The organism is Parabacteroides sp. ZJ-118 (assembly GCF_011038785.1).
In the GTDB taxonomy this organism is placed as follows: Bacteria; Bacteroidota; Bacteroidia; order Bacteroidales; family Tannerellaceae; genus Parabacteroides.
Genome location: NZ_JAAKDT010000026.1, coordinates 1 through 45958, shown reverse-complemented (window position 1 = coordinate 45958; position 45958 = coordinate 1). Strand labels below are relative to the sequence as shown.

Here is a 45958-nt window from a genome sequence, read left to right as displayed (position 1 = left end):
AATGTGGCATCTACAAAAGGCAAGGACAGCACGAAACCGCCGTATGCCGAACGGCACGTACGGTGGTGTGAGAGGGAAGGAAACAAAATAGGCAGGAAAACTTATTTTGTTTCCCTACCTACTCGATTGACGGGCATGATGTCATACATCTGTGGTGAAGGTCCATAAGGGGGCTGCCTTGATTACTACACGATTAGACACTCTTTGAAAACAAATTAAACCGCCGTATGCCGGACGGCACGTACGGTGGTGTGAGAGGAAAGGAAACAAAATAGGCAGGAAAACTTATTTTGTTTCCCCACCTACTCGATTTATTGTCTATTATTGTCGTATATTTACGCACCAAGAATAATGTAACTAAAAAATAATAGTATTATGACGTTGCCAGAACGGTTTTGCATGAAAGTAACCGGACTTGTTCTTGCTTGTTCCTCGTTACTTTTTTCCTGTGCTCCCAAGGAGGTTCCGCAGGTAAATTTAATCCCTAAGCCGGCTCATATGGAGGTGACCGGCGGTTATTTCAAGGTAGATAGTAATCTCGTATTCGGGACTGATCAATCGGGTACGATCCGTTACGTGGTCGATGAATCTTTCAACGGCGGAAGTCCGGAAGGATATGCGTTGAGCGTGACCAAGAAGGGGATCGAGTTGAGAGCCGCCTCTAAATCCGGATGGTTTTATGGGGAACAAACCTTGCGTCAGCTGTATACGCCGAAAGGGATTCCTTGTGTATTGATCCAGGACAATCCTCGTTTCCCGTATCGCGGCTTGCATTTGGATGTCTCCCGTCATTTCTTTCCGAAAGAGGAGGTGATGAAGTTATTGAACGTCATGTCTTATTATAAGTTGAATACGCTTCATCTGCATTTGACGGATGCCGGTGGTTGGCGTATCCAGATAGATAAATATCCGAAACTGACTACGGATGTGGCTTTTCGTACGGAATCCGATTGGCTGAAATGGTGGGATGGAAAGGATCGGAAGTATCTGCCGGAAGGAACTCCGGGGGCGTATGGCGGTTATTTTACAAAGGAGGATATCCGTGAGATCGTGGATTACGCTATGGCTCGGCATATTCATATAATACCTGAGATCGAATTCCCGGGGCATTCGGACGAGGTGTTCGTGGCGTATCCGGAGTTGAGTTGTGCCGGCAAACCTTATACGACGGGCGATTTCTGCATCGGCAACGAAAAAACGTTTACGTTCATGGAGGATGTATTGTCCGAGGTGATCGAGTTATTTCCTTCCGAATATATCCATATCGGGGGAGACGAGGCCGGAAAGGAAGCTTGGAAGACCTGCCCGAAGTGTCAAGACTTGATGCGCCGGAATGGGATGAAGGACGTGGATGAGTTGCAGAGCTATATGATTCACCGTGCGGAGGAATTCCTGATCTCTAAAGGCCGGAAATTGATCGGTTGGGATGAGATTCTGGAAGGAGGCTTGGCTCCGGAGGCTACGGTGATGTCTTGGCGGGGCGAGGAAGGGGGAATCAAGTCCGCCCGCATGGGACACGACGTGGTCATGACACCGAGTGGTTATATGTATTTCGATTTCTATCAAGCTGATCCAAAGACACAGCCGTATGCCATCGGTGGTTATACGCCGATCAAACGGGTGTACAGTTATAATCCGGTTCCTATGAATTCGTTGACTGCCGAGGAAAGTAAACATATCCTAGGGGTACAGGCAAATACATGGACGGAGTATATCCAGGATGAGAAGCATCTGGAGTATATGATGTTCCCGCGTGCCTTGGCGGTCGCCGAGATCGGATGGACTCCGCAAGAGGAGCGTAGTTGGGAGGACTTTAAGCCTCGTATGAACGCAAATATACCGGTCCTGCAACGGATGGGTATCCATACGTTCACGCTCTCAGATGAGATCGAGACCACGATGGAAGTAGATACCTCGCGGCGAGAGATCAAGGTTATGCTGGATGCGGAGAAATGTCCGGCGGAGATACGTTATACCCTGGACGGCTCCGTTCCCACCGTCTCTTCCCGGGTCTATAACGGCCCGATCGTAGTGAAGGACTCCGTTGATATCAAAGCCGCTATCTTCCGCGACGGGCAGCTTCAAGGAACGCCTACCGGGAAGAAGGTGGATTATCATCGGGGTATCAACAAGCCTATACATTATAACAGCAAGCTGTATAGTGGTTATATGGCCGGTGGCATGAACGCCTTGCTGGACGGCTACAGGGGAGGCTTGACCTACCTGGACGGTCGTTGGCAGGGGTATTTGAATGACTTGGACTGTGCGGTGGATATGGGAGAGATAACGGATATCCATAAGGTATCGGCCCGCTTTATGCAGTTGATCGGCCCGGGCGTGTTCCAACCGGGAGCGGTGGAGCTGCTGACATCGGAAGACGGAGTGAGCTATATTTCGCAAGATGTTATCCCTACCACGGTAGCTAATACGGATAAAGACCTCTCTTTTCAGGAATATACGTTTAACGGCGATTGGAAAGCACGCTATATCCGTATCAAGGCAAAAGAAACGAATAAGGGTTTCATCTTCACGGATGAAATCGTGATCTGGTAAGTATGAATCATTAATTATCAACTAAAATAGATTTATCAAATGAAGAAACAGCTAATGACCTTCCTGTTGTGTGGCAGCCTGTTTGCTACGGCACAGCAACCGGTAGATTATGTGAACCCCTTCATCGGTACGAGTAATTACGGCACGACGAATCCCGGCGCGATCTGTCCGCAAGGTATGATGAGCGTGGTTCCTTTCAACGTCATGGGGTCGGAGAAGAACCGTTTTGACAAGGATAGCCAATGGTGGTCTACTCCTTACTCGGCAGACAATAAATTCTTTACGGGATTCGCCCACGGCAGCCTGAGCGGCGTGGGATGCCCTGAGTTGGGAGGTTTGCTATTGATGCCGACAACGGGTGCGTTGAATGTGGACTGTAAGGCTTACGGCAGTGAGTACAAGGACGAGGTGGCTCACCCCGGTTACTATAGCAATACCCTAACCAAGTATAATATCAAGGCGGAGGCTACAGCCAGCATGCGCACGGGCTTGAGCCGTTTCACTTTCCCGAAAGGGGAGAGCCACATCCTCTTGAACCTGGGCGAGGGCTTGACGAACGAGACTGGTGCTACGGTTCGTATCGTGAATGATACGGAGATCGAGGGCAGCAAGTTGATGGGTACCTTCTGCTATAATCCGCAGGCCGTATTCCCGGTTTACTTCGTGATGCGGGTAAGTAAGACCCCGAAGAAGATGGGTTACTGGAAGAAACAACGCGAGATGAAGGGAGTGGAGGCCGAATGGGATATTTACTCCGGCAAGTATAAATTATATACCGGCTATACCCGCGAGATGAGTGGAGACGATATCGGCGTATGGTTCGACTATGATACAGACGAGGGCGAGCAGATCTCCGTGAAGATGGGTATCTCTTACGTAAGCGTCGAGAATGCCCGGGAGAACATGGAGCAGGAGATGAGTGGTTTCCCGTTTGATCAGGCACAAGCGTCGGCTCGTGCGATGTGGAACAATGACTTGTCGCTCGTACAAGTGGAGGGGGGGACAAACGATGAGAAGAAGATCTTCTATACCGGTCTTTATCACCTGTTGATCCATCCGAATATCTTGCAAGACTGGAACGGGGAGTATCCGAAGATGGAGAACTTGGAGGTGGGGAAAATCGATCCCGCGTACAACCGTTATACGGTCTTCTCCTTGTGGGATACCTACCGTAATGTAAGTACCCTGATGACCTTGCTTTATCCGGAGCGTCAGCTGGATATTATCCGCACGATGTTGGATATGTATCGGGAAAACGGTTGGTTGCCGAAATGGGAGCTTTACGGACGCGAGACCTTTACGATGGAGGGCGATCCATCGATCCCATATATCGTAGACGCATGGATGCGCGGCTTGCGCGGCTTTGACGAGCAAACCGCATATGAGGCGATGCGTAAAGGCGCTACTACTCCGGGAGAGTTCAATCTGCTTCGTCCGGACGCGAACGATTATTTCAGTAAGGGCTATGTCCCTTTGCGCGAGCAATACGATAACTCCGTATCTCACGCACTGGAATATTATATCGCCGACTGGAACTTGGCCAATTTCGCCCAGGCCTTGGGTAAGAAAGAGGATGCCCAGCTGTTCCGCGACCGTTCTTTAGGCTATAAAAAGTACTATAGCAAGGAGTTCGGGACGCTGCGTCCGATCTTGCCGGACGGCTCCTTCTACGCTCCGTTCGATCCGAAACAGGGCGAGAACTTCGAGCCTAGTCCCGGTTTCCATGAAGGAAACGCATGGAATTATACGTTTTATGTTCCTCACGATATCAAGGGACTGGCCCGATTGATGGGAGGTGATAAAAAGTTCGTCGATAATCTGCAGAAGGTATTCGACGACGGCAATTATGATCCCGCCAACGAACCGGATATCGCTTATCCATACCTGTTTAGTTATTTCAAGGGAGAGGATTGGCGTACTCAGAAACTGGTCCGCCAGTTGTTGAATGATTGCTATCATAACGCACCGAACGGCGTACCGGGTAACGAGGATACAGGCACGATGTCCGCTTGGGCTATTTTCTCCATGATGGGCTTCTATCCGGTTTGTCCGGGCGATGCGAGCTATGTGTTGACCTCTCCGACTTTCGATAAAGTTACGATCCGGCTCGACAAGAAATTCTACCCTAAAGGCGAATTGGTAATCGAGTCTGAGCATAGCAATCCGGGAGCGATCTACATCAAGGACGTTTTCGCCGGCGATAAGAAGCTGAAGGGCCGCACCCTTTCGCACGCGGAATTGGTGAATGCCGGAACCTTACGCTATATCCTCGAGGATACGCATAAGTAAGTTTGACTCCTCAAATGGAAAGAATGATGGCAGAAGGAACAAGAAATACAGGAAGAGGAAGGCGAAAGCCCGCGGAGATGCTCCCTGACATGGGGCGTCTTCAACCGCAGGCCCGTGAGCTGGAGGAGGCCGTGTTGGGTGCGTTGATGCTGGAGAAAGATGCGTACTCGATCGTCAGCGAGATCTTGAAGCCGGAATGTTTCTATGAGAAAGCGCACGAGAAGATCTATGCCGCTATCGTAGACTTGGCGTTGAGCCAGCGCCCCGTGGATATGCTTACCGTAACGGAACAGTTGAGGAAGCGAGGAGAGCTGGATGAGGTAGGAGGACCGTTCTACATCTCTCAACTTACCGGAAAGGTGGCCAGCAGCGCCCATATCGAGTATCATGCCCGCATCATCGCCCAGAAATATCTAGCGAGGGAGTTGATCTCTTTCACGGCGATGATCCAGGGAAAAGCGTTCGATGAGACGCTCGATGTGGAAGACTTGATGCAAGAGGCGGAGGGTAAGTTGTTTGAGATCTCGCAGCGTAACATGAAGAAGGATGTCACCCAGATCGATCCGGTCATCAGGGAGGCCGTGGATATGTTGCAAAAGGCGGCCCTCCGGAAGGAGGGATTGAGTGGATTGCGCACGGGCTTCGAGGGGTTGGATAAGTTGACTTCCGGTTGGCAGAATTCCGACCTTATCATTATCGCCGCCCGTCCGGCCATGGGAAAGACGGCCTTCGTCCTCTCCATGGCGAAGAATATGGCGGTGAATTTCAATACGCCTGTCGCTCTGTTCTCTCTGGAGATGAGTAACGTGCAGTTGGTAAACCGTCTGATCGTGAATGTCTGCGAGATACCGGGCGAGAAGATCAAGAGCGGACGCTTGGAGAGCTACGAGTGGGAGCAGCTGGACTTTAAGCTCAAGGATCTTTACCACGCCCCGATCTTCGTGGACGATACTCCGAGCCTGTCCGTCTTCGAGCTGCGGACAAAAGCCCGTCGTCTGGTGCGCGAGCATGGCATTAAATGTATCATTATCGACTACCTCCAGTTGATGAATGCCAGCGGTATGAGCTTTGGAAGCAGGGAGCAGGAGGTGAGTACGATCTCCCGTTCGTTGAAGGGACTAGCGAAGGAATTGAATATCCCGATCATCGCCTTGTCGCAGCTGAACCGCGGTGTGGAAGCCCGTCAAGGCGTGGAAGGTAAGCGTCCGCAGCTGGCCGACTTGCGCGAGTCCGGGGCTATCGAGCAGGATGCCGATATGGTATGCTTCATTCACCGTCCCGAATATTACAAGATTACGGAAGACGAGCGGGGTAATTCCCTGATCGGCCTGGCCGAGATCATTATCGCCAAGCATCGTAACGGTGCCGTGGGGGATGTCCGGCTGCGATTTAAGAGCGAGTTTGCTAAGTTTATGAACGTAGAGGAAGACATAGCGGTGAAGGAATTCTCCTCGACCATGAACGGTGGAGACCCGATGCCCCCCCCGATCCCGCCGGCAGGAGCCGACTTCCTGAGTCAAGGTAGCGGTAACGAGGTTCCCTTCTGATAGCCGTGTCGCCTGGGAAAGAATCATCCCTGCGCCCGTGGGGCGCGGGGATTCCGAACGGATGTAAAACGGCTTCATACGTTTAGCGGGCAATATATTGTGGAAGATATCCCTTCAACTTCACGATAAATAATACTACTCCTTCCCCTTGGGCCTCCGAGGGGAAGGCCTTTCGCAGTTCCTCTCCGGATTTGCTGAAGCAATAGGCGTGGCAATAAGGGTCGATTGGCTCCATTCGCCGGATGTTGCCGGTTTGGTAGAAGTTATCTTTTAATCCTTCCTTTACCTGCCAGCACCGTTCTTTCTCCGTATCATAACAGAAGGTGTAATTTTTGGACTCATCCTCTGCGTTATAGTATGTAGATACCCAGAAACGGCTACCCATGCGGATTGGAAGCAAGGGGAGCGTATTATTCCCGGCAAAGTTCTTCAAGGCTAGGCTTTGTCGCTTTTGCTTAATATATAAAGTGTCCCGTAATAAGTTCTCGGGTTGGTAGGAGGGGGCATAGGCATAAACCGTTCCACTTCCGGGCTCCACCGCTACTTCCGGGGCGAGATAACTGATCGGGCATGCGGAACGTTCCAGATCGACCGGACGGATCGTGTGAGATTGCAATTTATGGAAAGAGGAATCGTATTCAACGATTTGCCTCTCAATCGTGGCAGTCTGCCTTGCCGTATCTCCATGAACATATTCCTCGGTGGTAAGTATCCGGTTATTATGCATGGATATGGATAACATATGTCTGTTTTCAGGAAGGTCGAATTTTAGTTTTTTGCGGATAAGAAGATCGCCATTGAACGAGTAATAGAAAATATCGTCCGTGTTTCCAAGTACGATCAGCTGCTGGTTGGTCGGGTTCACTACATATCCCGCTACCCGTATGTCATCCGGATGGGTAATGCGACAGATAAATTCCCCCTTGCGATTGAAACGGTAAAGCGTCTCATTGCTGATAAGGAATAGGTTGTCTCCCTCTTGACGGATATACTTGGCTTCCTTGATCGAATGCGTCCCTGAGTCCTGTAATGGAATGGCGACTACCTCATCCGCGATGTCAGACAAGGCTCCGGTAAGGTTGCTCCGGATCGGTTCATTCGTGATTAACAGGTTATAGGCTTGCTTTCCGCAAACCAATAGAACAAGTAGTAATAAATAGGTAAAGGCTCTTTTCATATCACCGGTAAATTAAAGAAGGATAACCCTTTGTATGATTTTTACGAATTACTCTTATAAAACGTAGGTCATCTGATTTTATTGGATAAGCCACCTGGGAACATTTGCAAAAGTCCGTGGCATGGACTAACCCCCAATAGCACCTTGATTCTAATCTTCCGCATACGCCCGGTTGTCGTACCTGCTGCTCCCGGGGTCAAGGTCTCGGAACACTGCACCCGGGCAGAGCCAAATGTAAGGGCGCAGATGTGCCGGAGAAACCGATTCCAATGCCACACTTGGAGAGGTGAAATGCCATACTTCGCAGGGTGAAACACCATACTTCGCGGGGTAAAATGCCACACTTGGAGAGGGCTAAGGTGTGGCATTCCCGGAGGCCAAACTGCATGGGTGAAACTACCGCCCTTTCATGCTTTACCGTTCATACCTTCATATGAAAATCATGCTATGGATGTGCTTGCCGGATTTTACATTCATCCTTTCATGAATGCCTGAAAGTGCTGGTATATAAGTGTTTACAAATGAACGTACACGGGCATTCCCTCCTTTCAGACCTCGGAAAAGGACATCCATACGGTGAAAGGGAATGTTGAATACGACATGGGTATAGGCGAGTATCGCTTGCAGGGACATATGCCCTAATGACATTCAAAATGGACGGTTTGACGGGGAGTTCTCTAGTCTATTTTTATTATTAAGACAAAATGTCATAATTTTATTTTGGTATTTCTTTTGTGGGGATACAGGTATAGAACAAATTGGAAAAGAATATAAGAAAGGAGTTTAAATATATGAATATAAACAATTTTACAATCAAAGCGCAGGAAGCTGTTCAACAAGCTATACAGTTGGTTTCCAAAAACAACCAACAGGTTATTGAACCTGTTCACTTGTTGATGGCTGTCATTATGACGGGTGAAAGTGTTACTAATTTTATCTTTCAGAAATTAGGGGTAAACGCTCAAAACCTGAATATGGTACTGGATCGCCAAATCGAATCTTATCCCAAGGTTTCGGGAGGCGAACCGTATCTCTCTAGCGAGTCGAACGCAGTCTTACAGAAGGCGATCGATTATTCCTCTAAAATGGGGGATCAATATGTATCGTTGGAGCCGATCCTCTTGGCGTTGTTCACGGAAAAGAGCACCGCTTCACAGATATTGAAAGATGCCGGCGTGACAGAAAAAGAGTTACGTCAAGCGATCGAGGAATTGCGTAAAGGGAATAGGGTAACAAGCCAATCTGCTGAGGAGACCTACGATGCCTTAGGAAAATATGCCATCAATTTGAACGAGCGTGCCCGTAGTGGTAAACTGGATCCCGTGATCGGACGTGACGAAGAGATCCGCCGTGTCTTGCAAATCTTGAGTCGCCGTACGAAGAACAATCCGATCTTGATCGGTGAGCCGGGTGTAGGTAAGACCGCTATCGCTGAGGGGTTGGCTCATCGCATCGTTCGGGGTGATGTTCCAGAGAACCTGAAGTCTAAACAGATCTTCTCCTTGGATATGGGTGCGTTGATCGCTGGGGCTAAATACAAGGGTGAGTTTGAGGAACGTTTGAAAGCGGTGGTGAACGAGGTTACGAAATCTGAAGGCGAGATCATCCTTTTTATCGATGAAATCCACACCTTGGTAGGAGCCGGTAAAGGCGAGGGGGCTATGGATGCCGCTAACATCTTGAAACCGGCCTTGGCTCGCGGTGAGTTACGTTCGATCGGAGCCACGACGTTGGATGAGTACCAGAAGTATTTTGAGAAAGACAAGGCTCTTGAGCGACGGTTCCAGACCGTTATCGTAGATGAGCCGAGCGAGTTGGATACGATCTCCATCCTTCGTGGTTTGAAGGAGAAATATGAGAATCACCATAAGGTGCGTATCAAGGATGACGCCATTATCTCCGCCGTACAGTTGTCTACCCGTTATATCACGGATCGTTTCTTGCCGGACAAGGCGATCGATTTGATGGATGAGGCCGCCGCCCGTCTGCGTTTGCAGATTGATTCCGTACCGGAGTCGTTGGATGAGGTTTCTCGTCGTATCAAACAGTTGGAGATCGAGCGTGAGGCGATCAAGCGTGAGAACGATACATCGAAGTTGGAGCAGCTCAACAAGGAGATCGCCGACTTGAAGGAGGAGGAGACTAAGCAAAAGGCTCAGTGGCAAAGCGAGAAGGAGCAGATCAATAAGATCCAGCAAAATAAGATCGATATTGAGAACCTGAAGTTTGAGGCTGATAAGGCGGAACGTGAGGGTGATTACGGCAAGGTCGCCGAGATCCGTTACGGTAAGATCAAGCAAAAGGAAGAGGAGATCAGGGAGGTACAGGCTAAGCTGAAGACGATGCAAGGTGCTGCGGCTATGATCAAGGAGGAAGTGGATAGCGACGATATCGCCGACGTGGTATCCCGTTGGACTGGGATCCCGGTCAGCAAGATGATGCAGAGTGAGAAAGATAAGTTATTACGTCTGGAGTCCGAGCTTCATACCCGTGTGATCGGTCAGGAAGAGGCGATCAACGCTATCGCCGATGCGGTACGCCGTAGTCGTTCCGGCCTGCAAGACCCAAAACGACCGATTGGCTCTTTTATCTTCCTCGGTACTACCGGTGTGGGTAAGACAGAGTTGGCTAAAGCGTTGGCTGAGTATCTGTTCGACGACGAGAATATGATGACTCGTATCGATATGAGTGAGTACCAAGAGAAATTCAGTGCGACTCGTTTGATCGGTGCGCCTCCGGGATATGTGGGTTACGATGAGGGTGGACAGTTGACTGAGGCGATTCGCCGGAAACCTTACTCGGTTGTTTTGTTTGATGAGATCGAAAAGGCGCATCCGGATGTATTCAACATCTTGTTGCAAGTCTTGGATGATGGACGGTTGACGGATAACAAAGGTCGTGTCGTCAATTTCAAGAACACGATCATTATCATGACAAGTAACTTAGGCTCTTCCTTGATCCGTGAGAATTTCGAGAATATGACTCCCGCCACGCATGACAAGGTAGTAGACGGGACGAGGATCCAAGTGCTGGAATTGTTGAAGAAGACGATCCGTCCGGAATTCTTGAACCGTATCGACGATATCATCATGTTTACTCCGCTAAACGAGGAGGAGATCCGTGAGATCGTATCCTTGCAGTTGAACGGCGTGAAGAAGATGTTGGTTACGAACGGTGTCGCCTTGGACTTTACGAACGAGGCCGTGGACTTTATCGCCGACAAGGGGTTCGATCCTCAATTCGGTGCCCGTCCGGTAAAACGTGTCATTCAAAAATGCGTTTTGAACGAGCTGTCCAAGGCTTTGCTGGGTGGAACGGTAGACCGTAACCGTCCGATCGTGATCGATAGGAAAGACGATGGTTTGGAATTTAAGAATTGAGAGAGTGCTATCAGATTGATTTGTTTTTGGGATATAAAAATATTTCCGTACATTTGCCGTTATTCAAATCAATTAAACGAGATTAATCATGAGCACGAACAATGACGAGTTACTTTACGATGAGGATGATTCCGTAAAATTTATCCAGAATTATCTTCCCCAAGAATTGAAAGGTAAGTTCAGTAATGACGATATCAACTATATCGTAGACTTGATTTACGACTTCTATGAATCTAACGGTATGCTGGATGATGATGGCGACGATGAGATCGAGATCGATGAAGAAGAGGTTGTAAATTACGTGATTAAGAACGCCCAAAAAGATGGAGTAGGTAAATTTGAACAGGAGGAAATCACTTTTATAGTACAAGGAGAACTTGAATATTGCGATTCGATTAACATGTTTGATTGATATTTGTCATACGTATATAAAACAAATCAGCTACTTGATCAATTTTATTATGCTAAACTTTGTTGATTAACTTGTTTGTTTTCAACGGATTGAATGAAATCTTAACGAAGTATTATAAATTGTTTTAAGTGAAATTGTAGAAGAGGAATGAGGAGCATTAAATTATTGTCTGTTTTACTGCTATGTGTGGCAGTAGTGTTTACGAGTTGCGGAACGTGGAATAACACGGCGAAGGGTACAGCGATCGGTGTAGGCGGGGGTGCCGCTGTTGGAGCTGGCGTTGGAGCCTTGGCTGGAAATACTGCATTGGGTGCCGTGGTTGGTGCGGCCGTGGGTGGTACGGCCGGTGCGTTAATCGGTAAGAAAATGGATAAGCAGAAGAAGGAGTTAGAAGCTACTCTGCCTGAGGACACGAAGATCGAGAGCGTGAACAATGGTGAGGCTTTGAAGGTTACTTTTGACTCCGGAATCTTGTTCGCCACGAACTCGAGTACGTTGAGCGACGCTTCTAAGAGTGCCTTGCGCAACTTCGCTACCAGTTTGAAGGCCAATCCGGATACGGATATCCGAATCATCGGTTTTACGGATAACACCGGTAAGGTGGATTATAACCAGACCTTGTCCGAGAAACGTGCGAAGAGCGTTTACGATTATCTGATGATGCAGGGTGTAAGCACGGATCGTATGGTTTATGAGGGCAAGGGTATACACGATCCCGTGGCTAGCAATGACACTCCCGAGGGTCGATCGTTGAACCGTCGTGTTGAGATCGTGATCTTGGCCAATCAGAAGATGATCCAAGAGGCTCAACAAGGAACGCTTCGATAAGTATTTTTTAAGCTATTCCTGCCAGAATCGAGCAGGTTATAGTATATGAATTTGGGGACTGTCTCTTTACCGGATAGTCCCCTCTTGTTTATTTTATAAAGCGAACACTTGCTTTATCTCCGTGAAGTCGGATAATACGATATCGGCTGTCTCATCCCCTCTGTAGGCGCTCCAACCGATACTTTTTAGCCAGATTGTCTGGCATCCGATCCGGGTGGCGGGGACGATATCCTTATCATAGGAATCACCTACGACAACAATCTCGTCAGGGGGAAATCCCAGTCTATCCACCCCTAATTGGAAGATTGCCGGGTCCGGCTTACGGATACCTACGACTGCCGATTCCACGATGGCGCCGAATAAATGATCCAAACCGAAATCTTTCAACACAGATTCTATGTTCCCATAGAAGTTCGACACCAATATTAATGGGTATCGTTCCTTCAATCGCTCCAGTATGGGCCGGGCGTTATCAATTGCCTTCCGGGCGTATTCGTAACACCAATCCGCTAATTGTTCCGATAGTTCCGGGGTAATCACCTCGGCAGACAAATGCCCGCTGTCTTTCATCCATTGGATTTGTAAATCGCTTTTCAAGCGCAACATATCCAGAAACGTATGATGAGGCTCTACGATCGGATTCCTTCCAAGCGTTCTTTCTCCATGTACATAGGCATCCCGGAAAACCGCTTTGGATACGGGAACCTTCGAGGCCTCATATGCCATCCAGATCACCTCTGCCCAGTGCATGCCGTTACTATCTATCGTTCCGCCGTAATCAAAGAGGATTCCTTTTACTTTGTCTAAATTGAACATAATCGAATGGGATAAAAAACGTTATAATTGCTTGCTGAAACCTTCACAAATATACTCATGCTTTTTGGTCATATAGAGCAACATCGAGTTTAATACGGTCAGCTCGAATACGAAATACAGCCAAGGCATGTCGATGAAAATGCTGACAAACAGAGCGATCACCCGGGTATTGAATGATAGCATGTTCGTATATTTCATCAATGGCAAGCTCTTCGTACGGAAAGCCTTACGGAACCATTCCGGCGCTTGTCCATCGTATTTCTCACGGATGATGTTCATCATGTGTTGGAATTTAGGAGTCCACGCCTCTTGACCTACCGTATAATTGATGTAGAAGGCCTCAAACAATTTATAGATAAAGTCATGCTTCCAACTCATCTTCTTATAATTCTCCTTCAATTGGGGAGAGTGGGAGAGCTCGCTACCCGATTTACCTTTCAAGAACAACAAGTGAATATTACGATAATAATCTGCCATGGCTGCTTGCTTGCTATGGAAGAATCCCGTCGTAGCCGCCAATAGCCAAATCCATATTCCCCATTCTGGCGTGAGGCGCAAACAAATCGCTGCATAGATAGCGATAAACCAGAAATCGCCGGCGGTACCGTCCAAGATACGTCCCAAGGCACTTTTCTGTCCGGTCATACGGGCCAATTGCCCATCCGCGCTATCATACGAATTTGCCCAGATTAACAGCAGCATGCCGATCACGTTGATGGCGAGGCTCTGGTAATAGAAACAGATACCTGCCGTTATACCGATAAAGATGCTGGCGATCGTGATGCTATTGGGCGATACCCCTAATCTATTGAAGAACAAAGCCCATTGGTAGCCAATGGGACGATAGAAATGAATATCGATAAACTCCTCGGTGTCCAAAGATTTTAAGGTTGACTCTAGACTGGGAGTAGACTTAGTCTTACTCATGATTGATTTTGTTAAAATGATTTTAGACGTGTTCTCGCATAAGATCCCAGATGCGACGTGCGATGTTTGCCGCCGCTTCTTCTCGGCAAGGGGCAAAACTAGGCCAATCGTTGAAATCGATAATGCGCATGACACCATCCTCGGAGACGATACAATCTCCCCCGTATATATGCACGTTCAATACCTCCGCGGCCTTGTGGCAGAGCAGACGAAGCTGCGCTTCGTCGAAGGGGATCCCCTTCGCTGTTCCATTGATAGCCTCTAAACCAAATTTACTATGATGCATGTTCGACGGATAGAACCAATAAAAGAAATCGGTTCCAGCTACCCCATAAAATTTCACTAAGTCGCCTACCAGATGCTCATTGATTACCGCCGACGGGATGCCGCGGATGGCGTATTCCTTCAATATGCTTCTCGCCTCTTCCGGGTTTCTCACGTAGGTGACGTCTTCCCGGTGGATGGCGTGGAAATCTCCCCGTTTGATCCAGCAATTAAAGAAACCGGCTTTCTCAAGGGCTTCTGTCGGATCCTCATCTGTCCGTAGGATTAAGCTTTCCGGATGGGAGATGTGGTTGGTTAATAAGAGGCGAGTCATTTTCTCACGGGTACAATTCTCGATCCCATAACCCGAGTTCACCACGAAATAATTTTTAGCCTCTAGTTCTTGCAGCCTATGGATGGACTTCCAGTCTCTCACCATATTAAAGATACCCTTTTCTTTCGGGTCTTGTAGCAGCAGATCCGATTCGATATATTCGTTTACATCGCATCCCAATTTTCGTAAATGCTCGGCTGTCAAGGCGAAGATCGCTGCGTCGTTTCCGATATGATTGGGGGAGAATTGATTTCCTCTGCGGATACCTGCTAAAATTAATTTACTCATTGTTAGACAGTATTCTTTATGACGTTAAAAATGATTCGGCTTTCAAAATGTCTTCGGCGTGATCCACGTCGATGATCTTGCTGAAAGGATAGGCCTTTAGCCTCAACCCCTCGGCGATGAGCTGCCGTTGATAATTGCGCATTCTCGACATTCCCTGCGAGATGGCGTTGTTCAATACCCCCAAAGCCGGACGCCTCAAACAATAGATACCTCCCGATATGTAACGGCAATCACCGTCTGCCTGGTCTAGGAAATTCCGGATGTAAAGTCCGTTCTCTGTTTCTACATATAAGGGCTTCTCGTCATCAATAAAATCGGTGACGGCCATCAGTCCGTCCAGTTCATCCTCTTGAATGAACTGTTGGATGTAGCCGCTGAACTCTTCTTCCTTGAAGATTGTATCTACGGTAGTTAAACAAATCTTATCGCCGTCCAGATAATGACTCAGCTCGTAGAAGCTGTGCATAGAGCTCGGGGTGGATTTTACCAATAGGTAAAAGGGTACAGGCAGTCGCCGGTTCTTCAGGTAATCCTGCACCTCGGTCATCTCCTCGTTTATGATGATACGGATAGAGGTAGCGTTATTTTTCAAAAAAACATTTATCAACCGATCTATCAGAGTGACACCGTTGAGCCTAACCAGAGGCTTTGGCCATTTAACACCTTCTTGCGCCAAGCGGGATCCTTCGCCGGCGGCAATGATCGCATAATCCATAACCTTTATTTATCTCTTGATAATAATTTTGCAAAGTTACGAGATTTCTGAGATAGTTTTAGGCTATATAGTTGATATAATTGGTCAAAATTTCTATAAATCGGGACTGTCTGGTTAGAAAAACAAAGAGGTCATAAAGAGCCTGAATGTTTTTTTGAAAATAAATATCGTTTTATAGTTGCTAATTCAAATAGAATGCTTTCCTTTGTGTCATGAACAAAAGATAGTTTGTATAGCTCTTTTATCTTTTAGCATTTATTCATCAGCGATGATGATACTTTCTTTTAGAGATTGACTTCACCAACCATCCTTGTTTTATTATTAATCTTTATTTTTTATATCATTTTCGTATGAATATTTACATTGGAAACCTGAATTATCGGGTAAGAGAATCGGACTTGCAACAGATTCTGGAAGAGTATGGTGTCGTAGACTCAGTTAAAATCATTGTTGATCGTGACACAAAACGTTCTAAGGGCTTCGCTTTCGCTGAGATGCCTAACGCTGTCGAGGCTCAAAAAGCTATCGAGGAGTTGAATCAAGCTGAGTACGAAGGTCGTCAGATGGTTGTTAAAGAAGCGATTCCCAGACGTTGAATTTTAGAAGGAAGAAATTTTTAAAATAAGACGAAAAAGCGAGGAAACGAGGTGAAAACTTCCGTTTCCTCGCTTTCTTTTTTGTGCGTATTTTGCTTATGTTCGCGAGAAATTTTAAGAGAGATGAAAAATATAGGAGTCAGGAGCCTCATTGTGGGTCTTTGCTTGATGGGGTTGGGGGACGTGCCTCCTTCGCTAAAAGCGCAGATCGTGGATCATGTCTATAAGACAGATTATCATATCGACCCGGAGAAGGCCCGGGAGTTGTCCGTGGAGTTGGATAATATCAGCTTCTTCAAGGATAACGAATATACAGGTCAATTTACCAAAGGGTATTCGTTGCCAGGGCTCTGGGTACAGGGTAAAGCGGTTTATTATCCCTTGCGGAATATCAAATTGGAGGCGGGTGTCCATCTGTTGATCTACCATGGGGCGAATAAATATCCGAGCATGGCTTATCAGGATATTGCCTATTGGAAGGGAAACCAATACCAAAAAGGGGTACATGTGTTGCCCTATTTCCGGGCGCAGATGACTCTCTCGGATCATGTGAACATCGTGCTGGGAAATATTTACGGCGCTTCTAACCATAATTTGATAGATCCCCTTTATAATCCGGAATTAAATTTGACTTGCGATCCTGAGGCTGGCTTGCAGTTGTTATATGACTCGAAGGCTTTCGACTTGGATGTGTGGGTGAATTGGCAGAGCTTTATTTTCCGGGAGGATGTGCATCAAGAGGTGTTTACCGTCGGGATCTCTTCACGGGCAAAGTACAACGAACCGACTTCCCGTTTCCATTTCTATACGCCGGTGCAAGGATTGGTGCAGCACAGAGGAGGCGAGATTGACACGATCTTCAACAATTCCGTGCAAACCTTGATGAATGGGGCGATCGGTATCGGAGGTGTATGGAATACAGGTCATCGTATTTTCAGGAGCGTGAACGTGGAACTGGATGCTACCGGTTATTATCAGCAGGCGGGAGAGATCTGGCCTTTTGATAGCGGATATGGCTTGTATGCCCGTGCTTCTGCGGATATATATGATTTTCGGGTGAAGACATCGTATTGGACTTGCAAGGATTTCATCTCTATGTTTGGTAGCCCGTTTTTCGGGGCAGCTTCGATGATAGACAAGAGGGCTACGTTCGACCATCCGCGGATGATCTACCTGGGGATGGAATATTCCCGGCAACTGGCGAAAGGCTTCTCGATAGGAGTGGATGTGGATGTTTTTCACCATCTCTCCGGAGATATGAATGATGCGGATGGAGTAAAACAACCGATGGGAAGTGCCACGAGTTTTACGGCAGGGGTTTACATGCGTGTCAATCCGTCTTTCCTGATTAAAGAATTTTGATCATTATCTTCATGGCTGAACACAGTAGTGTTCAGCCATGAAGATAACAGTGTTTTTTATTCAATCTCTAAATGGACCTTTTTCAGTGTTTTATCGTCTGATGAACCTCCATATAGGATTTGGTATTTACCCGGGCGAACTTCCATGGTTTGTGTATTGTCATTGAAAGATTGGAAAGCTTTCGGTTCCAACTGGATACTAACCGATTGTTCGCTGTTAGCCTTCACGTTGACACGTTTGAATGCTTTCATCGCTTTTAACGGTCCGGCGGGATCGTTCGGATTCTTGATGTAGATCTGAGCGACCTCGTCACCATCCATCTTGCCTGTATTGGCGATATCGAAGGAGAGGGTAACCGATTCGTTGGAAGCAATCTTATCCTTTGATAACTTGGCGTTCTTATAATCAAATGTCGTATAGCTCAAGCCGTAACCGAACGGATAAAGCGGAGTTTGCGTCATGTAACGATAGGTACGGCCCTTCATGCTGTAATCTTGGAAGTCCGGAAGCTGATCTATGGATTTATAGAACGTGATCGGCAAGCGTCCTGCCGGATTATAGTCTCCGAATAAGACGTCGGCCACGGCTGTTCCACCTTCTTGTCCGCCGTACCAAGCGTTCAGGATAGCGTTTACATGATCGTTCTCCCAATTCAACGCCAACGCACTACCCGTACATACCACGTATACCACAGGCTTTCCGGTGGCTACCAAGGCTTTGGCCATCTCCCTTTGTACGGCTGGGATCTCGATATTCGTGCGGTCGCCCTTTCGGAAACCTTCAGCGTCTACCGGCATTTCCTCACCTTCCAGACGTGGAGAGATACCACCTACAAATACGATGACTTCAGCGTCTTTAACCTTGTCGGCCGTAGCTTGGAAATCTACGGGTGTGCGTACGCCTACTGTAAAGTTCAGGTCCGCACTACCCGTGCGTTGCATATATTCGATCTTCACGGGATATTTCTCTCCTTTCTTAGCGTTTAGCGTATAGAGTCTTTCCGCTCCATATTCGTTTTCCCATACCTCGGCAACCTTCTCCGTACCGATATACAGCCGGAAAGCGTCATTTCCGGATAGTTTGAACTCGACAGGACCATCCATCGGAGACTCGAACTCGCCCGTGAAGCGAGCCGTGAAGTTCGTCAAGTTTACGTTTGGAGCGAATTGGGTGTTGCCTCCGGTGGTATAATGAAGTTCTTTCGCTAATCCTTTGTAGACGGGAGCACCCTCGAACTCGGTATTGTTGAAGAATTCGGAGGCGAAACCCTGTCCCGCCGTGGAAGACATGTGGCTACCTAGGTCTGTCACGACAAAATCGGCGGTATGGTTACAACCCAGCTCGTAGATAACCTCTGCGTTCGGGACTTTATTACGGATACCTTCCACGATCGTGACGGTCTTGGTCGGGAAGCCATTGTAGTTGGCCCATAACATGGTAGAGTCTGCTGCGTTCGGTCCGACTACGGCGATCTTCTTGATATTCTTGTCCAAGGGAAGTGTATTATTCTTGTTTTTCAACAAAACGATACTTTTACGTGCCATATCCAGTGCCTTGGCGATATGCTCCGGGCTCTCGACTACGCTGTAAGGTATCTTAGAATAAGGAACCCGCTCGTCCGGATCGAACATACCTAGCTCGAAACGGCCTTTCAGTAGGCGGCGTAAGGATACGTCCAAGTCTTTCTCCGAGATCTTGCCATCGGTCAAGGCTTTGTTTAACGCACGGTAGCTACCACCACATTCCAGATCGGTGCCGTTCAATACGGCGTCGGCGGATGCGCTCTCGGCGTCTGGGTGTGTCTCATGGCGAGGTGTATTTTTGTCTTTCCTCCAGAAATCATCGATAGCGCCGCAGTCAGACAGGATGATATTGTCGTACCCCCAACTGTTACGCAGGATATCGATCAGTAATTTGTCGCTGCTACAGCAAGGTTTACCCTCGAAACGGTTATAGGCACACATGACCTCTTGTACATCGCCCTCCTTAACCAATGCCTCGAAAGCCGGAAGATAGGTCTCGTACAAGTCACGAGGGGTAGCTTCTGCGTTGAATTCGTGGCGGTTCCATTCTGGACCACTGTGTACGGCGTAATGCTTGGCGCAAGCGTGTGTCTTGTAATAATTAGGATCATCACCTTGCAAGCCACGGGTTACGGCTACACCCATCTTCTCGGTCAAGTAAGGGTCCTCTCCATAGGTCTCCATACCCCGTCCCCAACGAGGGTCACGGAAGATGTTGATATTCGGGGTCCAGAAAGTAAGACCTTTGTAACGGTCGTACTCCTTGTCTTTTTGGTATTGATGGTATTTGGCACGGGCCTCATCGCTGACCATCGTGAAGGTCTCGTGAACGGCGTTATCATCGAAGGTAGCCGCCATAGCGATCGCTTGTGGAAATACGGTCGCACGTCCGGCACGAGCCACACCGTGAAGAGCCTCATTCCACCAGTCGTAGGCCGGGATTCCCAGACGCTCGATAGCGGGGGTTACGTTCATCATTTGGCCGATTTTCTCTTCCGGTGTCAGCCGGGATAATAGGTCGTCAATACGTTCCTCCAAGGGAAGATCTGGATTACGGAAAGGGTAATCTTGTTGTTTTTCACTACAAGAGGCGGTGAGTAGGAGGGTGATCACCGCTACTGTCAGTTGTTTCATTTTCATGTTATTAAATTTTAGATATTGTTTGTCTTACATTATTACTTATTGTAAACTATTTTGAGATAGATTGTTATCTTTGATATTGCTGGTGCAAAACTACGATTTTAGAAGCTTTTTTTCAAACAGGAATACTTAAAATAGGTTACTTTCGTGGTTATTCATTTAAAAGCTCTATTTTTGCCGTAACAGATTAAAACATGAGAGAATGATGAAGAGGTATCTATTTTTGTTACTAATAGGGGCTGCTGGTCTGACGGCCTGCGGAGATGATGACGATCCCGTTGTTCCAGAATTGAATAAGCTAACGAAAGTTTCTTGTTATAAAGACGGATCTTCAAGCCCGCTTTTTACCGCTGATATCAATTATATGAGCGATGGTAAGATCTCAAATATAAATTTGGGAGTGGATAAGTTATTGTTTATTTATTCGGAGGGTAAATTATCTGTCACAGGCATTCATTCGGGTGAGATCATAGAGGAGTATACCTTAAGCGGAAATGTAATCACAAGTAAGAGAATCACTCAAGAGAATTCATACGCCAGTAATGAGATCTATGTAAGCGATGAGTATTTCTATCGTTATTCGGGCTCGAATTGGGTGTTGACTTCTTGGAATGCACGTTGGCCGAAAGAGTTTGGGACGGGATATGAGGAGAGAAGTTATCCGGAGTACGAGAAATATACATGGGAGGATGGCAATGTGATTCTATATGCCCAATCATTGGATAGCCGGGAGATGAGGTACGAGTATAGTGTGGTGGAGGCTCCTAAGAACTTTCCTCTGCGAGTGATCGGTTCTTTCTCGCCAGTTGGCTTTGAGTCCGTAACCCCTCTGAACTTGTTATACGGTGTCCAGAACCGGAATCTTCCGATCCGTGCCTACACGTATACGATTCCTAACCAGAGCGAGGTGAAAGCTGAGTACAAATACACCTATACTACCGTGGGGGATTACATAACGGGTATGACTATCGATGAGAATGACGGAGGAACCGAAAGCTCTTATAAATATACTTTCGAGTATAATTTCGCTGTGAAGTAAGGAGATCGTTTGCGGATGTGAGGGTAGTAATAATGTTTTACAAAGCAATAGCTGGAGGCGTTTTTTCAAAAGGGGACGAAAAAGCCGTCCGGGAAAGTTTCCGGGCGGCTCTTCTCTACACGTAACTTACATCAAATTAAATCAATATCTCTTACCAACGGTTTCCCAGTCGATAATCCCCCACAATGCGTTCAGATGATCTGCACGGCGGTTCTGGTAATCCAAATAGTAAGAATGCTCCCATACATCGAATCCCAGGATCGGAGTCAATCCCTTAACGATCGGGTTACTACCGTTGGGCTCTTTGGTAATTGAAAGTTTGCCGTCTTTGTCTTTAGCCAACCATACCCATCCTGATCCGAACAAGCCTGTACCGGCAGCCACGAACTCTTTCTGGAAGTTCTCGAACGATCCCCACGTAGATTTGATAGCCTCGGCTAGCTTATCCGTAGGCTCGCCACCTCCGTTCGGGGAGAATTGGGTGAAATATAGATTGTGATTCAACACTTGGCCGGCATTATTGAAAATGGCTCCGTCAGACTCACGGACGATCTGCTCCAACGGAGCGTTCTCGAATTTCGTACCCTCAATCAGCTTATTAAGGGTATTTACATAGTTTGATAAATGTTTTCCGTAATGGAAATCAATTGTTTGTTTGCTGATAACTGGTTCTAAACCGTCGTTTGCGTACGGTAACCGGATTAACTCAAATTTCATAACTTCTTCTTTTTTAACTGTTGTTTGACTGTTTGTGATCATTAATAATAAACTTAAACAGAGTGTAAGCATTGTCTTTTGGTTTTTGATGTTGATTTGCTATATAAACAGAGCCGGGGAAATGAAAGTTTTAGGTCTGGCGATGATTTTTAGTGAAAATATGTTTGCGGCTAGAGTTTTATAGGGAAAACTATACGCTATATATCGCGAAAGTTTCTACTTTTGTGCGCTCTTAAGCTTTTATTAATTAGTAAAACATATTTGTAGATGGTAAAGAAAGTTGGGAATTTAATTCCAAACACCTTTTTTATTACAAAAGGAAGTGGTGAATCAGACTTGGAGAAACACGCCGGTTCTTACCACATGGCTCTTTATGACGCCGGTATCTCTGATTTCAATATCATGACGTATTCGTCAGTGATACCCGCTACGGCACATTTGGCAACCATGGATGAGTTAGACCTTCCTCCATTTGGTTCAGAAATGAAAACGATCATGGCTGTATCCCATGGGTATCAGGATGAGTTCGTGTCTGCTGGTGTGGTTTACGCGTGGATGTATAAGGATGAGAATTTCGATGAGAAGGTCGGTGGTCTTGTGTGTGAGGTCAGCGGACGTTACCGCATCGAGGAGCTTGAGTCTCGTCTGATCCGTGTTATCAACGATCTTCATCAGAAGACGTATGGTAAGTACTATCTTGGAGAGCTTAACTTTATCACCGAGGGAATCACGATCGAGAAACGCTATGGAACGGCGTTGGCCGCCCTTTGCTTCGTGGATTTTCTTCAGCCGGAGATCGAGGAATAAGTCGTGTTGAGTATTTTTTTGTGATATTTATAGAGTCGGTTCCTTTCAAGAGCCGGCTTTTTTGTTAACTTTGAACAATAAAAAGCATATAAATGTTGTTTTTGAGATATGAAGAGTATCTTTACGGACGAGCCCCGGCCGACTCATCACCCTGCAAGAGCGTGTGATGGAGGAGTTTGGTTGCTGTGGGTGTAAGACAGAGGATGAACATTATATAAATAAAAAAGTCAGGTTATTATGAAGTATGTTGGGGCTCACGTGAGTGCGGTCGGTGGGGTTGAGAATGCCCCCGTTAATGCCCATGAGATCGGTGCGAAGGCTTTTGCCCTTTTCACCCGGAATCAGAGGCAATGGAAGTCGCAGCCGTTGAAGGCGGACAGTATCCGTTTATTTAAGGAACGGTGTGAGGAGTACGGCTACGATCCGGGATGTATCTTGCCGCACGATAGCTATTTGATCAATCTGGGGAACCCGGACGCTGAGGGATTGCAGAAATCCCGTGACGCTTTTCTGGATGAGATGACACGTTGCGAGCAACTGGGATTGAACATGCTGAATTTCCATCCCGGAAGCCATTTGGGGAAGATGGATGTGGATGCCTGCCTATCCCGCATCGCCGAGTCGATCAATATCGCGTTGGCTCAGACGAATGACGTATGTGCCGTGATAGAAAATACGGCGGGGCAAGGTTCGAACTTGGGATATACCTTCGAGCAGATCGCCTATATTATAAATGAGGTAGAGGATAAGAGCCGGGTGGGAGTGTGTCTCGATACGGCGCACATGCTTGCCGCCGGTTATGATATAAAGACACCGGAGGGATTTACCGAGGCATTCCGTCATTTCGACGAGGTGGTCGGATTTTCTTATTTAAGGGGTATGCACTTGAACGATTCCAAGAAGGATCTGGGATCGCGTGTGGACCGACACGAGAGTATTGGTAAAGGCTTGATGGGTCTTGATACTTTCCGCATGATCATGGTGGATCCCCGTTTTGACAATATGCCCTTAATCCTAGAGACCCCGGACGAGGCGCTTTGGGAGGAGGAGATACAACTTCTGTATAAACAATTAAAATCCTGATCATATGTTCATTTTAATGCCTGTCGTTTTTGTCTTAGGAATCCTTGCTATTGCCTTGGAGGATAAGATCAAGATTAATAAGTCGGCCATTGCGTTGTTCATGGCTGTCTCTATGTGGATGATATTGATGTTCGACGCTTACGATATCTTCGTCGAACGCTCCAGTACGATTTTTCAGGAGTTCTTGACCCGGAACCCGGAGATGGCCAGCCTGCCCCCGCATGAACAATTTATTAATTTTATATCTAATCGTGCGATTGTTTATCATTTAGGAAACGTCTCCGAGACGCTTTTCTTCGTGATGTGTTCCATGTTGATCGTGGATATCGTGGATAAGCATGGTGGTTTCAGGGCTGTTACCGGATATATCTGTACGTCGAATAAACGTAAACTATTGTGGTCTATAAGTTTCGCTACTTTTTTCTTCTCTGCCTTATTGGATAATTTGGCGGCCGCTATCGTGATCATGGCGGTGTTGCGTAAGCTAGTTCCGGATCGTACGGATCGTTTGAAATATGCCTGTATGGTGATTGTAGCGGCGAATGCCGGTGGCTCATGGTCGCCGATCGGTGACGTGACGACCATCTTGCTTTGGGTCGGAAAGAATATTTCGGCGATGCACCAGATCTCCCACGTATTTATCCCCGCTTTGGTCAATATGTTGGTGCCGTTGACGATCGCCCATTTCTGGTTGTTCAAGAAAGGATCTACCTTGCGTGTGTTGGGCGAGGAGGAGCAAGGCGACGAGTACATGCCGGAAATACCGAATCGCTCACGCCGGATGATCTTCGTGATCGGCGTGCTTTCCTTGGCGTTGGTGCCTGTTTTCCAGGTGGCGACGAACTTGCCTCCGTTTGTGGGTGTCTTGTTGGGATTGGTGATTCTCTGGTTCTATACGGATTTGATGTATAGCAAGCTGCACATGCATGAGTCTCAGAAACTCCGTATCTCCCAGCTATTACCGAATATCGATTTGGCTACGGTCTTCTTTTTCTTGGGGATCTTGATGGCCGTGGGAGCATTGGAGACTTCCGGACAGTTAGGGATCATGTCCGCTTTCTTGGATGAGCATGTGCATGAGCCGTATCTGATCAGCTTCGTGATCGGAGCGTTGTCCTCCTGCGTGGATAATGTAGCCTTGGTAGCCGCTACGATGGGTATGTACCCGATCGTGGAGCAGGTGGCCGATTTATCGACTTACGCCCAGTTCTTCGTATCGGACGGTGGTTTCTGGACCTTCTTGGCTTATTGTGCCGTGACGGGTGGTAGCATCTTGATCATTGGTTCGGCTACGGGTGTTACGGTAATGGGATTGGAGAAGATCGATTTCATGTATTATACGAAACGGTTCTCTATCTTGGCGCTGATCGGCTATTGCAGTGGTGCCGGTGTATATATGCTTTTATTTGCTTAAAACTTTATTTATATGAAGAAGAGTTGGACTTTATTAACCGCTTGTGCCGCCCTGTTATCCGGGGTGGAGGCTATCGCCTGTACCGGTTTGCTGGTGGGCAAGAAGGCTTCGACAGACGGCTCGGTGATGATTAGTTATGCCGCAGACTCGCATTCCCTGTATGGGGAGATGTATCATTGGCCCGCCGCTACATGGCCGAAGGGCGCCATGCTGGAAGTGAAGGAATGGGATACGGGTAAACCGCTGGGCAAGATCGCCCAAGTGGAGAAGACCTATTCCGTAGTGGGCAACATGAACGAGTATCAGGTGGCTATCACGGAGAGTACGTTCGGCGGACGCCATGAATTAGTGGATACGATGGGTGTCATGGATTACGGTAGCTTGATCTATATTGCTTTGCAACGTTCCAAGTCAGCCCGCGAGGCAATCAAGGTTATGACGGACTTGGTAAAGGAATATGGCTATTACAGCAGTGGCGAGACGTTCTCTATCGCCGATAAGAACGAGGCTTGGGTGATGGAGATGATCGGTAAGGGGCCGGGCAGCAAAGGTGCCGTTTGGGTCGCGATCCGTATTCCGGACGATTGCATCTCGGCGCATGCCAACCAGTCGCGTATCCAACAGATTCCCTTCGACGACAAGGAGAATTGCATGTATGCGCCGGATGTGGTTTCCTTTGCGCGTGAGAAAGGATATTTCAAGGGGAAGGACGCTGACTTTAGTTTTGCCAAGGCTTATTGCCCGTATGATTTCAGCGCCTTGCGTGGATGCGAGGCTCGTGTATGGTCTTTCTTCCGCAAATATAACGCCACGATGGATCAGTATACGGATTTCATCAAAGGGGATCCCTCCAAGGAGCCGATGCCTTTGTATGTGAAGCCGAATCGTAAGCTTTCCGTGCAGGATGTGCAGAATGGTATGCGCGACCATTACGAGGGAACGGATCTGGATATGACGAAAGATGCCGGTGCAGGCTCGTACAAGGTTCCTTATCGTTGGCGACCGATGACATTCGAGGTAGACGGGCAGAAATATACGAATGAACGTGCTATAGCGACGCAACAAACGGGCTTCGTGATTGTTCCACAAATGCGTAACTGGTTGCCGGACGCTATCGGTGGTATCTTGTGGTTTGCCGTGGATGACGCTGATATGGCGGTCTTCACTCCGGTATATGGGTCGGTAACGGATGTCCCGGAGTGTTATCGGGTAGGAAACGGTGATTTGTTGAACTTTTCTTGGACTTCTGCTTTCTGGATTCATAACTGGGTGGCTAATATGGCTTACCACAAATATAGCTTCATGATTCAGGATATCCGTAAAGTACAGCAGGAGTTGGAGAATGCTTATCAAGAGACCGTACCGGCTATCGATAAGGCGGCTCAGGAGTTGTATGCCAAGGATCCGGCGGAGGCTGTCAGGTTCTTAACGTGGTATAGCATGACCAATTCAGACTCCGCTACCGCCCGCTGGAAGCGATTGGGTGAGTATTTGCTGGTAAAATACATCGATGGAAACGTGAAGAAAGAGGTGAACGGACAGTTCAAGCGTAATCCATACGGCCAGCCCGCTTATCCCGATTTCCCCGGATATGACGAGGACTATTACCGTAGCATAGTGAAGAGTGCCGGCGATCGGCTGAAAGTAAAATAAATACCAGTAATAATCTAATGTTGAACTAAACGAAAGAAAGCGTATGAAAAAGTTTGTAATGATGCTGATGTTAGCAGTCTTTAGTCTGGGAGCTTATGCGCAGACGCAGCAAGGACAATCTGCCGTGGGATTTAACATCGGTTATGGATTCGATTCGAAGAATGCCACGTTAGGAGTTGATTACCGCTATTGTATCACGGATGAGGTGCGTTTGAGCCCCTCCCTTACTTATTTCGTAAAGAATGACAATCACAGCACTTGGGCGATCGACTTGAATGCTCATTATGTAGTGAAGTTGAGTGAGATGTTCGGATTTTATCCATTAGCGGGGCTTAGTCTATCCTTTTGGAATTGGGATGCGGGCCATGGCCTTTCTCATAACGAGACTCGTCTGGGAGCTAATATCGGTTTAGGCGGTGAGGTTTATGCTACAGACAATCTTTCGATAGGATTGGAGGTGAAGTATAATATCATCAAGGATTTCGATCAAGCCATGCTGGGTGTTCGCGTGGGATATAGTTTCTGATCCCAATATCGTCACAGCCCCACGGCAGTACTGCCGTGGGGCTACATCAGTACTGCTTCCGGTTCTCTCCGATACCGGTGTGGCTCATTGCCGGTATGGGCGTTTCCTTCATTTCCTTTTTCTCGATGCTTACCATCTCAAGTAATCCTCGAACGTGACTTTCTCGAAATTGGGGATTACCTCATACACTACATCTCTTATAGATTCAGCCGGATTCGTCGTACTTAACCCGATGACACGCATTCCTGCGTCTTTCCCGGATTGTATGCCGTTGAAAGAATCCTCGAATACGATACAATCCTCGGGAGATACGTTCAGGTCTTTCGCCGCCAATAGATAACACATCGGATCGGGCTTACCTTGTGTGATGCGGTCGGCGGTCACTAAGGTATCGAATAGATTGTCCAGATGCAGAAGCCTGAAGGCTCGTTTCACCTTTGCGTTATCCGAGCTGGTAACCAAGCCTATCTGTACTCCGTGTTCTTTTAGCATACGGATGAACTCGATGGAACCAGGCATGGGAGGTAAGGGCATCGTCTTCTCATACTCTGTAGATTCTTTGATTACCATTTGGCGGAACTCCTCCGTATATCCGGAAAAATACTTCTCTAGAATATACGGTAGGGTCGTACCTTTTATAATACCAGCGAAATTATCGATACCTAAGCCATAACGTTTAGCGGCATCGTTCCAGAATAAATCGTAAACAGGTTCCGTATCTACTACTACACCGTCAAAATCGAATAAGGCGGCCTTTAGTTGTCTCATAGAATATTTATTTATGTACTTTATGCCGCGAAATTAATCTTAATAGTATTCAAACCAATCGAAATCGGTGTAGCTTTTATATGTAATTAAAACTTTTGAGCTAAAGTACGGCAAAAGTATTACAAATAGAAAGCGAATCCGATAATGTATATAAATATTTATGGAAAAAGGTTTATATTTGTGGACGCACACATTACTTGATTATACACATTAAAAAACAAATAAGAATGAAGACACTAGTAACTTGTACCGCCATGAGCGCCGTGCTTCTCTGTGCCTGCGGTGGAAAAAACACGCAAAGTACGGAAAAAACAGCTAAAGTAGAGACAACGGCCGTAGCCGAACCGATGATCAATCAATTAACCGAGCAAGAGAAAGCCGAGGGCTGGGTGCTCCTTTTTGATGGTAAGACAACGAAAGGCTGGCGTGGAGCGCATAAAGATGATTTCCCGGATCACGGATGGATGGTGAAAGACGGCGAATTAATCGTGCAGAAATCCGACGGTAGCGAGTCTACGAACGGAGGCGATATCGTTACGGAGGGTGAATATTCCGCCTTCGAGTTTAGCGTGGATTTTAAGATCACCGAAGGAGCCAATAGCGGTATTAAATACTTCGTGACCGAACAAGAGAAACAAAAAGGCTCCGCTTATGGCTTGGAGTTCCAGCTATTGGATAACGCTAAGCATCCGGATGCCAAGCTTTACACGACTTTCCCCGGTAGCCGTACCCTTGGAAGCCTGTATGATCTGAAGAAAAGTGAGAACATCCACTTCAATGGCGTAGGAGAGTGGAATACGGCCGTGGTGAAGGTATTCCCGAACAACCACGTGGAGCACTGGCTGAATGGTGTGAGGGTATTGGAGTACGAGCGTGGCAGCAAGGAGTTCCGTGATTTGGTGAAGGGCAGTAAATACGCGGATCCGTCTTACAGTTCGGGTGGTCCTTTCGGCGAGGCTTCGAAAGGACACATCCTCTTGCAGGATCATGGGGATGAGGTAGCGTTCCGCAATATCAAGGTAAAGGAGTTGAAATGATCGCATCGTGACTGATTTTTCGTAACAAAAGGGCGCCGATTTAAAAAAATTGTTACTTCGCGACGAATTCAGACTACTAACTTTAAAAGATAACAGGTAAATACTATGATCTGGAACGAAACTATTGAATGTATGGACCGTGAGGAAATGCGGAAGCTACAGAGCCTACGGTTGAAAAGAGTTGTTGAACATGCTTACCATAACTCCCCGTTTTATCGCAAGAAAATGCAGGAGATGGGCATTACTCCCGGCGATATACAGACAATAGATGATATAACGAAATTACCATTCACGGTAAAACAAGACTTGCGTGATAATTATCCTTTCGGTTTGATGGCCGTGCCGATGTCCGAGATCGTCCGTCTGCATGCCTCTTCCGGTACCACGGGCAAGCCTATCGTAGTGGGATATACCCGTAAGGACTTGGGCATCTGGGCCGAGGTGATGGCTCGTTGCCTGACCGCCTATGGTTTGACAAAGAACGACTCCGTGCAAGTATCCTACGGTTACGGAATGTTTACCGGAGGCTTGGGTGCCCATGCCGGAGTGGAGAATATCGGTGGTACGGTGATCCCGATGAGTAGCGGTAATACCCAGAAGCAAATCCAGTTGATGCACGATTTCGGGGCGAAAGGCTTGGCTTGTACGCCTTCTTACGCCTTGTATCTGGCGGAGACCATCCACCAGTCCGGCATTCCCTTGGAGGAATTCCAGCTACGTGTCGGAGCGTTCGGTGCCGAGCCTTGGACAGAGAATATGCGTAAGGAATTAGAGACAAAACTAAATATTAAGGCTTACGATATTTATGGCTTGACGGAGATCTGCGGGCCGGGCGTCGGTGGCGAGTGTGAGTGCCAGAACGGTACCCACCTGTGGGAAGATCATTTCTTTCCGGAGATCGTGGATCCGAACACCTTACAACCGGTGGAACCAGGACAAGTAGGAGAGTTGGTTTTTACCACGCTTACGAAAGAGGGTATGCCGATGCTTCGTTACCGTACACGTGACTTGACTTCGCTGACTTACGAGAAATGCGCCTGTGGACGTACGGCGGTTCGTATGGGACGTATTTTAGGTAGAAGCGACGATATGTTGATTATTCGTGGCGTAAATGTTTTCCCGTCTCAGGTAGAATCCGTAATTTTGGAGCTGCCGGAGTTCGAGGCGCATTACTTGATCGTGGTGGATCGTATGAACAATACCGATATTTTCCAGATACAGGTGGAGGTTCGCCAAGAATACTACTCGGACGAGATGAACAAGATGATCGCCTTGAAAAAGAAGATCGCTGCCCGTATGCAGAGCGTGATCGGTTTGCAACCGGACATCAAGATCGTGGAGCCGCGTAGTATCGAACGTAGTATGGGTAAGGCAAAACACGTGATCGATAAACGCAAGTTAGTATAACCTCTAAAAGATTAAGTACTATGTTAATAAAACAATTATCAATCTTTCTGGAAAACAAGAAAGGTCGTTTTACGGAAGTCGCCAAGATATTAGGAGAGGCAGGGGTCAATATGTCCGCTTTCACGGTGGCCGAGAATTCCGATTTCGGTATCCTTCGCCTGATCGTATCTGATACGGAGAAAGCGATCTCCGTGCTTCGTGAAAAGTTATACGCCGTAAGTGTGGCCGACGTGGTATGCTTGCATTGCCCCAACCAGCCGGGAGCCTTGGCAAAGGCGATGGATATCATTACCTCGGCCGGGATCTTCATTGAGTATATGTACGCCTTTTCTCAAGGCGACGCCGCTAACGTGATCATTCGTCCGGACGATATCAATAAGTGTGCGGAGGTCTTAAAGGCGAATAAATTGGAATTGATCGCTGCCAGCGATTTATATAAGTTGTAAATATTAACGTTTGGGGTTTCATTTATTCGCTTAAAAGCACTAATTTCGCACGCTAAAAGTATGTGAATGAAAAAGGTTGTATTTTTATTGATGATGACGGTATTGTTATCCTCTTGTGGAGAGTATAATAAGATACTGAAGAGCACGGATTACGAATTGAAATATTCGTACGCAAAGAAATACTTCAACGCGAAGCAATACTCGAAATCCGCTACTCTGCTGGATGAACTGGTTACAATCTTTAAAGGAACAGCTCATGCCGAGGAGTCTTTGTACTTGTTGGCGCAAAGTTACTACGGTCAGAAAGATTATCAGACGGCTTCGCAATACTTTGAGACCTATTATACGACCTATCCGAAAGGAGAGTTTACGGAATTGTCTCGTTTCTACTCCGGTTATGGCTTGTATCTGGACTCTCCGGATCCTAGGTTGGACCAGTCGCAGACGTATAAGGCGATCGAGCAGTTGCAACTTTATTTGGAGTATTATCCGCAAAGTGAACGGGCCGAGGAAGCGCAGAACATCCTGTTCGAACTTCAGGAGAAGCTGGCTTACAAGGAATTGATGGCCACCCGCTTGTATTTCAATTTAGGTACCTATATGGGTAATAACTTCCAGTCTTGCGTGATTACGGCGCAGAACGCTTTGAAGAATTACCCGTATTCCGAGTATCGCGAGGAATTCATGTTCCTTATCGTCCGTGCGAAGTACGAGTTGGCGTTAGTCTCCGTAGAGGAGAAGTTGCAGGGCCGTTACCGGGATGTGGTTGACGAGTATTACAACTACATGAACGAGTATCCGGAAGGTAACTACGTAAAGCAGGTGACGAAGTTCTACGACTATGCCAGCAAGCGAATTACAGATGCATATTAAGCGAATTTAATCAATAAAACGAAAATGGATTACAGAAAATCAAACGCTCCTACCAATACGGTGACCCGTGACATGATGAAGTTAAGTGAAGAAACGGGCAACGTATATGAGACAGTCGCTATCATTTCAAAACGGGCGAATCAGATTAGTGTTGAGATGAAACAAGATCTGGAAAAGAAACTTCAAGAGTTCGCTTCTTACAATGACAACTTGGAGGAAGTCTTTGAAAACCGTGAGCAGATCGAGATTTCACGCTACTATGAGAAACTTCCGAAGTCAACGTTGATCGCCGCTCAAGAGTATGAGGATGGCAAGGTTTATTACAAGAATCCTGCTAAAGAGAAGAATAACTTCTAAGAAGAAATATTTTTGAACATCGGAAAGGCTGACCCTCAAATGAGTCGGCCTTTCCATTTAAAACGAACTAATTACCATGTTACAAAGAATACAAACTGTTTACCTGCTAATTATCGTGGCGCTTACGGTCGCTACCTTATTCTTGCCGTTGGCCGTGCTGCAACAAGGAGACGCTCTCTTCTCGTTCGATGCTAGCGGATTGAGCACGATGGTCGGTGAGCCGGAATTGCTATACCCGGCGTGGGGCTTATTTGCCTTGACCGCCAGCATCGCTATCATTGCCTTGGTGACGATCTTCTTGTATAAGAAAAGAATCCTGCAAATCCGTCTTTGCGTGTTCAACGCATTGCTGATATTGGGATTTTATGGTTTCTTCGCCTTCTTGATCTATTCTTTGAAGGGCGATATGGAAGGTGCCAGCGTAAGTGTTAAGATCGCTCTTTCCTTCCCTTTGGTCAATCTGATCTTGGATTATCTGGCGATCCGTAATATCGGGGCTGATGAGGCGCTGGTACGTTCCTTGGATCGTTTGCGTTAAGGCTTTCATAACGGCGTGGCTCAAGTGGGCGTGGCAACGTCCGTCGTTTAAGTCGACAGGTAAACCGGTTCCTTGGCCGGATGAGAGGTATAATAATTAAAAAAGAAAGAGCATATGGAGTTTTACAAAGCGGAAGAGAATCGCTACGCGGATATGATATATCGGCGGTGCGGACGGAGTGGTATCTTATTGCCGGCCGTTTCCTTGGGATTGTGGCACAATTTTGGTAGTGTGGACGTGTTCGGTAATTTTATCCAGATCGCTCACGCCGCATTCGATCATGGTGTGACTCATTTCGACTTGGCGAATAATTATGGCCCGGCCTACGGATCGGCGGAGGAGAATTTCGGCCGGATATTGAAGAAGGGCTTGGGCGCTTATCGGGATGAGATGATTATTTCTACGAAGGCGGGCTACGATATGTGGCCGGGACCGTATGGAAACTGGGGGAGCCGTAAATATTTAATGGCTAGCTTGGACCAGAGCTTGAAACGGATGGGACTGGAATATGTGGATATCTTTTACTCCCATCGTCCGGATCCGGAGACTCCGATCGAGGAGACAATGGGAGCCTTGGCCGATATCGTCCGGCAAGGGAAGGCTTTGTATGTAGGTATCTCCAATTATGACGCAGACCAGACCCGTAAGGCCTTGGCTGTACTGAAAGAACATAAGGTGCCTTGCTTGATTCATCAAGCCCGCTATTCGATGTTCGATCGTTGGACGGAGCCGGGTTTATTGCCTGTATTGAAGGAAGAGGGTGTGGGTATGATAGCGTTCTCGCCATTGGCGCAAGGTTTGCTCACGGATAAGTATTTGCGTGGGATCCCGGAAAATTCCCGTGCGGCGAAATCAACCGGTCATTTGCAGACCTCTCAAGTAACCCCGGAGGTCGTGGAAAAGGCCCGTAAGCTAAACGAGGTAGCTGCCCGCCGTGGACAGACCTTGGCGGAGATGGCGCTCGCTTGGCTATTAAAGGACGAACGGGTAACTAGCGTATTAATTGGCGCTAGCTCGGTCGCCCAATTAATGGATAACCTGAAGACGTTAGATAATATCTCTTTTTCCGAGGAAGAATTGCAGGAGATAGAGAACATCTTAACATAACGGGAATCGTATCCGATTGTGAAGACGGGGTGTGCCCCGTCTCCAACCTTGTATAAGTTTTAGAATAAATGAAACCGTTCTTATATCAAGTAGCGTCTCTTTTTTACGAGAAATGGGGGGCGGAGGTCGGTCGTCTGGCCTTTGTTTTCCCAAACCGGCGTACGGGACTTTTCTTCCAGAAATATCTCTCGGAGGTAGCCGATATCCCCCTTTTCTCTCCGACAATCCTTACGATCAACGATCTCTTTATCCAGTTGAGCGGAAAACAATCCGCCGACCGGATCAGTATGCTTTTTACCTTGTACGACATCTACATCCGCCAAAGCGGTTCCTCCGAGACCTTCGATGAATTCCTGTATTGGGGAGAGATGTTGCTCAACGACTTCGACGATATCGATAAGTACATGGTAAATGCCCGCATGCTATTCAGCAACGTGACGGACCTACGGGAGATAGAGAATGATTTCGATTTCTTAAGTGATGAGCAGATCGCCGCCATTCGCGGTTTCTGGTCCAGTTTTTATCCCCGGGGCAATACGCCGAACCAGCAACAGTTCTTGGCCGTCTGGCAGGTGCTATACGATCTCTATGAGGAATTCCGTGCGACCTTGGCCGCCGAGGGAAAAGGTTACGAGGGCATGATCTTCCGGGAGGTCGTGGAAAGCATGGAACGGGGCGATTCCCCGGATTTACCTTACGAGCAAGTTGTCTTTGTCGGCTTGAACGCCTTGTCCGTATCGGAAGAACGTTTCTTAGCCCAGTTGCAGAAGCGGGAGATCGCGGATTTCTATTGGGATTATGTATCCGATAAGGTAACCGATCCGGACAATAAGGCCTCTTATTTTGTCTCCCGTAACTTGAAGAGCTTCCCTCCCTCGATGAGATTACCCCTCGAGCAGAAGGTAAAGACCGAGATCGAGGTGATCGGTATTCCTTCCGGTATCGGGCAGGCCAAGCATGTCTACACCCTGTTGAGCGATTGGTGCAAGGAAGCGGAGATGAGTTCGGAAGAAGCCCTGCGTACGGCGGTGATCTTGCCCGATGAACATCTGCTGATCCCGGTACTGAACGCCATACCGGAGCAAATCCGGCGTATCAACGTCACGATGGGTTATCCTTTGGCGGGAACCCCGGTCGCCTCGTTGATCGAGTATATCTTGGCGTTGCAGAAGAACGTACGCTACATGGACCGGAATCCGTTGTTCTATTTCCGTGACGTGCTGCCGGTATTGAACCATCGCTATATCCTCTCCACCTCACCGGAGATTATTTCCTCCTTGGTGAAAGAGATCACGGAGAACAACAGGATCTATATCTCACATACGGAATTAGAGAAAACGCCTTTGCTAGAAATCCTGTTCACGCCGGTGACCGGGGTGGATGCCTTCTCGGACTATCTGATCAAGGTATTGGAAGAGCTGAACAAGGTTATGTCCGCTCTCTCCGATGAGGAAGAGGAGGACGCTACCCAACGGGCGAACGATTTGGAGCAAGAGTTTATCTTCCATTATTTCGCCACGATAAACCGCGTGAAAGAGGTAATGAAAGACGCTTGTGTAGAGATGAGAATAGATACCTTCTTCCGCCTGTTGAAGCGGGTGACCGACACGATCACGATCCCTTTCCATGGTGAGCCGCTTTCCGGCCTCCAGATTATGGGTGTGCTCGAGACCCGTGCCTTGGATTTCGACCGTCTGATTATCTTATCCATGAACGAGGGTATCTTCCCGCGGCGGAAAGCGGCGAACTCCTTTATCCCTTATAACCTACGCAGGGGGTTCGGGCTGCCTACCTACGAGCATCAAGATAGCGTATGGGCCTACCATTTCTATCGTTTGATAGAGCGAGCCAGCCACGTGAGCCTTTTATACGATACCCGCAGCAACGGATTGCAGACGGGAGAGGTAAGTCGCTTTGTCCACCAGCTGCATTATCATTACGAGGTACCGATGCGAGATAAATTGGTGGTCTATAACGTATCTTCCTCCAAGACCCCGCCATTGGCCGTGTCGAAAAGGGAGGATATCATGCGCCGTTTAGACGCTTACCGGAAGGGGGGGAGCAAGGCGATCTCGGCAAGCGCTATCAATACATATCTGGATTGCCCGTTGAAGTTCTACTTTTCCGTCGTGGAAGGCATCCAAGAGGAAGAGGAGGTGAGCGAGACGATCGAGAGCGATGTATTCGGAAGCATCCTGCATAAGGTGATGGAGGAGCTTTACAACCCGTTCCGGGGGAAGATGGTTACCGTGGATTTGCTGAAAGCGGTCCGTAAGGATACGTCCTTGCTTACCGGAGCTATCGCCCGGGCCTTCGCCAGTGAGTTTTTCAAGACAGACGCGGTTCGCTCCCTTACCGGACAAAACTACCTGATCGGCGAGATGATCCGCAAATACGTGGAGAAGATCTTGGAGCGTGACGGCAAGCTGACCCCATTCGTCTACATCGAGTCAGAGCGTAAGATAAACGGTCTGATCAGCCTTTCCGACCATTCCGAGATCCGGTTGAAAGGTTTTATCGATCGTGTGGACGAGGTTCGCGGCTCCATCCGTATCATCGATTACAAGAGTGGTAGCGGAACCACGTTTTTTAGCGGCATCGAGAGCCTTTTTAATAAGGAGGAGAAAGATCGTGCGAAAGCCGTGATGCAGGTACTTATGTATTGCCGGATGTACGCTCATCTCACCGAGAGTAAGGGAAAGACGATACAACCGGGTATTTATTACGTCCGTTCCCTCTTCACCGATCCGTTCGACCCATCTGTCTACCACCGTATCGAACGGGGAAAATCGGAGAAGGTCGCGGATTTTTCCGGTTATGCCCAGGCGTTCGAGGAGGGGCTTCGGGGCTGCTTGGACGAGATCTTCAATCCGGAAATACCCTTTACGCAAACCCCTACGGGGAAGGCTTGCTCTTATTGTCCATTTAAGGGTATCTGCGGTAAGTAGCACTTTGATGAGGAAGCAACTCCACTATCTTTTCCAAAAAGATCTGATCGGTCTCATCGAAACTGTCCGGCTGATCACTGTCTATATCGAGAACGGCAATTACCTCACCCTCCCATATAACGGGAACTACGATCTCAGAGCGCGACGCCGAGTTACAAGCGATATGTCCCGGGAAAGCGTCTACGTCCGGTACGATGATCGTATGAGCTTCCTTCCAGGCTGTGCCGCATACTCCTTTCCCGTATTTGATTCGTGTACAGGCGATAGGGCCTTGGAAAGGTGCCAAGACCAATTGATTGTCTATGACCCGGTAGAAACCTACCCAAAAGAAACCGAAAGTCTGCTTGAGTGCCGCGGCGACGTTCGCCATGTTAGCGATCCAATCGGTCTCGTTACCTATCAATGAGCCGATTTGAGGGAGTAACATCTCATACATCTCCTGTTTATCCCCGTTTTTAATCCGTAGTTCCTCTGCCATATTTAAACTGTTATAACGTCGCGAATATACGAAACTTGTTCATATATGAATGAATGATTTTGCAGGAATAACTGAGCGAGATTTCACGGCTCTTTCTCGCGAAATATCCGGGATTTTCTTGCCGGTATGTTTCGTATGGCGATTTGACAATTTGACATTTTGTAAACGGAAGTCCCGGAGAATCGATTATTCCGGGCCCAAGGACAAGTCCTCTTCAATTCCATGTTAAAATATATTTAATCAGTTTATCCTTAGATGTATACCGAAAAATGCCCTTTCATTCTAGCGAAAATCATTCATCCGAATTCATATTTATTGACTTCTTAGGGCGATTTCATAGGCTTACGACTGGGTTCTAACGAGGTTACAATGCCTATTCACGGCTGTTTACAACCCTATCCATGACAGTTTACAATGCCCAACGGCAGGCATTGGCATTGCCCAACGCGACTATATGTGTAGGTTTTCGCCTCCTTTCGTGACCGAAAATGGTAATATTCCCATCTAAAAGAGCGTTTTATGGCTCCTCTTGGCTTCTGGTTGGGCTGATCTTGGGAATGTCGCTGTCATGATTTGCCTATAAAAAGAATCATAAAGAAAGGTAGATGGCGATTTTTGTGTCTTATCGATAATAGGGATTATCTACTAACGTACGCACGTATACTGGATATCATATAAAATGCCTTCATCGACAAATAAGCAATGTTTCGGGTAGAAATCTCCTATGCTTGCCTCTAAGAAGGGGTGCGCCACTTAATTTCATTTCTGAATGCTTGCACAATATTCCGAAGGGGTCATTCCGGTCTGTTTTTTGAACATACGGCTGAGATGCTGGGGATATTCAAATCCCAAATTGTAAGCGACTTGTGCAACGGAAGCTCCTGTGGCAAGTTCGTTCTTCGCCTGTTGTATCACGTACCGGCGGATGTAGTTGCCCGCCGTGTCGTTGGTGGTACGTTTTATCAGGTCGCTGAAATAATTGGGCGACAAACAGAGCCGGTCCGCACAATACTGTACCGTGGGCAGCCCGTATAACAGCTGCTCTCCCTTTTCGAAATAGCCATGCAAAAGGGTGTTGAACTTCATCAACGTATCCGAGTTTTCCAAAGACCGGGTGAGGAACTGCCGGTTGTAAAAGCGCAGGCAGAAATTCAATATCAGCTCGATATAACCGACAAGAATGCTATTTTGGAACGCGTCGTGCCCCTTTTGCAATTCATTTTGTATTTGGCGCAGCAAAGCGACAATGGTTTCGCGCTCCTCCTCCGTCATGTGCAAGGCTTCGTTCACCCGGTAATCGAAAAATGAATACTCCTTTATCTTTTTCTCCAATTGAGTGCCATGCAGCAGGTCCGGATGAAAGAGCAGGGCCCAACCGGAAATCGAAACCCGCTCCCCGTCATCCTCCTTGCCGCCTATCTGTCCGGGAGCGACGCATAAAAGCGTTCCTTCCCTGTAATCATATTTTCCACAACCATAAGTCAAATCGATGGAAGAGTCGTCGCGTAAAAACAGCCCGTAAACACTATAATCATTCAGGCTGTAACGGATGGGCGACACCTCGGCATAGTCGATGATGCTGACCAACGGATGGCTGTCCGATGCTCCTACGTACCGGCTGTAATCACTGACACTCTTTACTTTCAGAATATTTCTCATACATGAATCGGCAGAACTTTGTGCAACCTATGGCAAATTTATATTTTTCCCGGAACATATCGAAAACGTGCCATCATATAAATCGAAGAAATCGGTATAAATATCTGTAATTCTCATCATAGCCGCTATATAAAAGGCAGCTAAATTTGCAGAAAACATGAATATGAAAAAGTTATTGTATCTGTTCTTTGCACTGTCCGTCACACTCGGACTAAATGCCTGTTCCACCGCTGATGACCCGGTGGACGAACCTCCGATGGGGACGCCCGAAAATCCGGACAATCCGAATCCGGGAACGGGCAAGACCCCTTATCGTCTATTACAGTTTTTTCATACCGTCACGGCGCAACACGCCTTTGACGTGCATTGCCACAATGTATTGCCGGAGTTCAAGGCGTTGCTCGACCGGCACGACGCCGCATTGGAAGAGACTTTCCCACTGCCCGACTGGGATGTAGCCTCTTATTTGAAATTTATGGAAGCGGCCGGCATCCGCACGAGCCTGCTCTCCATGCCTGCGCCGCAGCCCTATTTCGGCGACACAGCGGAGTGCCGGAAGATGGTGCGCCTATACAACGAAGCCTGCGCCAAACTGAAAGCCGATCACCCCGACAAGTTCCTTTTCTGCGCCTCGCTGCCCCTGCCCGATGTGGAGGCGGCTGTCGAAGATAGAGGTCTACCCGCAGCACCTCGACGAGTATATGAAATATGCGACCGAAGTGGGCGAAGTCTCCCTGCGTACAGAACCGGGCGTACTGACGATGTACGCTGTCGGCGAGAAGGAGAATCCTTGCCATATCACTATTCTGGAAACCTACGCGAGCCAGGAGGCTTACAAATCGCATATCGCGTCAGCACATTTCCAAAAATACAAGCAGGGGACGTTGCACATGGTCAAGTCGCTGGTGCTGTCCGACCAGACACCGCTCAACCCCGCAAATAGAATCAATAACTTTATTCAATAAGAAATCATGAACAGAATCATTTTTATTACAGTATTCACTCTTTTAACATTCCATGTTATGGCACAAGAAAAGATAGTACAGACGGCCGGGCGCGACCAGTTAGGCGGGTTCGCTCCCAAGTTCGCGGAACTCAACGACGATGTCCTTTTCGGCGAGGTGTGGAGCCGCACCGACCGCCTCGGTCTTCGCGACCGCAGTTTGGTGACGATTACTTCGCTCATCAGTCAGGGCATTACGGACAGCTCGCTGATCTACCATTTGCAGTCAGCGAAGAACAACGGAATCACTCGCGCTGAAATAGCCGAGATTATCACCCATATCGCTTTCTATGCGGGTTGGCCCAAGGCTTGGGCGGCATTCCGCCTCGCCAAAGATGTATGGGCGGAAGAGACGACCGGAGAGGATGCGAAAGCAACTTTCCAACGTGAAATGATCTTCCCCATCGGCGAACCCAACACGGCATACGCCCGATATTTCATAGGTAACAGTTACCTCGCGCCGATCTCACGGGAGCAGGTAAACATCTCCAATGTCACCTTTGAGCCCGGTTGCCGCAACAATTGGCATATCCATAAAGCGACGAAAGGCGGCGGTCAGATGCTCATCGGTGTGGCCGGACGAGGCTGGTATCGGGAAGAAGGAAAACCTGCCGTGGAGATTCTGCCCGGCACGGTCATCCACATTCCCGCAGGCGTGAAGCACTGGCACGGTGCGGCGGCCGACAGTTGGTTCGCACATCTTGCGTTCGAGGTTTCCGGCGAGAATACGTCCAATGAATGGTTGGAGCCCGTCACAGACGAAGAGTATAACAAACTTAAATAATAAACCGATGTATAAATTTGTATTGATATTGTTGTCGGTGGTCGGCATGGTGACCGCCTCCTGTGCACAACAAAGGCAAGAAAATATGAAAAAAGAACAATCAAACCCTAAAATACTGGTCGCCTATTTCTCGGCGACCGGTACGACAGCCCGTGCCGCAAAGAAACTGGCAGACGTTACAGGTGGCGAGCTTTATGCGATTACGCCTGCCCAACCGTACACCAGTGCCGACCTCGACTGGCACGACGAGCAGTCGCGCAGCTCGGTGGAGATGAACGATTCGAAGGCACGTCCGGCTTTGAAAGGCAGAAAAGAGAACATCGCCGATTACGATGTGGTTTTCATCGGCTATCCCATCTGGTGGAACCTGGCGCCGCGGATCATCAACACTTTCATCGAAAGCCATGACCTGAAGGGCAAGACAGTCACTCCGTTCGCCACATCCGGGGGCAGCACGCTCGCAGAAAGTGCGACTTCATTGAAGAAAACCTATCCCGCACTGAACTGGAAAGAGGGGCGTCTGCTCAACCACACCGACGAGCAATCCATCCGTGCATGGCTTGACGAGCTGGAATATTGACCGTGGATATGTGGGGAAGCTGACAGCGTCAAAAAAACTATGTTCATGAGACAGAGGGTTGTACTGTTTATAGATGAAGTAGCGACCTCGCTTGTCAGCTTTGCCTTACGCAACGATGCAGAGAAGATAAGGAACGGATTTTACACACGTTGGGGCAGGTGAATGGGAACCGTAAGGTCACCCCGCCGAGCGGATTGACATAGGCAGGCAACATTATACCGCAAACAGGAAGAATACGGACTGAACACGGCTCTTTCATTTAAAACTGCCTCGTTCTTTCGGAGAGGGTACTATTTTATAGCGGGCAACCCACGGGAATGATGTGGCTTCTTGTAGTGGTGCTACATGGCTTCGAGTTGGATCTAAGGGTATAGAAGTTTCCCGTCACAGGGAGCGTAAATGTGGCAACAAATTGACCAGCTCTTCTTTTGCCGTTTTCTTAATACGGCGAAAGAGTACCGTCCCAAGCATTGGGACTGATAACTCCCATGCCTTGGGAGTGTACTGTCCCAGCACTTGGACAAAGGACCTCTAGCCCACTTTCTTCAAGACATCAGGCTGAGACAAAATCCAAGTTTCTGCTTCTTGAATCATAAAAAATGTATAGGAGGAAACGATATCCGTCATGCGATTAGGCTTTGTTTCGTATAAAAAGCATCTTAGGTCCATCCCTCAAGTATCTTAGGTGCGTTGGCAAAGTATCTTAGGTGCGTGGCGCAAGTCTCCTAACCTACTTTTTGATCAGCCTTCGTCGCATTGGGGCGTGTTGGTAAGCATGACCTTCTCAAAAGGTAGCCCCCACTAATTTTCTACTGATCCCCAAAGAGTTGGCGGTTCAGCCACGCGACCTGAGCCGTCAACTCTTTGATGCGTTCCCGCAGTTTTTTAATCTGCTCCGCTTGATTTTTGTTGGTGGCAGAAGATCACGCCATTCCATGGGATAGCTGTTGGATCCGGGGTCATATTCCGGCAGTTTGAAGCGCCCTGCCTCCAGGCGTTTGACGTACATCACCATGCCACCGTCTTCCGCATGAAGCAGCTTCATGAGTTTACGGCTGGACCCGATGAAGATGAACACATCGCCGTTCTTCACTTCGCTCTTCATCTTCTCATGTACCAGTCCGCACAGCGAACTGATACCCTTGCGCATATCCGTCCTGCCGGGACACAGGAAGTAGCGCATCGTGTCGTTCAGACTAAACATGACCGTCTCGGAGGCTTTGCGTCAACAGTTCCATCACTATCCGCTCAGACCCGCTACCTCCGGCGCACTGTCCCAGTCTGCTCCGGTTTTTCCAGAAAATGACTAATTTCGCATCGCCATTAGGGTAAAGAGCATGAAAAGTGAACGGATATCCCCGTTTTGGGTGGGTGGATATCCTCCGTTTTCAGCACCCGTGTGGGGTGCGACTGCAGCTTGGTAGCGGATGAGATGTTACCGTCAACGTTTCAATCCACGCACCCGTGTGGGGTGCGACATCTTCTGTTTCATGCTATATGTCTCTTATCTTGGTTTCAATCCACGCACCCGTGTGGGGTGCGACTACGCCTCGATATTCTGAGTATAAATATTCAATGTTTCAATCCACGCACCCGTGTGGGGTGCGACCCAAAAGATCAGAGCCCTCGCGACCTCGGAAAGGGTTTCAATCCACGCACCCGTGTGGGGTGCGACTGCTATGTTATCATATAAAAACTTTATGGGTATGTTTCAATCCACGCACCCGTGTGGGGTGCGACTCCTGAAATCTTTCGGCATCGTGTACTCTGATATGTTTCAATCCACGCACCCGTGTGGGGTGCGACATACGACAGGGTGCGGGCTTCGGGTCAGTGTTAAGTTTCAATCCACGCACCCGTGTGGGGTGCGACGATTAAGATGTGCCCGTGCTTTGACGCTGAGGAGGTTTCAATCCACGCACCCGTGTGGGGTGCGACACGCTATCACGGATACCTCGACTCCCTTGTCCTCGTTTCAATCCACGCACCCGTGTGGGGTGCGACTCGCGGCGGTAGGTCTTGGTAGTGTGTGTGTAAAAGTTTCAATCCACGCACCCGTGTGGGGTGCGACCTCCGGATGTTAGCTCTCGTGAAGCAATAGCCCAAGTTTCAATCCACGCACCCGTGTGGGGTGCGACTCAGCCAAAGCCTTGGTGACGTCAGTGTCTTTAAGTTTCAATCCACGCACCCGTGTGGGGTGCGACCATAACAGGCGATTAGGTACAAAGAAGAAATGAGTGTTTCAATCCACGCACCCGTGTGGGGTGCGACGAGTTCCGGAGAGCGTGTTCCGCTGCTGGATTACGTTTCAATCCACGCACCCGTGTGGGGTGCGACTTATATCCAAAAGGAGCACCAACACCGTTAAGAGGTTTCAATCCACGCACCCGTGTGGGGTGCGACTGCAAGGTCGATATAATTAAAGTGATAAAATAATGTTTCAATCCACGCACCCGTGTGGGGTGCGACGGAGGTCGCCGGTTCGATCCCGGCAGGGAGCACTGTTTCAATCCACGCACCCGTGTGGGGTGCGACGATATACTCAGGTGTATCAGTAGGATACGAAAAGTTTCAATCCACGCACCCGTGTGGGGTGCGACGCCTGTCATACGTTACGGTTGCTCTTAACGAGACGTTTCAATCCACGCACCCGTGTGGGGTGCGACTCGTCACCATCGAACAAATCAAGATTTGACTCAAGTTTCAATCCACGCACCCGTGTGGGGTGCGACAAACTTATCGCCTGGTACAACCGGCTTGCACATGTTTCAATCCACGCACCCGTGTGGGGTGCGACGAAATTTCTTCAAGGTATACCACTAAGGTAGTTGAGTTTCAATCCACGCACCCGTGTGGGGTGCGACGCCAAAATGAGATAAGATCTGTTCAATATAACGAGTTTCAATCCACGCACCCGTGTGGGGTGCGACTGTATACATATTTATATATTATAGATCAATAAATTAGATTTATCAATATGCGAATCAGTTTTTTTATTTCACTTCCATGATAACAATCGCTTTATAAACAAACTAATCTATTGATTATTATGAGTTGCGAAAATACTACTTTTTTTGTAATACTCCATACTCGCAAACGTCATTATATAATAAGAGTATCATTAACTTTATAGGCTGTTTCAATCCCTATTACTTCTACTCTTCTATTTTCGTTCTTACTGAGAATATAAAATCGGATACTATCAAGAGAGTTATCAATAAAACCCTTAATTCGTTCCTTTAAGTAACAATATTGAGCATCTGTCACTTCACACTCAAAGACAGAATTCTGCACCCTCTGTCCATAATCCATACAAGCCTTAGCCACACACCGTAAACGACGAGCCCCATCTTTGCTTGTTGTATCCACGTCATAAGTCACAAGAATGTACATAATCTAAGTCATCTTATCAGAAATACCGGATAGTCATCAATATCTCGCCTAATATACCTAGCCATCAACATAGCTTGCACATAAGGCAGAAGCCCTATCTCTATTCTTTCATTAAGATAAGGATGCACTATCACCTCCCTTTTCCTTGCCTGCCATGCAGAAATAAATGTCTTTTTCCCTTTATCTGTCATAACAACTCCATTATCACCTTGAAACAAAAATTCCTTAGATGTTATCTGTCTTTTATTAATCAACGACAAAACAAAACGATCACCAAGATAAGCACGCAATTCCTCCATCATATCCAACGCTAAAGAAGTACGTCCCGGACGAAGTGTATGAAGAAATCCCACATATGGATCAAGACCTATTGTTTCGAGTGCTGAAGAAATGTCGTTAGCAATCAAAGTATAAGCAAAAGATAACATGGCATTCACCGCATCTTTAGGAGGACGTCGATTGCGACCATGAAACGGGAAATTAGCCTTTTGATTAAGTATCAAAACAGGCAGCACTTCAAAATAAGCATTCGAAGCTATACCCTCATAGCCTATCAGCATTGTTTTATCTTGAGCTTCTAACGCATCACGCTTAGCATGTTCCAGTACATGTACCGCATGGTTGATTCCTTCATCCTCACCATAATCACGGATATACCTCTTTAATATATTACGATAGTTTTGAATCTTACCGCCAATCATCAGCCGCGCCACATGTAATGACCACAATTCATCGTCTGATAATTGATACTGTTTCTTACGCAACAGCACATTCCCTTTCGTTGCACCTTGTACTCTGCTAATGAACCTACCATTCGGAGAAAGAAATGTGAGCGATATGCCATTGTCATTACACAACTTCATCACGCCCGGACTTGCACCCATATAGCCAAACGTCACTATACCTTCTATGTTTATAGCAGGAATACGGAACACCTCCTCTTGTTTAACAGACACGACAACATTCAGCCCGTCCTTACTAAGATACGCTTCCGGTGTCGTCACATACAAAGTATTCAACAACTTTCTCATTGATATAAATTTTTATTGAGGTATGTATCCACTAATACTTCGTTAAATTTTTATTCAATCCGTTGAAAATAAATGAGTTAGTTAACAAAGTTTAGCTCAATAAAATAGGTCAAGTAGCTGAATTTCAGTATCTTTAATGATATTCGACCACACATTAAA

36 protein-coding genes, 2 pseudogenes and 1 CRISPR repeat array are annotated in these 45958 nt (G+C 47.6%); of the genes and pseudogenes, 25 read left to right on the top strand and 13 right to left on the bottom strand.

The genetic code is table 11. From position 1 onward, the window contains the following. The first annotated feature begins 375 nt into the window (after positions 1 to 375). The 3 genes from G7Y39_RS08535 to dnaB are packed head-to-tail and all read left to right on the top strand — an operon-like array spanning position 376 to position 6389. Positions 376 to 2553 carry a beta-N-acetylhexosaminidase gene (locus G7Y39_RS08535; protein ID WP_165156910.1) on the top strand — a complete coding sequence of 726 codons (2178 nt, stop codon included), beginning with the start codon at positions 376 to 378 and terminating at the stop codon, positions 2551 to 2553. Between the two features lie 39 nt (positions 2554 to 2592). Beyond that, positions 2593 to 4842 carry a GH92 family glycosyl hydrolase gene (locus tag G7Y39_RS08530; RefSeq protein WP_165156908.1) on the top strand — a complete coding sequence of 750 codons (2250 nt, stop codon included), beginning with the start codon at positions 2593 to 2595 and terminating at the stop codon, positions 4840 to 4842. A gap of 26 nt (positions 4843 to 4868) precedes the next feature. After that, the gene (gene dnaB, locus G7Y39_RS08525; RefSeq protein ID WP_165156914.1) at positions 4869 to 6389 is read left to right on the top strand and encodes a replicative DNA helicase; all 1521 of its coding nucleotides are present in this window, start codon (positions 4869 to 4871) and stop codon (positions 6387 to 6389) included. Positions 6390 to 6471: 82 nt separating this feature from the next. Here the strand turns inward: dnaB and G7Y39_RS08520 are convergent, their stop codons facing one another. Beyond that, a complete protein-coding gene (locus G7Y39_RS08520) occupies positions 6472 to 7566 on the bottom strand; it encodes a 6-bladed beta-propeller (protein ID WP_165156906.1) in 1095 nt (364 codons plus the stop codon). A gap of 791 nt (positions 7567 to 8357) precedes the next feature. Here G7Y39_RS08520 and clpB point away from each other — a divergent pair. From clpB to G7Y39_RS08505, 3 genes are all read left to right on the top strand, one after another. After that, a complete protein-coding gene (clpB, locus tag G7Y39_RS08515) occupies positions 8358 to 10946 on the top strand; it encodes an ATP-dependent chaperone ClpB (RefSeq protein ID WP_165156904.1) in 2589 nt (862 codons plus the stop codon). 88 nt (positions 10947 to 11034) lie between these two features. Continuing rightward, positions 11035 to 11358 (top strand): hypothetical protein, encoded by a 324-nt coding sequence (locus G7Y39_RS08510; protein ID WP_165156902.1) that lies wholly within the window; start codon positions 11035 to 11037, stop codon positions 11356 to 11358. Between the two features lie 147 nt (positions 11359 to 11505). Beyond that, complete coding sequence (locus G7Y39_RS08505; protein ID WP_165156900.1) at positions 11506 to 12186, top strand: OmpA family protein; 681 nt, start codon at positions 11506 to 11508, stop codon at positions 12184 to 12186. Positions 12187 to 12279: 93 nt separating this feature from the next. Here the strand turns inward: G7Y39_RS08505 and G7Y39_RS08500 are convergent, their stop codons facing one another. Genes G7Y39_RS08500 through G7Y39_RS08485 form a run of 4 tightly spaced genes read right to left on the bottom strand, consistent with a single transcriptional unit; the run spans position 12280 to position 15530 of the window. After that, a complete protein-coding gene (locus G7Y39_RS08500) occupies positions 12280 to 13002 on the bottom strand; it encodes an HAD family hydrolase (protein WP_165156898.1) in 723 nt (240 codons plus the stop codon). A gap of 21 nt (positions 13003 to 13023) precedes the next feature. Beyond that, positions 13024 to 13929: a CDP-alcohol phosphatidyltransferase family protein gene (locus G7Y39_RS08495; protein ID WP_165156896.1), complete on the bottom strand. Its 906-nt coding sequence runs from the start codon at positions 13927 to 13929 to the stop codon at positions 13024 to 13026. A gap of 22 nt (positions 13930 to 13951) precedes the next feature. Continuing rightward, positions 13952 to 14815: a hypothetical protein gene (locus G7Y39_RS08490; RefSeq protein WP_165156894.1), complete on the bottom strand. Its 864-nt coding sequence runs from the start codon at positions 14813 to 14815 to the stop codon at positions 13952 to 13954. A gap of 16 nt (positions 14816 to 14831) precedes the next feature. Further along, positions 14832 to 15530, bottom strand: a complete 699-nt coding sequence (locus G7Y39_RS08485) for an NDP-sugar synthase (RefSeq protein WP_165156892.1) — start codon at positions 15528 to 15530, stop codon at positions 14832 to 14834. A gap of 350 nt (positions 15531 to 15880) precedes the next feature. Here G7Y39_RS08485 and G7Y39_RS08480 point away from each other — a divergent pair, with 350 nt between their 5' ends. Beyond that, positions 15881 to 16126: an RNA-binding protein gene (locus G7Y39_RS08480; protein WP_165156890.1), complete on the top strand. Its 246-nt coding sequence runs from the start codon at positions 15881 to 15883 to the stop codon at positions 16124 to 16126. Between the two features lie 123 nt (positions 16127 to 16249). After that, positions 16250 to 17488 carry a hypothetical protein gene (locus tag G7Y39_RS08475; RefSeq protein ID WP_165156888.1) on the top strand — a complete coding sequence of 413 codons (1239 nt, stop codon included), beginning with the start codon at positions 16250 to 16252 and terminating at the stop codon, positions 17486 to 17488. Between the two features lie 56 nt (positions 17489 to 17544). Here the strand turns inward: G7Y39_RS08475 and xyl3A are convergent, their stop codons facing one another. Continuing rightward, positions 17545 to 20151, bottom strand: coding sequence for a xylan 1,4-beta-xylosidase (gene xyl3A, locus G7Y39_RS08470; RefSeq protein ID WP_165156886.1), 2607 nt, complete (start codon positions 20149 to 20151; stop codon positions 17545 to 17547). A 205-nt stretch (positions 20152 to 20356) separates the two neighbouring features. Between xyl3A and G7Y39_RS08465 the strand changes: the two genes are divergently transcribed. Next, entirely contained in the window at positions 20357 to 21190 is an 834-nt protein-coding gene (locus G7Y39_RS08465; RefSeq protein WP_165156912.1) for a DUF5032 domain-containing protein, read from the top strand. A gap of 141 nt (positions 21191 to 21331) precedes the next feature. Here G7Y39_RS08465 and G7Y39_RS08460 read toward each other — a convergent pair whose 3' ends face one another. Next, positions 21332 to 21979 (bottom strand): superoxide dismutase, encoded by a 648-nt coding sequence (locus G7Y39_RS08460; protein ID WP_165156884.1) that lies wholly within the window; start codon positions 21977 to 21979, stop codon positions 21332 to 21334. A 195-nt stretch (positions 21980 to 22174) separates the two neighbouring features. On the opposite strand from G7Y39_RS08460, the gene G7Y39_RS08455 reads away from it, so the two are divergent. The 5 genes from G7Y39_RS08455 to G7Y39_RS08435 all read left to right on the top strand — a co-directional run bounded on the left by G7Y39_RS08455 (position 22175) and on the right by G7Y39_RS08435 (position 27390). Next, positions 22175 to 22714: a pyruvoyl-dependent arginine decarboxylase gene (locus tag G7Y39_RS08455; protein WP_005856730.1), complete on the top strand. Its 540-nt coding sequence runs from the start codon at positions 22175 to 22177 to the stop codon at positions 22712 to 22714. Between the two features lie 237 nt (positions 22715 to 22951). Further along, a complete protein-coding gene (gene nfo, locus G7Y39_RS08450) occupies positions 22952 to 23797 on the top strand; it encodes a deoxyribonuclease IV (protein WP_165156882.1) in 846 nt (281 codons plus the stop codon). Between the two features lie 4 nt (positions 23798 to 23801). Then, on the top strand, positions 23802 to 25211 hold the full coding sequence (gene nhaD, locus G7Y39_RS08445; protein WP_165156880.1) for a sodium:proton antiporter NhaD: 1410 nt from the start codon (positions 23802 to 23804) through the stop codon (positions 25209 to 25211). A 12-nt stretch (positions 25212 to 25223) separates the two neighbouring features. Beyond that, positions 25224 to 26864, top strand: a complete 1641-nt coding sequence (locus tag G7Y39_RS08440) for a dipeptidase (RefSeq protein ID WP_165156878.1) — start codon at positions 25224 to 25226, stop codon at positions 26862 to 26864. 43 nt (positions 26865 to 26907) lie between these two features. Next, positions 26908 to 27390, top strand: coding sequence for a porin family protein (locus G7Y39_RS08435; protein ID WP_165156876.1), 483 nt, complete (start codon positions 26908 to 26910; stop codon positions 27388 to 27390). Between the two features lie 129 nt (positions 27391 to 27519). Here the strand turns inward: G7Y39_RS08435 and G7Y39_RS08430 are convergent, their stop codons facing one another. Further along, positions 27520 to 28158: an HAD family phosphatase gene (locus G7Y39_RS08430; RefSeq protein WP_165156875.1), complete on the bottom strand. Its 639-nt coding sequence runs from the start codon at positions 28156 to 28158 to the stop codon at positions 27520 to 27522. A 227-nt stretch (positions 28159 to 28385) separates the two neighbouring features. Between G7Y39_RS08430 and G7Y39_RS08425 the strand changes: the two genes are divergently transcribed. The 8 genes from G7Y39_RS08425 to G7Y39_RS08390 all read left to right on the top strand — a co-directional run bounded on the left by G7Y39_RS08425 (position 28386) and on the right by G7Y39_RS08390 (position 36871). Continuing rightward, positions 28386 to 29195, top strand: coding sequence for a DUF1080 domain-containing protein (locus tag G7Y39_RS08425; protein WP_165156874.1), 810 nt, complete (start codon positions 28386 to 28388; stop codon positions 29193 to 29195). A 105-nt stretch (positions 29196 to 29300) separates the two neighbouring features. Beyond that, entirely contained in the window at positions 29301 to 30602 is a 1302-nt protein-coding gene (locus G7Y39_RS08420; protein WP_165156873.1) for a phenylacetate--CoA ligase family protein, read from the top strand. Between the two features lie 20 nt (positions 30603 to 30622). Continuing rightward, the gene (locus tag G7Y39_RS08415) at positions 30623 to 31048 is read left to right on the top strand and encodes an amino acid-binding protein (protein ID WP_165156872.1); all 426 of its coding nucleotides are present in this window, start codon (positions 30623 to 30625) and stop codon (positions 31046 to 31048) included. Positions 31049 to 31114: 66 nt separating this feature from the next. Beyond that, complete coding sequence (locus G7Y39_RS08410) at positions 31115 to 31921, top strand: outer membrane protein assembly factor BamD (protein WP_165156871.1); 807 nt, start codon at positions 31115 to 31117, stop codon at positions 31919 to 31921. 24 nt (positions 31922 to 31945) lie between these two features. Further along, positions 31946 to 32278, top strand: a complete 333-nt coding sequence (locus G7Y39_RS08405; RefSeq protein WP_005856752.1) for a DNA-directed RNA polymerase subunit omega — start codon at positions 31946 to 31948, stop codon at positions 32276 to 32278. 76 nt (positions 32279 to 32354) lie between these two features. Further along, positions 32355 to 32816 carry a DUF4293 domain-containing protein gene (locus tag G7Y39_RS08400; RefSeq protein ID WP_165156870.1) on the top strand — a complete coding sequence of 154 codons (462 nt, stop codon included), beginning with the start codon at positions 32355 to 32357 and terminating at the stop codon, positions 32814 to 32816. A gap of 114 nt (positions 32817 to 32930) precedes the next feature. Further along, positions 32931 to 33923, top strand: a complete 993-nt coding sequence (gene mgrA, locus G7Y39_RS08395) for an L-glyceraldehyde 3-phosphate reductase (protein WP_165156869.1) — start codon at positions 32931 to 32933, stop codon at positions 33921 to 33923. Positions 33924 to 33991: 68 nt separating this feature from the next. After that, positions 33992 to 36871, top strand: a complete 2880-nt coding sequence (locus tag G7Y39_RS08390; protein ID WP_165156868.1) for a PD-(D/E)XK nuclease family protein — start codon at positions 33992 to 33994, stop codon at positions 36869 to 36871. Here the strand turns inward: G7Y39_RS08390 and G7Y39_RS08385 are convergent. Beyond that, complete coding sequence (locus G7Y39_RS08385) at positions 36849 to 37349, bottom strand: GAF domain-containing protein (RefSeq protein ID WP_165156867.1); 501 nt, start codon at positions 37347 to 37349, stop codon at positions 36849 to 36851. The two genes, G7Y39_RS08390 and G7Y39_RS08385, sit on opposite strands and share 23 nt — an antisense overlap. A gap of 759 nt (positions 37350 to 38108) precedes the next feature. Beyond that, positions 38109 to 39008 (bottom strand): AraC family transcriptional regulator, encoded by a 900-nt coding sequence (locus G7Y39_RS08380; RefSeq protein WP_165156866.1) that lies wholly within the window; start codon positions 39006 to 39008, stop codon positions 38109 to 38111. A 656-nt stretch (positions 39009 to 39664) separates the two neighbouring features. On the opposite strand from G7Y39_RS08380, the pseudogene G7Y39_RS08370 reads away from it, so the two are divergent. The 3 genes and pseudogenes from G7Y39_RS08370 to G7Y39_RS08360 all read left to right on the top strand — a co-directional run. Continuing rightward, positions 39665 to 39973 (top strand): annotated as a pseudogene (locus tag G7Y39_RS08370) (putative quinol monooxygenase); the annotation flags it as partial. Between the two features lie 6 nt (positions 39974 to 39979). Then, positions 39980 to 40795: a carboxymuconolactone decarboxylase family protein gene (locus G7Y39_RS08365; protein ID WP_165156865.1), complete on the top strand. Its 816-nt coding sequence runs from the start codon at positions 39980 to 39982 to the stop codon at positions 40793 to 40795. A 7-nt stretch (positions 40796 to 40802) separates the two neighbouring features. Beyond that, positions 40803 to 41375, top strand: coding sequence for a flavodoxin (locus tag G7Y39_RS08360; RefSeq protein WP_165156864.1), 573 nt, complete (start codon positions 40803 to 40805; stop codon positions 41373 to 41375). Between the two features lie 934 nt (positions 41376 to 42309). On the opposite strand, the pseudogene tnpB reads toward G7Y39_RS08360, so the two are convergent. The 3 genes and pseudogenes from tnpB to cas1c all read right to left on the bottom strand — a co-directional run. After that, positions 42310 to 42558: pseudogene (gene tnpB / locus G7Y39_RS08355) on the bottom strand (IS66 family insertion sequence element accessory protein TnpB); the annotation flags it as partial. Positions 42559 to 42754: 196 nt separating this feature from the next. Beyond that, positions 42755 to 44305: direct repeats of the CRISPR family, unit length 32 nt; unit sequence GTTTCAATCCACGCACCCGTGTGGGGTGCGAC. 172 nt (positions 44306 to 44477) lie between these two features. Continuing rightward, positions 44478 to 44768, bottom strand: coding sequence for a CRISPR-associated endonuclease Cas2 (gene cas2, locus G7Y39_RS08350; protein ID WP_165156862.1), 291 nt, complete (start codon positions 44766 to 44768; stop codon positions 44478 to 44480). A gap of 8 nt (positions 44769 to 44776) precedes the next feature. After that, a complete protein-coding gene (cas1c, locus tag G7Y39_RS08345) occupies positions 44777 to 45799 on the bottom strand; it encodes a type I-C CRISPR-associated endonuclease Cas1c (protein ID WP_165156861.1) in 1023 nt (340 codons plus the stop codon). Positions 45800 to 45958: the final 159 nt, after the last annotated feature.

What these genes read in the sequence shown, in the direction of transcription:
- G7Y39_RS08495 (WP_165156896.1), bottom strand. Translation starts at nt 13,929, where the DNA reads ATGAGTAAGACTAAGTCTACTCCCAGTCTAGAGTCAACCTTAAAATCT.
- G7Y39_RS08415 (WP_165156872.1), top strand. Translation starts at nt 30,623, where the DNA reads ATGTTAATAAAACAATTATCAATCTTTCTGGAAAACAAGAAAGGTCGT.
- G7Y39_RS08380 (WP_165156866.1), bottom strand. Translation starts at nt 39,008, where the DNA reads ATGAGAAATATTCTGAAAGTAAAGAGTGTCAGTGATTACAGCCGGTAC.
- G7Y39_RS08490 (WP_165156894.1), bottom strand. Translation starts at nt 14,815, where the DNA reads ATGAGTAAATTAATTTTAGCAGGTATCCGCAGAGGAAATCAATTCTCC.
- G7Y39_RS08425 (WP_165156874.1), top strand. Translation starts at nt 28,386, where the DNA reads ATGAAGACACTAGTAACTTGTACCGCCATGAGCGCCGTGCTTCTCTGT.
- G7Y39_RS08505 (WP_165156900.1), top strand. Translation starts at nt 11,506, where the DNA reads ATGAGGAGCATTAAATTATTGTCTGTTTTACTGCTATGTGTGGCAGTA.
- G7Y39_RS08435 (WP_165156876.1), top strand. Translation starts at nt 26,908, where the DNA reads ATGAAAAAGTTTGTAATGATGCTGATGTTAGCAGTCTTTAGTCTGGGA.
- G7Y39_RS08385 (WP_165156867.1), bottom strand. Translation starts at nt 37,349, where the DNA reads ATGGCAGAGGAACTACGGATTAAAAACGGGGATAAACAGGAGATGTAT.
- mgrA (WP_165156869.1), top strand. Translation starts at nt 32,931, where the DNA reads ATGGAGTTTTACAAAGCGGAAGAGAATCGCTACGCGGATATGATATAT.
- G7Y39_RS08485 (WP_165156892.1), bottom strand. Translation starts at nt 15,530, where the DNA reads ATGGATTATGCGATCATTGCCGCCGGCGAAGGATCCCGCTTGGCGCAA.
- G7Y39_RS08405 (WP_005856752.1), top strand. Translation starts at nt 31,946, where the DNA reads ATGGATTACAGAAAATCAAACGCTCCTACCAATACGGTGACCCGTGAC.
- G7Y39_RS08530 (WP_165156908.1), top strand. Translation starts at nt 2,593, where the DNA reads ATGAAGAAACAGCTAATGACCTTCCTGTTGTGTGGCAGCCTGTTTGCT.
- G7Y39_RS08360 (WP_165156864.1), top strand. Translation starts at nt 40,803, where the DNA reads ATGTATAAATTTGTATTGATATTGTTGTCGGTGGTCGGCATGGTGACC.
- G7Y39_RS08440 (WP_165156878.1), top strand. Translation starts at nt 25,224, where the DNA reads ATGAAGAAGAGTTGGACTTTATTAACCGCTTGTGCCGCCCTGTTATCC.
- G7Y39_RS08400 (WP_165156870.1), top strand. Translation starts at nt 32,355, where the DNA reads ATGTTACAAAGAATACAAACTGTTTACCTGCTAATTATCGTGGCGCTT.
- G7Y39_RS08365 (WP_165156865.1), top strand. Translation starts at nt 39,980, where the DNA reads ATGAACAGAATCATTTTTATTACAGTATTCACTCTTTTAACATTCCAT.
- clpB (WP_165156904.1), top strand. Translation starts at nt 8,358, where the DNA reads ATGAATATAAACAATTTTACAATCAAAGCGCAGGAAGCTGTTCAACAA.
- G7Y39_RS08420 (WP_165156873.1), top strand. Translation starts at nt 29,301, where the DNA reads ATGATCTGGAACGAAACTATTGAATGTATGGACCGTGAGGAAATGCGG.
- cas1c (WP_165156861.1), bottom strand. Translation starts at nt 45,799, where the DNA reads ATGAGAAAGTTGTTGAATACTTTGTATGTGACGACACCGGAAGCGTAT.
- G7Y39_RS08535 (WP_165156910.1), top strand. Translation starts at nt 376, where the DNA reads ATGACGTTGCCAGAACGGTTTTGCATGAAAGTAACCGGACTTGTTCTT.
- G7Y39_RS08430 (WP_165156875.1), bottom strand. Translation starts at nt 28,158, where the DNA reads ATGAGACAACTAAAGGCCGCCTTATTCGATTTTGACGGTGTAGTAGTA.
- dnaB (WP_165156914.1), top strand. Translation starts at nt 4,869, where the DNA reads ATGGCAGAAGGAACAAGAAATACAGGAAGAGGAAGGCGAAAGCCCGCG.
- G7Y39_RS08475 (WP_165156888.1), top strand. Translation starts at nt 16,250, where the DNA reads ATGAAAAATATAGGAGTCAGGAGCCTCATTGTGGGTCTTTGCTTGATG.
- G7Y39_RS08460 (WP_165156884.1), bottom strand. Translation starts at nt 21,979, where the DNA reads ATGCTTACACTCTGTTTAAGTTTATTATTAATGATCACAAACAGTCAA.
- G7Y39_RS08510 (WP_165156902.1), top strand. Translation starts at nt 11,035, where the DNA reads ATGAGCACGAACAATGACGAGTTACTTTACGATGAGGATGATTCCGTA.
- G7Y39_RS08465 (WP_165156912.1), top strand. Translation starts at nt 20,357, where the DNA reads ATGAAGAGGTATCTATTTTTGTTACTAATAGGGGCTGCTGGTCTGACG.
- G7Y39_RS08390 (WP_165156868.1), top strand. Translation starts at nt 33,992, where the DNA reads ATGAAACCGTTCTTATATCAAGTAGCGTCTCTTTTTTACGAGAAATGG.
- G7Y39_RS08500 (WP_165156898.1), bottom strand. Translation starts at nt 13,002, where the DNA reads ATGTTCAATTTAGACAAAGTAAAAGGAATCCTCTTTGATTACGGCGGA.
- G7Y39_RS08520 (WP_165156906.1), bottom strand. Translation starts at nt 7,566, where the DNA reads ATGAAAAGAGCCTTTACCTATTTATTACTACTTGTTCTATTGGTTTGC.
- G7Y39_RS08410 (WP_165156871.1), top strand. Translation starts at nt 31,115, where the DNA reads ATGAAAAAGGTTGTATTTTTATTGATGATGACGGTATTGTTATCCTCT.
- cas2 (WP_165156862.1), bottom strand. Translation starts at nt 44,768, where the DNA reads ATGTACATTCTTGTGACTTATGACGTGGATACAACAAGCAAAGATGGG.
- nfo (WP_165156882.1), top strand. Translation starts at nt 22,952, where the DNA reads ATGAAGTATGTTGGGGCTCACGTGAGTGCGGTCGGTGGGGTTGAGAAT.
- xyl3A (WP_165156886.1), bottom strand. Translation starts at nt 20,151, where the DNA reads ATGAAAATGAAACAACTGACAGTAGCGGTGATCACCCTCCTACTCACC.
- G7Y39_RS08480 (WP_165156890.1), top strand. Translation starts at nt 15,881, where the DNA reads ATGAATATTTACATTGGAAACCTGAATTATCGGGTAAGAGAATCGGAC.
- G7Y39_RS08455 (WP_005856730.1), top strand. Translation starts at nt 22,175, where the DNA reads ATGGTAAAGAAAGTTGGGAATTTAATTCCAAACACCTTTTTTATTACA.
- nhaD (WP_165156880.1), top strand. Translation starts at nt 23,802, where the DNA reads ATGTTCATTTTAATGCCTGTCGTTTTTGTCTTAGGAATCCTTGCTATT.